Annotated in this window: 47 protein-coding genes and 1 pseudogene; 42 read left to right on the top strand and 6 right to left on the bottom strand. The window is 54.2% G+C overall.

The features are described from left to right. Positions 1-353: 353 nt before the first annotated feature. Positions 354-1604, top strand: a complete 1251-nt coding sequence (locus tag MUB23_RS14775; RefSeq protein WP_244801409.1) for an NAD(P)/FAD-dependent oxidoreductase — start codon at positions 354-356, stop codon at positions 1602-1604. 5 nt (positions 1605-1609) lie between these two features. Here MUB23_RS14775 and MUB23_RS14770 read toward each other — a convergent pair whose 3' ends face one another. Further along, a complete protein-coding gene (locus tag MUB23_RS14770; RefSeq protein WP_244801407.1) occupies positions 1610-2509 on the bottom strand; it encodes a LysR family transcriptional regulator in 900 nt (299 codons plus the stop codon). Positions 2510-2936: 427 nt separating this feature from the next. Between MUB23_RS14770 and MUB23_RS14765 the strand changes: the two genes are divergently transcribed. From MUB23_RS14765 to greA, 30 genes and pseudogenes are all read left to right on the top strand, one after another. After that, positions 2937-3425, top strand: a complete 489-nt coding sequence (locus MUB23_RS14765) for a TRAP transporter small permease (protein ID WP_244801406.1) — start codon at positions 2937-2939, stop codon at positions 3423-3425. A 145-nt stretch (positions 3426-3570) separates the two neighbouring features. After that, a complete protein-coding gene (locus MUB23_RS14760; RefSeq protein WP_244801405.1) occupies positions 3571-4872 on the top strand; it encodes a TRAP transporter large permease in 1302 nt (433 codons plus the stop codon). Between the two features lie 155 nt (positions 4873-5027). Beyond that, positions 5028-6107 (top strand): TRAP transporter substrate-binding protein, encoded by a 1080-nt coding sequence (locus MUB23_RS14755; protein WP_244801403.1) that lies wholly within the window; start codon positions 5028-5030, stop codon positions 6105-6107. Positions 6108-6245: 138 nt separating this feature from the next. Further along, positions 6246-8831 (top strand): molybdopterin-dependent oxidoreductase, encoded by a 2586-nt coding sequence (locus MUB23_RS14750; protein WP_244801401.1) that lies wholly within the window; start codon positions 6246-6248, stop codon positions 8829-8831. Positions 8832-8837: 6 nt separating this feature from the next. After that, positions 8838-9449, top strand: a complete 612-nt coding sequence (locus tag MUB23_RS14745) for a 4Fe-4S dicluster domain-containing protein (RefSeq protein WP_244801400.1) — start codon at positions 8838-8840, stop codon at positions 9447-9449. Between the two features lie 10 nt (positions 9450-9459). Beyond that, on the top strand, positions 9460-10068 hold the full coding sequence (locus tag MUB23_RS14740) for a TorD/DmsD family molecular chaperone (RefSeq protein ID WP_244801398.1): 609 nt from the start codon (positions 9460-9462) through the stop codon (positions 10066-10068). Continuing rightward, positions 10062-10496 (top strand): 4Fe-4S dicluster domain-containing protein, encoded by a 435-nt coding sequence (locus MUB23_RS14735; protein ID WP_244801396.1) that lies wholly within the window; start codon positions 10062-10064, stop codon positions 10494-10496. The genes MUB23_RS14740 and MUB23_RS14735 overlap by 7 nt, the downstream gene beginning before the upstream one ends. 61 nt (positions 10497-10557) lie before the next feature. Further along, positions 10558-11784, top strand: a complete 1227-nt coding sequence (locus tag MUB23_RS14730) for a molybdopterin molybdotransferase MoeA (RefSeq protein ID WP_244801394.1) — start codon at positions 10558-10560, stop codon at positions 11782-11784. A gap of 351 nt (positions 11785-12135) precedes the next feature. Beyond that, complete coding sequence (locus tag MUB23_RS14725) at positions 12136-13362, top strand: AAA family ATPase (protein ID WP_244801393.1); 1227 nt, start codon at positions 12136-12138, stop codon at positions 13360-13362. Next, the gene (locus MUB23_RS14720; RefSeq protein ID WP_244801392.1) at positions 13355-14053 is read left to right on the top strand and encodes an RloB family protein; all 699 of its coding nucleotides are present in this window, start codon (positions 13355-13357) and stop codon (positions 14051-14053) included. Before MUB23_RS14725 ends, MUB23_RS14720 begins: the two co-directional genes overlap by 8 nt. A gap of 497 nt (positions 14054-14550) precedes the next feature. Continuing rightward, complete coding sequence (pepF, locus tag MUB23_RS14715) at positions 14551-16353, top strand: oligoendopeptidase F (RefSeq protein ID WP_244801391.1); 1803 nt, start codon at positions 14551-14553, stop codon at positions 16351-16353. Further along, a complete protein-coding gene (locus tag MUB23_RS14710) occupies positions 16350-16757 on the top strand; it encodes a MazG nucleotide pyrophosphohydrolase domain-containing protein (protein WP_244801390.1) in 408 nt (135 codons plus the stop codon). The genes pepF and MUB23_RS14710 overlap by 4 nt, the downstream gene beginning before the upstream one ends. Before the next feature lie 107 nt (positions 16758-16864). Beyond that, positions 16865-17146: pseudogene (locus MUB23_RS14705) on the top strand (HU family DNA-binding protein); the annotation flags it as partial. Positions 17147-17214: 68 nt separating this feature from the next. Next, entirely contained in the window at positions 17215-17454 is a 240-nt protein-coding gene (locus tag MUB23_RS14700; protein ID WP_244801386.1) for an RNA-binding S4 domain-containing protein, read from the top strand. Positions 17455-17533: 79 nt separating this feature from the next. After that, on the top strand, positions 17534-17812 hold the full coding sequence (gene yabP / locus MUB23_RS14695) for a sporulation protein YabP (RefSeq protein ID WP_244801385.1): 279 nt from the start codon (positions 17534-17536) through the stop codon (positions 17810-17812). Then, positions 17812-18183: a spore cortex biosynthesis protein YabQ gene (gene yabQ / locus MUB23_RS14690; RefSeq protein WP_244801383.1), complete on the top strand. Its 372-nt coding sequence runs from the start codon at positions 17812-17814 to the stop codon at positions 18181-18183. The genes yabP and yabQ overlap by 1 nt, the downstream gene beginning before the upstream one ends. Next, positions 18146-18448: an FtsB family cell division protein gene (locus tag MUB23_RS14685; protein ID WP_244801381.1), complete on the top strand. Its 303-nt coding sequence runs from the start codon at positions 18146-18148 to the stop codon at positions 18446-18448. The genes yabQ and MUB23_RS14685 overlap by 38 nt, the downstream gene beginning before the upstream one ends. 200 nt (positions 18449-18648) lie before the next feature. Next, on the top strand, positions 18649-20145 hold the full coding sequence (locus tag MUB23_RS14680; protein ID WP_244801380.1) for a SpoIIE family protein phosphatase: 1497 nt from the start codon (positions 18649-18651) through the stop codon (positions 20143-20145). Between the two features lie 109 nt (positions 20146-20254). Next, on the top strand, positions 20255-21586 hold the full coding sequence (gene tilS / locus MUB23_RS14675; RefSeq protein ID WP_244801378.1) for a tRNA lysidine(34) synthetase TilS: 1332 nt from the start codon (positions 20255-20257) through the stop codon (positions 21584-21586). After that, positions 21576-22103 (top strand): hypoxanthine phosphoribosyltransferase, encoded by a 528-nt coding sequence (gene hpt / locus MUB23_RS14670; RefSeq protein WP_244801377.1) that lies wholly within the window; start codon positions 21576-21578, stop codon positions 22101-22103. Before tilS ends, hpt begins: the two co-directional genes overlap by 11 nt. Before the next feature lie 17 nt (positions 22104-22120). Further along, a complete protein-coding gene (ftsH, locus tag MUB23_RS14665) occupies positions 22121-23929 on the top strand; it encodes an ATP-dependent zinc metalloprotease FtsH (RefSeq protein ID WP_330641902.1) in 1809 nt (602 codons plus the stop codon). 2 nt (positions 23930-23931) lie between these two features. Then, complete coding sequence (locus MUB23_RS14660; protein ID WP_244801376.1) at positions 23932-25953, top strand: glycoside hydrolase family 13 protein; 2022 nt, start codon at positions 23932-23934, stop codon at positions 25951-25953. A 335-nt stretch (positions 25954-26288) separates the two neighbouring features. Beyond that, positions 26289-27275, top strand: a complete 987-nt coding sequence (locus tag MUB23_RS14655) for an ABC transporter ATP-binding protein (RefSeq protein WP_244801375.1) — start codon at positions 26289-26291, stop codon at positions 27273-27275. Continuing rightward, complete coding sequence (locus MUB23_RS14650) at positions 27268-28257, top strand: ABC transporter ATP-binding protein (protein WP_244801374.1); 990 nt, start codon at positions 27268-27270, stop codon at positions 28255-28257. The genes MUB23_RS14655 and MUB23_RS14650 overlap by 8 nt, the downstream gene beginning before the upstream one ends. Further along, complete coding sequence (locus MUB23_RS14645; protein WP_244801373.1) at positions 28254-29219, top strand: ABC transporter permease; 966 nt, start codon at positions 28254-28256, stop codon at positions 29217-29219. The genes MUB23_RS14650 and MUB23_RS14645 overlap by 4 nt, the downstream gene beginning before the upstream one ends. A gap of 3 nt (positions 29220-29222) precedes the next feature. Beyond that, positions 29223-30068, top strand: a complete 846-nt coding sequence (locus MUB23_RS14640; protein WP_244801372.1) for an ABC transporter permease — start codon at positions 29223-29225, stop codon at positions 30066-30068. Positions 30069-30092: 24 nt separating this feature from the next. Then, complete coding sequence (locus MUB23_RS14635; protein WP_244801370.1) at positions 30093-31712, top strand: N-acyl-D-amino-acid deacylase family protein; 1620 nt, start codon at positions 30093-30095, stop codon at positions 31710-31712. A 62-nt stretch (positions 31713-31774) separates the two neighbouring features. Beyond that, positions 31775-33463 carry an ABC transporter substrate-binding protein gene (locus MUB23_RS14630; RefSeq protein WP_244801368.1) on the top strand — a complete coding sequence of 563 codons (1689 nt, stop codon included), beginning with the start codon at positions 31775-31777 and terminating at the stop codon, positions 33461-33463. Between the two features lie 155 nt (positions 33464-33618). Next, positions 33619-34839 (top strand): dipeptidase, encoded by a 1221-nt coding sequence (locus MUB23_RS14625; protein WP_244801366.1) that lies wholly within the window; start codon positions 33619-33621, stop codon positions 34837-34839. A 193-nt stretch (positions 34840-35032) separates the two neighbouring features. After that, on the top strand, positions 35033-35533 hold the full coding sequence (gene greA, locus MUB23_RS14620) for a transcription elongation factor GreA (protein ID WP_244801365.1): 501 nt from the start codon (positions 35033-35035) through the stop codon (positions 35531-35533). A 23-nt stretch (positions 35534-35556) separates the two neighbouring features. Here greA and MUB23_RS14615 read toward each other — a convergent pair whose 3' ends face one another. Together MUB23_RS14615 and MUB23_RS14610 are read right to left on the bottom strand one after the other, a co-directional pair. Beyond that, positions 35557-36294 carry a GntR family transcriptional regulator gene (locus MUB23_RS14615; RefSeq protein ID WP_244801363.1) on the bottom strand — a complete coding sequence of 246 codons (738 nt, stop codon included), beginning with the start codon at positions 36292-36294 and terminating at the stop codon, positions 35557-35559. Continuing rightward, on the bottom strand, positions 36284-36925 hold the full coding sequence (locus tag MUB23_RS14610) for a cobalamin B12-binding domain-containing protein (protein WP_244801361.1): 642 nt from the start codon (positions 36923-36925) through the stop codon (positions 36284-36286). Before MUB23_RS14610 ends, MUB23_RS14615 begins: the two co-directional genes overlap by 11 nt. A gap of 385 nt (positions 36926-37310) precedes the next feature. On the opposite strand from MUB23_RS14610, the gene MUB23_RS14605 reads away from it, so the two are divergent. The 9 genes from MUB23_RS14605 (at position 37311) to MUB23_RS14565 (ending at position 50841) form a co-directional block, all read left to right on the top strand. Then, on the top strand, positions 37311-38126 hold the full coding sequence (locus tag MUB23_RS14605) for a methyltetrahydrofolate cobalamin methyltransferase (protein ID WP_244801359.1): 816 nt from the start codon (positions 37311-37313) through the stop codon (positions 38124-38126). Positions 38127-38202: 76 nt separating this feature from the next. Next, the gene (locus tag MUB23_RS14600; RefSeq protein WP_244801357.1) at positions 38203-38841 is read left to right on the top strand and encodes a cobalamin B12-binding domain-containing protein; all 639 of its coding nucleotides are present in this window, start codon (positions 38203-38205) and stop codon (positions 38839-38841) included. Positions 38842-38870: 29 nt separating this feature from the next. Further along, entirely contained in the window at positions 38871-40046 is a 1176-nt protein-coding gene (locus tag MUB23_RS14595) for a uroporphyrinogen decarboxylase family protein (protein WP_244801355.1), read from the top strand. Positions 40047-40068: 22 nt separating this feature from the next. Beyond that, complete coding sequence (locus tag MUB23_RS14590) at positions 40069-40221, top strand: hypothetical protein (protein ID WP_244801353.1); 153 nt, start codon at positions 40069-40071, stop codon at positions 40219-40221. 67 nt (positions 40222-40288) lie between these two features. Then, a complete protein-coding gene (locus MUB23_RS14585) occupies positions 40289-41662 on the top strand; it encodes an MFS transporter (protein WP_244801351.1) in 1374 nt (457 codons plus the stop codon). A gap of 113 nt (positions 41663-41775) precedes the next feature. Next, positions 41776-43152: an MFS transporter gene (locus tag MUB23_RS14580; protein ID WP_244801350.1), complete on the top strand. Its 1377-nt coding sequence runs from the start codon at positions 41776-41778 to the stop codon at positions 43150-43152. 58 nt (positions 43153-43210) lie between these two features. Beyond that, on the top strand, positions 43211-46156 hold the full coding sequence (locus tag MUB23_RS14575) for a molybdopterin-dependent oxidoreductase (protein WP_244801349.1): 2946 nt from the start codon (positions 43211-43213) through the stop codon (positions 46154-46156). Between the two features lie 281 nt (positions 46157-46437). Continuing rightward, positions 46438-48705 carry a pyridine nucleotide-disulfide oxidoreductase/dicluster-binding protein gene (locus tag MUB23_RS14570; protein ID WP_244801348.1) on the top strand — a complete coding sequence of 756 codons (2268 nt, stop codon included), beginning with the start codon at positions 46438-46440 and terminating at the stop codon, positions 48703-48705. Between the two features lie 126 nt (positions 48706-48831). Then, positions 48832-50841: an HAD-IC family P-type ATPase gene (locus tag MUB23_RS14565; RefSeq protein WP_244801347.1), complete on the top strand. Its 2010-nt coding sequence runs from the start codon at positions 48832-48834 to the stop codon at positions 50839-50841. A 131-nt stretch (positions 50842-50972) separates the two neighbouring features. Here the strand turns inward: MUB23_RS14565 and MUB23_RS14560 are convergent, their stop codons facing one another. Both MUB23_RS14560 and MUB23_RS14555 read right to left on the bottom strand, forming a co-directional pair. Beyond that, positions 50973-51620, bottom strand: coding sequence for a potassium channel family protein (locus MUB23_RS14560; protein WP_244801345.1), 648 nt, complete (start codon positions 51618-51620; stop codon positions 50973-50975). Positions 51621-51638: 18 nt separating this feature from the next. Then, complete coding sequence (locus MUB23_RS14555) at positions 51639-52982, bottom strand: TrkH family potassium uptake protein (RefSeq protein WP_244801343.1); 1344 nt, start codon at positions 52980-52982, stop codon at positions 51639-51641. A 211-nt stretch (positions 52983-53193) separates the two neighbouring features. On the opposite strand from MUB23_RS14555, the gene MUB23_RS14550 reads away from it, so the two are divergent. Further along, positions 53194-55854 carry a sensor histidine kinase gene (locus tag MUB23_RS14550; protein ID WP_244801342.1) on the top strand — a complete coding sequence of 887 codons (2661 nt, stop codon included), beginning with the start codon at positions 53194-53196 and terminating at the stop codon, positions 55852-55854. Beyond that, the gene (locus tag MUB23_RS14545; RefSeq protein WP_244801340.1) at positions 55851-56561 is read left to right on the top strand and encodes a response regulator; all 711 of its coding nucleotides are present in this window, start codon (positions 55851-55853) and stop codon (positions 56559-56561) included. The genes MUB23_RS14550 and MUB23_RS14545 overlap by 4 nt, the downstream gene beginning before the upstream one ends. Position 56562: 1 nt before the next feature. Here MUB23_RS14545 and ymfI read toward each other — a convergent pair whose 3' ends face one another. Then, a complete protein-coding gene (gene ymfI / locus MUB23_RS14540) occupies positions 56563-57297 on the bottom strand; it encodes an elongation factor P 5-aminopentanone reductase (RefSeq protein WP_244801338.1) in 735 nt (244 codons plus the stop codon). Between the last annotated feature and the right edge of the window lie 374 nt (positions 57298-57671).

Genomic DNA, 57671 nt, shown 5'->3' with positions numbered 1-57671 from the left:
TTTGGACGCCGGAGACAAAACTTACAGTGACGGCGGGCAGAATTCTATTTCCAGCCGTGAAGAAAATGAAAGCAAGACCCTTTGCCCGGATCAATCGAAGGCTGGGAAAAGGGTACTGGAAAGCTTATTCAGAAGTTCGGCAACGGACATTCTGGATAAGCTTTTTTGATCGGAGGGAAAATTACGTGAAAATAGATTCCGCGGAGTTTCGGATCGCAGGTAATAGCCTCCAAGCTATTAAAATCTCTCCATAGTGGAATCTCTATTCCAATGACGGGATGATATAGTTAAGATCAAACGATATCTTCCGTCTTTTCCTTTAATCGGATAGATGGAACGGGGAGGCAGGAACGGTGAATTACATCATTATTGGAAGCGGAGCCGCCGGGATCCAGGCGGCGAGAGAGCTGAGACAGAGAGACCCGAAGGGGACGATCCATGTGTTTTCCGGGGACATGGGGGCGTATTCCCGCTGTATGCTGCACCAGTATGTCAGCGGGGAGCGGAACCCGGCGCGCCTGCGTTTTGTGGATCCGGATTTTTTTGAGCGCTGGGACATTCGGCATCATCCCGAATGCCCGGTGAAGGCGGTATGTCCGCGGGAAAAAACTGTGGCGACAGAGAAGGGCGTCTATCCTTATGACAAATTGTTGGTGGCCTCCGGCGCGGTATCCCGCATCCCGCCCACGCCGGGCTTTGCGGAAGCTCCCAATGTATTTGGTTTTCGGGATTTGAGAGACGCGGAGGCGATCCTTTTGGCATGCCAAAGCGGCCGCCGGGCTTTCGTGGTGGGGACCGGACTGTCCGGTATGGACGCAGCCTATGGTCTGATCCGGCGCGGGCTGGATGTGACGGTCAACGGCCGGTCCCCCCGGATTATCCCGCGTCAGTCGGACGAGACGGTTTCCGGGCTTTATGAAACTCGTTTCCGGCAGGCCGGGGCAAGACTTCTTTTGGGACAGAGCGTAGTCCGTACGGTGCAGGGCGAAGGAGGAAGGATTACCGGGCTGATCATGGCGGATGGGGAAGAGATTCCCTGTGATTTTGTGGTGGCCGCGGCCGGAGTGACGCCGTCGGCGGCATTTCTCAACGGTTCCGGTATAGCAACAGGGAAAGGAATCGCTGTGAATGAGTATCTGGAAACTTCCGTTCCGGATATCTTTGCCGCCGGGGATGTGACTGGTCTGTCCGGCACCTGGGCTTCGGCTGCTCTGCAAGGACGGACGGCGGCCAGAAATATGCTGGGCTTGCGGGAGCGTTATAAGAATGAAACTTTGGCAAAAAATACAATGAATTTTTTTGGACTTCCGGCCATGGCTCTGGGGGACGTTTCCGCTCCGATTGGCAGCGAGGAGGAGATTGTCTGGAAGGATGGCGGGGAATATGGCCGGATCGTCCGCAGGGAAGGGACGATCGTTTCTGTCCAATTGGCCGGGAACCTGGATCACGGCGGGATCTGGGAGTATCTGATCCGCCGGGGGATGGGGGGAGACTGGAGCGCGGCCAAGCTGCGCCATGCAAGCCAGTCCGGGTTTTATGGTTTTTCCTCCGATGCCGGGAAAAAGCGGATTCAAAGCGTGTGGCTTGAGAAGCATATAGTCTGAGACATTTATGGCTGAGGCCAGGTCTCGCGGGATTTGCGCCGGATGAAGGAGAGGAAACGCTGGACAGCAGGCGTCAGATAGCGGTTGGTGTGATAAACCAAATAGACAGTCCTCCGGCATTCCGGTTCCGTGACTTCGATTTGATGCAGGTCGAAAGCGTCCAGAGCCGGAACTTTCGCGACCAGGGAGACGCCGGAGCCGGAGGCCACCAGAGCGGCGATACTTCTCTCGTCCGGGGCCATACAGCGGGTTTCCACGCGGAGGAAGGCGTCGTTTAGATACTGGTCCACAATCGGGTGGAGGCCCGCCTCCGGTATATACTTGATAAAGGGATAGGGAGCCAATTCCGCCAGGCGAATCCGCCTTTTTCCGGCCAAAGGATGGCGGGAGGGGACGATCACAACCATTTTTTCCGACATCAGAGGCAGAAAGGTGAGCTCCGGGATGTTGGGGATCAGGGTACAAAAACCAACATCATAACTTCCGTTTAGAAGGCCGGTCACGATCTTGGAGGAGGAGGCCTGATTGAATTGAACGGTAACTCGGTGCTCCTTTTCCTGGGCCAAAAACTCGCTGACAAAGTCCGGCACAAATCCCTGGGCAAAAGGCGGGTTGTAAGCGATGTCGATATGGCCGGAATTTTCCTGGGCCATCTGCTTCACGGAACCGGTGGCTTTCTCAATGAGATCCAGGGCTTCCCGAATCTGTTTGTAGTACATTTCTCCATATTTCGTCAGTTCTACATGTTTTCCTCTTCGCTCGAAGAGATAGAATCCCAGTTCTTTTTCCAAAGAAGCGATGGATTTGCTTAAGGTAGGCTGGGCCACATAGAGTTCGCGGGCCGCCTGATTGAAATTCAGATGATGGGCTACGGTACAGAAATAAGAAAGCTGTAAGAGAGTCATGGTTTTTTATTCCTTTTCGTTGTAGAAAACTCAGCAAAACCAGATGAAAAGCGCCGGTGAACTTCGCCTGTGCTTTTTTTGAAATCCAGGATTCCGCTGCCGGTAACCGCACGCTTGTTGCAAAGCTTCGCGCAAGCATTTTTGAGGAAGCCGCCGGAAGAATCCTTGGGAGCCGTTTTGGTTATTAAAAAAAGGACGGGAAGCCCGAACTCCGCTTCGCTCCGTTTGGGCAAAAATAGCTGCGAAGCAGATATTTTTCATTATAGTCAAAACGCAGAAAAAGTGCAATAGCCTCCAGGCTATTAAAACTGGGATAGAGTGGAATCAATCCGTTGAGAAAAATATGATAAAGTTAAATCTGGAAAGAAGAGAAGCCATCCCGAACCAAAAGGGTTAGGGGATGAGAAATGCTGAGAAGGAGAAAGGTATGAAAAGGGTAGATGCCGTTATTTATGGGATCGAGCTGGTGATCGGGAGCATTGCCATGGCATGTATCGCCGCCCTGGTTTTTGCCACGGTGATTGCCCGCTATGTTTTGAACAAAGGGATCCTCTGGGCCGATGAGGTGGTCGTCAATCTCTTTGTCCTGTTGGTGATGATGGGAGGAGCCCTGTGCTTCCGTTTCCGGAAGCATACAGAGATGACCTTGGTACTGAACGTGCTTCCCAGGGCCGGACGCCTGGCTCTTCGGAGCGCAATTCAAGTTGTGGTGCTGATCTTTTTGCTGGTCTTCACTTACAGCGGAGTGATGCTGATGAAGAACTCTGCGGGCCTGACCACATCGATCTTGCGGATCCCCATGACATACGTTTATGGCATCCTGCCTTTAGGCGGAATTTTGATGCTTTACGAGTTCGGGAAGGATACGGCGGTGCGGATCCGGGAAGACTTTTCCTCTGTGAAAAAGACCTTGTAAGCCGGATCAAGTGCGCGGGGACGGCTGACTCTTGGATTTGAAAAGAGGAATCAGAAGAGAGGAATGAAGATAGGGGTCTCCCATTCGGGTGGCCCGGATGCCGGATAAACGGGCGTCGTTACGGAAAGGAGAAGAGGAAAAATTCATGGGTGGAGTTGGTTTACTTTTAGTGATTGTAGTTACGATGCTGCTTGGCCTGCCGGTCTTTGTGGCGCTGGGTCTTACCGGTACCCTGGGGCTGATCATGACCAGCAATGCCGGTCTGGCGGGGATTTCCTGGCCGGTTATCGCCAAAAATGTCTACAGCGGCATCAGCGCTTACGCGCAGTTGGCGGTACCGCTTTTTATTCTGGCCGGTGAGATTATGAATACCTCCGGGATTACTGACCGGCTGGTGCGGTTCGCTTCCATGCTGATCGGCCGGATGCCGGCCAGCTTGGCGCAGACGACCGTGCTGACCAGCATGTTTTTCGGCGGCATCACCGGTTCGGCCCAGGCGACCACAGCCTGCGTCGGCGGAAATATGATTCCCGCCATGGTGAGGGAAGGGTATCCGAAGGAAACGGCGGTGGCCGTGTCCGCCTGCGCATCCAGCTGCGGCCCGGTGATTCCTCCCAGTATTATGATGATCCTGTACGGGTGCAGCGTGGGAGCCTCCATCGGCGGTCTGTTTATGGGAGGGATACTTCCTGGCGTACTGCTTGGCCTGGGCTTGATGACCGTGGTGTTTTTGCAGGATCGCCGGAAACATTTCCCGCGCCGGAAGATGAAATACACGCGGGAAGAGAAATGGGCCATCACCAAGGACTCGATCTTTCCGCTGCTGATGCCGGTCATTATCGTGGGCGGAATCATGGGAGGCATCTGCACCCCGACGGAGGCGGCCGCGGTGGCCGTGGCCTACGCCCTCTTTGTCGGCCTGGTGATTTACCGGAACATTACCTGGAAAAATATGCTTCAAATGCTGAAAAATGCCGTGGTCACGACAGCCAGCACTTTGCTGATCATCGGCGTGGCCAAACTGGTGGGATATGTGTTCACCGCGCTGCAAGTGCCGACGATTTTGGCAAATGCTTTTATGGCAATCTCCGATTCCAAATATGTCTTCCTGCTGATGGTCAATATCCTGCTGCTGATCATGGGAATGTTTATGGACGGCGGCGCCAGCATTGTCATCTTTGCTCCGATTTTGGTGCCGATTGCCACAGCCCTCGGCGTCGATCCGATTCACTTCGGTGTGATTATGACTCTAAATATGGCCATGGGAACCGCGACGCCTCCTCTGGGGCTCTGCCTTTTTATCGGCTGCAACATTGCCGACCTGCCGGTGGAAAAGGGGGCGAAGGCTGTTCTGCCCTATGTAGCCGGTGAGCTGGTGGTTTTGATGCTGGTGACTTATCTGCCGGAGATCGTGCTCTTTATCCCGCGGATGCTGGGGTATGTGTAATACAGGTTCATTTCGGAAGACCACAGGCGTCCCGATTTTATGCCTGCGGCGGTTCACGGAAACGTTTTCATTCAACAGGAAGGCTGAAAGGGGTTTCCTGCTGAAAAAGAAAGATAAAAACCAGATCTTAGATCTGAGAAAGAAAGGGAAAAAAGATGAAGAAAAAAATTCTTGCATGGGGACTTGCGGCGATGATGGCTCTGAGCATGACTGCCTGCGGATCAGGGAGCGCGGATCCCACGACAGCTCCGGCATCCGCCGGGCCTGCGGGTACGGCTGCGGCAGGAACGGCGGCTGCCGGCGGAGATGTCCAGTTTACGCTGAAGCTTTCGGTCAGCGCGCCCGCCACCGGAACCCAGGCCGACGGCTATGCCAAACTGGCGGAGCTGGTGAAAGAGCGCACCGGCGGCGCGGTGGAAGTCCAAGTATATCCGGGCTCCCAGCTGGCGGATAAGGTGCCTTCCATGGAAGGGCTGCGGGACGGGAGCATCGAGATGACAGTGGCGGCCCTGACCGACATCGCAAATTTCGGCGACGTATGGGGAACCTTCTCCCTGCCGTATCTGTTTGAAGATACGGATCAGTTGATCCAAGTGTTAAATTCGGATGAAGTCGGAGCTTTTGTAGAAGAAAAACTGGCCGCAATCGGCATGATTCCTTTGATGTACATGGATATCGGTTCCCGGAGTATCCTGAATTCCAAACATGCGGTGAATACACCTGCGGATATGGCGGGATTAAAGATCCGTGTCATGCAGGACTCCACACTGGCCGCAGCGATCAACGCGATGGGAGGCATTGCGACTCCGATGGCATGGAGCGAGACATATACGGCTCTCCAGCAGGGGACCGTGGACGGCCTGGAGAACTCAGCGCCGATTATTACGGCCAATATGATGAATGAAGTGGCGAAATACTATTCTCTGACCGAGCAGTTTATCATTGCCGACTGTCTGCTGATCAGCAAAAACACGTTTGACGGTATGCCGTCCGACCTCCAGGCTCAGGTGAAGGAAGCCTGCAAGGAGGCGGAGAAATATTGGAACACCGAGCTTTGGCCTGCTGCCATGGAGTCCGAACTTCAGGCAATGAAGGATTCCGGCGTGGAGATCAACGACGTGGACAAGGCCGCTTTTAAAGAATCGGTGACAGGTATGAAAGAAGAGTGGTTGGCAAACGCCTCCGATGACTGCAAACAGCTCTACGATCTATTGAGCGCGGCAACCGCAAAATAAGAGGTCATTTCGGAACGAAGAACCAGACAGGATCATTACAGGCGGGCGGCTATGGGCATGGTAGCCGCCTGCTATTTTCCAGTGAAAAGTATACTCCGCTTGGGAGGCAGACATTTTTTATTCTGATTTGAGGGCATGATGGAGAGAAAAGAAGAAAACAGAAATCGATGGCTGAAAGAGGCGGAGGCAATCACGAGGCCGAGGGGAGAAAGCGCGGCCAATGCGGAATCGGGAAAATGGGTTACGCACGCTTGCTTTTTCGCCTGCGGGGGCCGCTGCGTGAACCGGTCCTACGTGGAGCAGGGAAGGGTTCGGAGACAGAAGACGGATGACCTGCATCCGGACAGCCCGGATTTTCCCCAGCAAAGAGGCTGCGCCAGGGGCCGGTCCTTGCGTCAGCTTGTCTTTGGGGTGGACCGGCTGAAATATCCGATGAAAAGAAAGCACTGGGCGCCGGGGGGAGGGGACCGCTCTCTGCGGGGGCGGGATGAATGGGTCCGGATTTCCTGGGAAGAAGCTTTGGACCTTGTGGCCTCGGAGACCACAAGGATCAAAGAAACCTATGGAAATCGTTCCATTCTGGCGACCGGGTATGAGCTGCGGAACGTGGCGCCCGGCCTGTATTACGGGGCGGCTTTAAACGCCTACGGCGGCTGTGTGACCACCTGGGGGCAGGCGTCCCAGGGCGGTTTTCCCGTGGTGGCCAATCAGATGAAGGGAGAGTGGTCTTTGGGGATCCTGGACACCAGCGACCGTTTTGAGGTGCGGAACGCTAAGCTGATTGTCCTGTGGGCGGTCAATTCGGCTTGGAGCCAGGCGGGAAATGTGACCTATCATTACGCCCTGGCGAAACAGGCCGGGGCAAAAGTGATTGTGGTGGACAGTTGGTATACGCCCACGGCCCAGGCTTTGGCGGATGAATGGATTCCGGTCCGCCCTGGGACGGATACGGCTCTTCTTTTGGCTGTGGCTTATGAGCTGATCCAAAACGGCTGGCAGGATCAGCATTTTTTGGATACCTACTGCCTGGGATTTGACGCGGAGCATATGCCGAAAGGAGTGGATCCAAAAGAAAATTTCCGGGATTACGTGCTGGGCACCTATGATCAGGTTCCGAAAACACCGGAATGGGCGGCGGAGATCTGCGGCACGCCCGCGGACATGATCCGCAGTCTGGCGCGGGACATGGGAACCGTGAAACCCATGACGTTAAAGAGCAGTTTTGCTCCGGCCCGGACCTATGAAGGCGGACGTTTTGCCCAGGCGTTTTTCACCGTGGGATGGATGACGGGAAACGTGGGATTTTCCGGGGCCGAGGTCTCGGCCGGGGCCTCCGCAGGCAATATGATCTTTGGCGGACCGGCTTTGGTGCGGCCCGGAAGCAAAGGGTTTACACTGCCGGAAAATCCCATCTGCGAACAACCCCGCGGCGGCGGGAGTCTCGGCGCGGGACGGTATGAACGGGGCAAATATTATGGAATCGCCATGGGAGAAATGTGGGATGCCATCCTGACCGGCAGGCATACCCATTTTGAGGACGGCGAGGTGCCCATTGATATCCGCATGATCTGGAAGATCGGGGACGGGGGCCGGATGAACCAGTCCCCGGATTTTAACAAGGCGGTTCAGGCATACCGGAAGGTCGAGTTCGCCGTGGCCAGTGATTTACAGATGACGTGCGACTGCCAGTATTCGGATGTGGTGCTGCCCGCCACTTCTCTTTGGGAACGTTTTGGGGCCGTTATGCCCCAGACCAACCGGGAACTCCTGATTTTTTCCTCAAAGGTGACGGATCCCCTCTTTGAATGCCGGGATGATCTGTGGATGGAGGAGGAGCTGTGCAAGCGGTGGGGCGTGGACCCCAAGCTGGTCCGGCCGCTGTCCGACCGGCAAATCGTTTACAATGAGCTTTCCGGAGCGGAGGTGATCTGTGAGGACGGATCCCGCTATGAGACCCTTCTCACTTTTACGGAAGAAGATATCCGCGGGCTGGGCGTGGAGGGAAAGCCTCAGAAAGGCAGGATTCCCTGGAAGGAGTTTCGAAAGACCGGTGTCTATCAGGTGAAGCGGACGCCGGGAGATCCTTTCGGCTACGTGGAGTACGCGGATTTTATCCGGGATCCCCAAACCCATCCGATTCAGACCGAGTCCGGACGTTTTGAGATCTGCTGCCCTTCCTTGGTGAAGAAATACGAGGAATTCGGCTTGACGCCCATCGACCTGGTGGCCAAGTACCGGGCCAGCCGGGACGGCTACGAATCGACCCGCAGCGAGGGGCGGCCGGGCGCCTACCCGTTTCAGCTAATCAGCATTCATCATATCCGCCGGGCCCATCAGGCCTTTGACAATGTGCCGGTGCTGCGGGAACTTTTTCCCAATGAGGCAATGATGAATGAAGACGACGCCAAAGAGAGGGGAATCCATTCCGAGGACACGGTATTAATCGAAAATCCTTATGGAAAGATTCTGCGCCGGGTCAGCGCGTCGCCTCTGGTGATCCCCGGTGTCATTCTAATAGGGCAGGGCGCCTGGACGAAAATGAACGAGGCGGGAATCGACGAGGGGGGAAACGCCAACGTGCTTTCCCCTGGAAGGCTCTGCGGCGAGGGACAATCCCCCTGGAATACGGTGACCGTCCGGGTGGAGAAATGGGAAGGCGCGCCCCTGGAACCGGATTGTCTCCGGCAAGAGAACATGCCGGGCAGCCGGGGAAAGCAGGGGTAAAGCCGGATGCAGATGGGATTTTATTTTAATGCGGACCTGTGCATCGGCTGCAAAGCCTGCGTCATGGCCTGCAAGGATCTCCACGATTCGCCTTTGGGGATCTCTTTCCGGCGGGTCTATCAGGTGGTCTGGGGAAAATGGATCGGGGAAGGAAACGTGCGGACGCCGGTGGGCGTGGGGAGCTATTCTTTGTCCCTTGCCTGCGCACACTGCGAGAGACCGGCCTGTCTGACCGCCTGTCCGAAAGGAGCGATTCAAAAGAGAGAAACCGGTGCGGTCTGGATCGATTACAGCCGGTGCGTTGCCTGCCGGATCTGCATCCGGGCATGCCCCTACGGAGCCATTGATTTTAACCGGCGGGCTCACCGTCCGGAAAAGTGTGATTTCTGCTGGGAGCAGCAGGAGAAGGGAGAGGCGCCAGCCTGCGCGGCATCCTGTCCGATGCGCTGTCTTTCGGTCCGGCCGCTGCCTGAGCTGATCCGCCTGGCCGAGACGGATCCTTATGTCAGCCGGATGGAGGATGAGGGCACTAGCCCCGCCGTTTTTATTCGTCAAAGCCGGAACCGGCCGCCTGACGGAGAGGCCGGAACGATCCGCAGTATGAAAGAAGAGCGCTAGGGAGGATGTCATGGATCAGAAGCTGACGGCAAGTTATTTACGGGTTTTGGCCCACGGCGTGAAGCAGGAGATCAGTCCTGCCGTGCTGGGACGATGGATGGAGACAGATCTTTTTCGGGAGATTCCGTATGGGGAAGACGTCCTGGAGACCTGCAACGGGAGGGAACAGATGGCCTCTTTTCGGGCTGCTTACCGGTCGGGGCAGGTAACGGGAGAAGATCTGGACGGAGATTATCTGAAACTTTTTATCGGGGCCGGACATCCGCTTGCCCCGCCTTGGGGGAGCTATTATCTGAATGAGAAACACCTGCTTTTCCAGGACGAAACAGCCGCTGTGCGGGAAATCATGCAGCGCTATGGCTTCGCCGGGGAAAAAAAGGGCGTCCCGGAAGATTTTCTTTCCTATGAATTGGAATTTCTGGCCGAACGGCTGGAATCGGGGGAAAAGGCGGCGGAGGCGGGGCGGGATTTCCTGCAACAATGGGTGCTTTCCTGGGTTCCCGGATGGAATCAGTTGGTGCAGATTTATGGGGATACGGATTTTTATCCGGCGCTGGCAAATCTGATCACAGGGGCCTGCCGGTGCCTGGCGCGCGACTGGGAGGATGAGGGATGCTAAGGATTATGGTGGACGCAGAGTTCTGCAACGGCTGTATGGAATGTGTAAAAGCTTGCGAGCAGCGCTTCCGGCCCGGCTCAAAAGCGGAAGTGGTTTCCGGCGAGACGCCCCATTCCGCCTGTTTCGTGAAAATAGACCAGGAGGGGAGGTTCGTTCCTGCTTTCTGCCGCCGGTGTCCGGAACCGGCCTGCCGGATTACCTGCATGAGCGGAGCAATCAAGGAAGATCCGGATACCGGCCGTCTTTGCTATGACAAAGGGCAGTGCGCCGCCTGTTTCATGTGTGTGATGAACTGCCCCTACGGAATGCCGAAGCCGGACGGGTACAGGAGCGTAATAAAGTGTGATTTTTGCCCGGAACTTCAGCTGCCTGCCTGTGTAAAAGCTTGTGAACAAAAGGCCATCTATGTGGCAGAGACGAAAACATAAGGTGTTGAATCCGGGAAAACGGGAGAGAGTGCGTTGTGACGATCCAGAAGGAGAAAGAAATATGTTCGATTACCCGGTGAATGTAGAAATCGAAGAGGCGGCGCGCCTGCTGAAAGGATGCGTGCGCCCGACAGCCGCGGAGACAGTTCCGCTCAGCGAGGCTCTGGGAAGAATTCTGGCGGAGCCGGTCCGTTCGGGTGAGAACCTGCCGCCGTTTGACCGGTCCCCCTATGACGGTTATGCCTTCCGCGCGGAGGACACCGCGGAGGCGTCGCAGGAGCGCCTGGCCGTATTGGACATTGTGGAAGAAGTACCGGCCGGACAACAGCCGAAATGTACCGTACAAAAAAATCAGGCGGTCAAAATTCTGACCGGTTCACCGATTCCGGCCGGGGCAGACGCCGTGATCAAATTTGAAGACACCCTCTTTAACCGGGCCACCGTCGCCATCGGGAGGCCTTGCCGTCCCGGCAGCAATCTGGTGAAGGCCGGGGAGGACGTCAGAGCCGGAGAGGAGGTGTATCCGGCCGGACATGCCGTCTCGCCCGCCTCCCAGGGACTTTTGGCAGGCCTTGGCCACAGCAGGGTTTTCGTGTACCGAAAGCCCCGCGTCAGCATCATCAGCACCGGGGACGAGCTGCTTTCCGCAGAACAGAAACTGACGCCGGGGAAAATACGCAACAGCAGCGCCTATCTGCTGGCCGGTTTTCTGGCCGGCTGGGGGATCGAGGCGAAACAGTACGGGATTGTCGGCGACGACGAGAAGGCCATCGCCGAGGCGGTGGAAGAATGCCGGAGGCGGTCGGATCTCGTGATTACGACCGGCGGCGCTTCGGTTGGGGATTACGACCGGGTCCTCCTGGGGCTGGAGCTCATCACAGCGCAGATTCTGTTCTGGAAGGTGAAGATGAAGCCAGGGATGGCGACACTCGCCGCCGTCAAAGAAGGGACGCCGATCCTGGGGCTGTCCGGAAATCCTTCAGCAGCCGCGGCAGCGTTATTACTTGTGGGCGGACCAGCTCTTGCCGGGCTTTGCGGGAGAAAGGATGATTTGTTTGAGAAAATAACGGTTCGGCTGGCCCAGGATTTTCCGAAGGGAAGCCCGGTCAGGCGGATCCTGCCGGGCGCCATCGAGTTCTCCGGGGGACGGGTTGATCTGAACCCAAGTCCGCGGCAGGCAAACGGAAGGATCCGCCCCTGGGAGGACTGCCGCCTGCTGGGGCTGATACCGGCGGGAACCGGCCCGCTTCCGGCAGGGAGCGAGATTGAGGCGCTTTTTCTAAAATGAGCCGTGGTTGCGCCGTGGCTTAGGCTCTTTTCCGGATATAACATGGATAAGCTGCACGCGAATATTCAAAATGGACGAACTGGAAGCCATTTCTTTAAAGGGAAAACAGCATAAAAAACAAACTGAAACGAGAGCTATGATTAAGGTACGCAAAAAAGTGGCAGGAAATCCCGAATGAAGGAATCCTGCCGTTTTTTATGAATAAAGAGCGAGGCTGTCACTCCATGACTGATCAATCAGTTGTTTTGTAAAAAACCATTTTTCGGAAAGCTATATGAGAAAATATCTCATATATAGTTTACAAATTCGAAAATCTGAATATAATAGAAGTATGAAACGGAGGTAGATATCATGTTATGTCAATTTACAATTAGAAATTTTAAGAGCATAAGAGATGAAATGACTTTTGATATGCAGGCAACTGCAATATCAGAGCACGAAGACAGAGTAATAAAAGATAAGGATGGAGAATTGTATTTGCCGGTATCTGCCATTTATGGACCAAATGGCGGGGGCAAGTCGAATGTACTGAAAGCACTTCATTATATGGTATTAAAGGTATTAAGACCATTATATGCAACGAATGATAATGAAGAATATGCTATTTCAAGAAAAAAATTTGTCATTGAACCTTTCGCTTTTTCAGATACAACAAAAAATGAACCAACTGAATTTGAATTGTTTTTCCGGACGGAAATGGCGGAATATCGCTATGTATTGACGGTAAAAAAAGATGTGGTGATTTATGAAAGTTTAGATCGTGTTAAATTGGATACAAAAAGACGTTCTGGACTATTTGAGCGTAATGAAAAAAGTATTGAGATGAAAGGTACATTGGCTAAATTAAAAGTAAGTGAGGACCTTTCAGAGACATTGCCCCTGCTTTCTTATCTTGGAATCACTTACAAGAAAAATGAAGTTGTGAATGATGTATTGAAGTGGTTTGGAGGGGGGATCGAATTTTTAAACTATGGAGATCCGATTCAAGAGTTGGCAATGGCAGTTTCGAATTCCGGAAATGTAAAGAAATTGATGCTGGATATGATTCGGGAAATGGATTTGGATATTATGGATTTTCGTGTGGAAGAAGAAAATGAAAATTGGGTTGAAATATTTACCAAGCATTCCGTAGATGGATATGAACAGGAATTAAAACTGGAGGAAGAATCCAGTGGAACGAGAAAATTATTCGGTTTATTACCATCTATTGCTGACGGTCTGCTAAAGGGAACGGTACTGGTAATTGATGAACTGGATGCTAAAATACATCCGGTTTTATTGCGCCATATTATAATGATGTTTAATGATATGAGTGTGAATCAGAAGAAGGCACAGCTTATTTTTACATCTCACGATTTATCAACAATGAATAGTGATGTATTCCGCAGAGATGAAATTTGGTTTGTGGCAAAAGGAAAGAGCCAGAATACCAAATTATATTCCTTGGTGGAATTTAAAAATGATAAGGGTGAGTCTGTCCGCAAAGATGCGAAGTTTGACAAACAGTATCTTGAAGGCAAGTATGGCGCTGATCCGTACCTCAGAAATATTATAGATTGGCGGAAGATTAATGCCTAAAAAAGCTGGAATGGAAGCGTGGAAGAAAAAACGCCGCCAGGAATATCTGGAAAAAAGAGAATATCGATACTACATTTTCTGCGAAGGTCAGCAAACAGAGCCTCTCTATTTTACTGGATTTAAGCATTTGATAGAGGACAATCCGATTTATCGTGATATGGTTTTGATTGAAATTGAACCATGTCAGGCTGAGACAATGCGAGTAATCGGTATGGCAGAGAGGTATGCGAAAAAGAATAAAATACAAAAAGGGCAGATTTGGTGCGTTTATGATAAAGATAGCTTCCCTGCAAGTGATTTTAATGGTGTTGCAGACCGGGCAGAACGGCTAAATCAGGAAAATCCGGAGCGGCAGTATCATGCTGCGTGGAGTAATGAATGTATTGAATTTTGGTTTCTTTTGCATTTTGCTTATTATACATCAAATAACCATCGGACGGAGTATATTCATTTTTTGAATGATAAATTTCGGGAATTGGGGTTGGGCAAGTATCAGAAAAATATGAAGGATATTTTCGATATTCTGATGACAAAAGGAAATCCGAAATTGGCGTTACGCTATGCGAAGCGCATTATGAAAGAGGGACAAGGTAAGACGCCGACAGAAATTGCGCCGGGAACAAGGGTTTATGCGTTGGTGGAAGAACTGGCGAAATATTTGCCGGAAAATATACGAGACACATTTAGATGAAAGGGATCGTATATTAGGAGATATTAAAGTTTATATTTCGGCTTTTTTCGAGATTGACGAGCACGTTATTGATGAATTCGGTGCTGTGAATGTATCCCTAGTTAATGATTTTGCCAATGACTTATATAAGGGGGTGAAATCTATATCTAAAGACTTCGGGAGAGAAAAATAATGAAAGCTCTTTAATTTAAAAACTTTACCTAATAAGTCTGCTAAAGATAATATGGGAATCAAAATTATCGAGCAGTATCCTGCGCTTATAGATTACGATATTACTGCCAGTGGCGGTAATAATGGCGGGAATCTCTTTCGGCAGGGATAAAATCTTCCTAACTTTGGAAGGATAAGCATATCTTACAAAGAGACAACCATGTTTCCCAGCCGGGCGCGGAGAAATGACGTGCGATGGGACGAATTTTATTTCCCGGATTGTCTCCCACCGAATTCTGTGGTAAACTTTCCCATAGAATGCAGCTGTGAAAAGAGAGGAGTTTCCTATGTCTCAAAATCATAAAATACCGAAACGAAGCGAATTGAAACCGGAGGATACCTGGTCCACCGAGGATTTGTACCCGTCCGACGAGGCCTGGAAAGAGGCGTTTGCCGCGGCGAAAGAGGAGGCGGAGAAACTGACCGGCTACCGGGGCCGGCTGGCGGAGTCCGGACGCCTCCTCTATCATTACTTCCAGGAAAAGGAATCTGCGGAGGAGGCGGTGGAACGCCTTTATACCTATGCTTCCTTAAAAAGCGACGAGGATACGAAAAATTCCGTGTACCAGGGCATGAAGGGACAGATTTTAAGCTGGCTTGTGCAGTGGCAGCAGGAGATGGCCTTTGAGACGCCGGAGCTGATCGCCCTGCCGGAAGAACGGCTGGAGGAGTTTTTCCAGGCGGAACCCGCCCTCTCCCTCTACCGCCGTTATCTTACCGTGATCCGCCGCCGGAAAAGCCATATTCTTTCTCAGCCGGAGGAAGAACTGCTGGCCGCCGCCGGGGAGATGGCCGACGCGCCGGACCGCATTTACGGAAACTTTGTGAACGCAGATTTGACTTTCCCCAGCGTCCGCGACGTGGCGGGAAATCTGCTGCCTTTGACCAACGGCTCCTACGGCACTCTGATGCTGAGCCAGGACCGCGCGCTTCGGGAAGAGGCGTTCCGGAATCTGTACAGCACGTATGAGAAATTCAAGAATACCACGGCGGCCACCTTAAACGCCCATGTGCGCCAGAATATTTTCTTTGCCAGGGCCAGGAAATATAACTCCTGCCTGGAGGCGGCTTTGGATCGGACTGAGGTGCCGGTTTCGGTTTATCACCAGTTGATCCAGGCGGTTCACGAGAATATGGAACCCATGTACCGGTATATGGCGTTCCGGAAGAAGCAGATGCAGCTGGATGAACTCCACATGTACGACCTTTATGTGCCGATGGTGGGAGATGCGGAAGAGAAGATTCCTTTTGACCGGGCCCGCGATGAAGTGGTGGAGGCCATGGGGGTGTTGGGAGAAGAATATCAATCTGTCCTTAAGAGCAGTTTTGAACAGCGCTGGATGGATATCTACGAAAATGAAGGCAAACGTTCCGGCGCTTATTCCTGCGGCGCCAAGGTGCATCCTTTTGTTCTCCTGAACCATAAAGATACCTTAAACAGTGAGTTCACGCTGGTTCATGAGATGGGCCATGCGATGCACTCTTATCTGAGCAACAAAAATCAGCCTGCGGTCTATGCAGACTATGTCATTTTTGTGGCGGAGGTGGCTTCCACCTGCAACGAAGCTCTTTTGATGAATTACCTGCTGCAGCGCACGGAGGATAAAAAGCAGCGGGCTTATCTGCTGAATTACTTCCTGGAGCAGTTCCGCACGACGCTCTACCGCCAGACCATGTTCGCTGAGTTTGAGGAGAAAATCCACCGGCTGGCGGAGGAGGGGGAGACCCTGACAGCCGATGTGCTGAAAAAACTTTATTATGAGTTAAATCTGCTGTATTATGGGAAAGATATGGTGGTGGACGAGGAAATTGCCATCGAGTGGGCCAGAGTCCCCCATTTCTACTATAATTTTTACGTTTACCAGTATTCCACCGGTTTTGCCGCCGCCATCGCACTCTCCCGGAAAATCATTGCAGAGGGACAGCCGGCGGTGGAAAACTACTTACGCTTCCTGAAGAGCGGCTGCTCGGAGGATCCGATTTCCCTCTTAAAAATGGCCGGGGTGGATATGACGACAGCGGAACCGGTGGAAAAGGCGCTCCAATACTTTTCGGAGCTGCTGGCAGAGTTTGAGGAGCTGATGGCATGAACAAACGAGAGATGAAAGATTCCTATACCTTCGAAGAACTGCGGGAAATCATCGCGGATCTCCGCGGGGAGAACGGCTGCCCCTGGGACCGGGAGCAGACCTACGAAAGCTTAAAGAAATGCCTGGCTGATGAGACGGAGGAAGTGTTTGAGGCTGTGGACAAAAATGATCGGGAGAACTTGTGCGAGGAGCTGGGCGATGTTTTGCTGATTCTCCTGCTGAACAGCCAGATCGCCTCGGAGGAAGGCGCGTTTACCTTTGACGATGTGATTACAGGTCTTTGTCGAAAGATGATCCGGCGTCATCCCCATGTCTTTGCCGGAGAAAAGGCCGCTACGCCGGAGGAAGCGCTGGATCGTTGGAAGGAAATCAAACGTCAGGAGAAGGCCGGTTTAATCCGGTAAAAAATCGGAAAAACATCGGTTTTTCGCGGGATTTTCCTTGACAAACATGGAAGAAAAGATTATATTTTACTAAGAATCCGCAGGTAGCCTGTGGAAGTTATCAGGAGGAAGATATTATGAACAAGACAGAACTGATTGCTGCCGTTGCAGAGAAAGCTGAAATCTCCAAAAAAGACGCGGAGAAGGCTTTAAAAGCTTTCACCGATACCGTAGCGCAGGAATTAAAAAATGGGGAAAAGGTGCAGCTGGTTGGCTTTGGCACGTTTGAAGTATCTCAGAGAGAGGCCAGAGAGGGCAGAAATCCCAGAACCGGCGAAACCATGAAGATTGCCGCAACCAAGATGCCGAAGTTCAAAGCGGGAAAAGCTCTGAAGGATATGATGAACTAAGTTTGAACAAATAAAAGGGCCGTTGCAGCGCAATGCAATGGTCTTTTTGTTTATAAAAGGAGAACTCAATGAGACTGGACAAATATTTAAAAGTATCGCGGCTGATCAAGCGCCGCACCGTGGCCAATGAAGCCTGCGACGCAGGGCGGGTACTGATCAACGACAAACCGGCCAAAGCGTCGGCCAATGTAAAAGAAGGGGATATCATCGAGATTGGTTTCGGGAACAAGGCGGTCCGCGTTGAAGTTTTGGATGTGCGGGAGACCACCAAAAAGGAAGAGGCCAAAGAGATGTTCCGCTATCTGTAATCATAATTCCGTCGAACCGGACATAGGATATATAGCAAACGACTCGACTTTGCTAATGGTAACCGATGGGAGGGTTCGGATGGAAGCGCAGAAAGAAAAAGAACATAAATTGGTATTGGACCGCCGGGAAAAGGCAACGGTCACCGGAGTGAAGGACGTGATTTCTTTCGACGAAAAAGAAATCCTGCTGCAGACTGAATTTGGAAAGATGACCGTGAAAGGGGAGGGGCTCCATGTCAAACGCCTGACCCTGGAAAAGGGGGAAGCGGAGCTGGAAGGCCAGGTCAATGGGATTTTGTATTCGGCGGTCGGCTCGGTGGAGGAGGAAGGCGGGTTTCTGAACCGCTTATTCCGGTAATGAGCGCCAGCATTTCCGCGGAAGCCCAGGTATTTCTGGTTTCCGTGCTGCTGGGATTGGAATTGATGCTGGTTTATCTGGTGTTGATGCTGATTCGCGGCCTGATCCCGCATGCAAGATGGTTCCGGGATGTTGAGGACATTGTGTATTGGATTTTTTGCGCCGTGCAGGCGTTCCGCCTTTTATTTCGGGAAAATGACGGCAGCATCCGCTGGTTTTTTCTGGTTGGGATCGCCCTTGGAATGATTTTCCTGTATGAGATTTTAGGAAACCCATTGAAAAAGTTCCTTTCATGGGTTAAAATGAAAAGAACGGCAAAGGATTTGGGGAAATATGAAAAGATATCAAAAGAAAAAAAGCAAATGGAATAACCCCGGAGCGCTGGCGGTACTGACCGTGGTGCTGATTTTGTTGTGTGTCCTGACCGTTCACACAAGGAGCTTGCGGGCCGCCGACGCGGACTATGCAGCCAAAGTACAGGCGCTTTCCGCGGAAGTGGAGGAAGAGTCCAAGCGGGCCGAAGAGCTGGAAGAGTATCAGGTCTACGTCCAGACCAAGCAGTACATCGAGCAGGTCGCGCGGGAAAAGCTGGGCCTTGTCAATCCGAATGAATCGATCGTAAAGCCGAATGAGTGATTTTTTACCATATACAGAATCCGGGAAATGGTGTGTTGCTGCTGCTGGCAATACTAAATTTTCGGTTGGGATGAAAGCTGCCGCCGCAAGCGGCAGTTTTTTTGTCGAAACATTCTTCCCCTTCGACACTCCCTTTTGACAGACTTTGCGCCGGAACTTGTCTTATAATCATTTCCGATAAGATAAGGGAGGAATCGGGAATGGATAAGGTAGGAATGTTTGCCGTGCTTTTGTTTGCTTATGGAATCGGAATCCTGGCGGGGGCCCTGTACGTGAAAAGCGGCCGGAAGAGTTGGAAGAAAACCGTTCTCTGGAAGAGCCGGTACCGGGAATATACGGCGGAACGGCAGCTGAAAGAACGGGCCAGGGCATTTCACAAGCTGGCGGCGGCATTCCGGGAGAGCGGGAGCAGTAGCTATGAGCGAGTGACCAGAGAGATCGCAGCTACTGCCCTGGCAGAGACTTCGAATAAGGTCTGCGAAGCCTGCGGCGGCTGCCATCTGGGGCGGATGCAGCTGCAAAAGGACGCCTATTATCTCCAATACCTCATGAATTCCTTTGCGAAAAACGGGCGGGTGGACAGTGAGGACATGCCCCGGATTTTCTCGGAGACCTGCTGTGAATCCGGCCGTTACATGGACGAGCTCAACGAAGAGCTGGGCCGGGGACAGTTGCAGATTGACTGGAAAACCCGTTTCCTTGAAAGCCGGGAAGCGGTCTCTTCCCAATTTGCGGAGATGGAGAGTATGCTGGACGACCTGGCGGACCAGGGCGAAGAGCAGGAAGACGTGACGGATCACTGGGAAAAGAAGCTGAAAAAAGAGTGCAAAAAGCTGGGGCTCACGATGAACCGTTGTTTTGTGGAGGCCGACGAAGAGGGCAAACTTCGGGTTCACCTCCAGGTTCAGACAGCGGGCCGCCACTGCATTCCCTCGAAGGAAGTGACCGAGGCGGTCGGCAAGCTGATGAAGAAAGAAATGCGCCTGGAAATCGGCAGCAAGTCCGTGGTCGGAAAGGACAACAGCCGCCTGGTGCTGATGGAGGAACCGGAGTATGGAATCTGCTACGGCGTGGCCCGCGCGGTCAAGGAGGGCAGCGAAGTCTCCGGAGACAATTACTCTGCCATGGAGCTGCCGGGTGGAAAATATTTGCTGTGCCTGTCCGACGGAATGGGCTCCGGCCATCTGGCCGCGGCGGAAAGCGAGTCGGTGGTGGAGCTGGCGGAACAGCTGACCGGCGCCGGATTTTCGCTGGAAAACACGGTGAAGCTGATGAATTCCGTCCTGCTGCTCCGGGAGGGAGAACAGCGGCCGGCCACTTTGGACATCCATTGTCTGGATTTACATACCGGGGAGATCAAAAGCCGCAAACAGGGAGCGGCGGCCACCTTCCTGAAGCAGGGGGATCAGATATCGCTGCTGGAATCCGCAGACGCCCCCATCGGCTGGAGCGCGACCCTGCTCTCGGAAGAACAGACGAGCAAAGTGACCGAGGGAGCGGTTTTGGTACTGGTGACCGACGGTGTGGTGGAGGCTTTGCCCGGCGCGGAAAAAGAAGAATTCCTGATGGAAATTCTCCGGCGCATGAAAGATGGGACGCCCCAGTCCATGGCGGAGGATATCTTATCCCTGGCGGCCGGGCAGGAAGCGCCGCGGGACGATATGACAGTGCTGGTGGCTCAGATTACGAAGCGGTAGCCCGTGCATGGCTTTTTGCATGACTTTTCCGAAATCAGAGAGCGCCGCCCAAGGAGAAGGGCTTGATTTCGTCTTTCTTTTTCCGTATAATAAAGCCATGATGGAACAGATGATTCAAAAAGTGGGCCGGTTCATCCGGCAGCAGAATTTGTTGGAGCAGGGAGACCAGGTGGCGGCCGGCATTAGCGGTGGCGCCGATTCGGTCTGCCTGCTTTTCTGCCTGTCCGGGCTTTCTGCCAAAATCGGGTTTACCCTGACCGCGGTCCATGTCCACCACGGGCTGCGGGGGGGAGAAGCCGACGGGGACGAGGCCTTTGTAAAAGAGCTCTGCGGCCGCCTGGGGGTGCCGTGCGTGTGCAGCCGGGCGGATGTGGGTGCCCTGGCGAGGGAGCGCCGGATTTCGGTGGAGGAGGCTGGTCGCGCCGCCCGCTATGAGATCTTGCGCCGGGAGGCAAAGGGAGGGAAGATTGCGGTGGCCCACCACCAGAGCGATCAGGCGGAGACGGTTTTGTTTCACTTGCTCCGGGGGACCGGAATCAAAGGGGCCGCGGGTATGGCTCCTAGAGCCGGGGACGTGATCCGGCCGCTTCTTTTTTTAAGCCGCCGGGAGATCGAGGCTTTTTTGCGGGAGTGCGGGCAGGCCTGGCGGGAGGATGCGACCAACAGGGATCTTTATTATACGAGAAACCGGATCCGGAATCAGCTGCTCCCCTTGGCGAAAGAAGGCGTCAACGCCCGCTCCGAGGAGCATTTAGCCGCGTTTGCCGGGCAGGCGCGGGAGCTGGACGAACTATTGGACCGCCTGGCCGAAACCTTTTTAACGCAGTGCCGCAGCGGGGAAAATGAGATCCGTCTGCCGCAAAAAGAACTGATCAAGCAGCCTGCGGTTTTGGGAAAGCGGATCCTTCTTACCGCCATCGGGCAGGTTTCCGGAAGCCGCCGGGACATTGGCAAGGCCCATCTGGACGCGGTCTGGGAGCTCCTGAAAAAACCGGTGGGAAGCCGGATCCGTCTGCCGGGGGGCTTCTCGGCAAGACAAGAATATGAGATGCTCCGGATCGGCCGGGAGGAAGAGGAACATGCCGCCGCTGCGCTTCCTGCGGCAAAATTTCGCATCATTCAGCAAAAAGATTTTCCAAAAATCAGGGAAAATAGGTATACGAAATGCTTTGATTATGATAAAATAAAAAATAGTGCCATTTTGCGATTCCGCCAGCAAGGCGACTACCTGGAACTTTCCGGCGGGGGCCGCAAGACGCTGCACCGTTACATGATCGATGAAAAAATACCGGCCCCGGAGCGGGGACGGATTCCGGTGCTGGCCGACGGCAGCCACATCCTTTGGGTGGTGGGGCGGCGCGTCAGCGCTTTTTATCAGGTGACAAAAGACACGCAACGGATTTTGTGTGTGACGGTAGGAGGAAAAGAAGATGGAAAATGAAATCCGCGTATTGATTCCGGAAGATGAGGTAGACCGAAGGATTGCGGAGATCGCTGCTGAGATCAGCAGGGACTATGCGGGGAAGAGCGTACATCTGCTCTGTATTTTAAAGGGAAGCGTATTTTTTACCTGTGAACTGGCGAAACGGCTGACCGTACCGGTCACCCTTGATTTTATGAGCTGCTCCAGCTACGGTTCCGGGACCATATCCAAGGGGATCGTGCGCCTGGTAAAGGATCTGGATGAGCCCATCGAGGGAAGGGACGTGATTATTGTGGAAGATATCATTGATTCCGGCAATACGCTGTCCTATTTGGTGGAGCTGATGAAGGCCAGAAAGCCGGCGAGCCTGAAACTTTGTACGCTGCTTGATAAGCCTTCCCGCCGGGTGCACCATGAAGTAAAGGTGGATTACACCTGCTTTTCCATCGAAGATCTGTTCGTCGTCGGTTACGGGCTGGACTATGACCAGCATTACCGGAACCTGCCCTATATCGGCGTGATTGAAAATGAATAAGTAAAGGAGACAGGATTTTGAATTCGACAAGAAGATCGAGCGGAGGGTTTTATATTCTGCTCTTGCTGTGCCTGCTGGCGGGGTATTTTATCTTCACCGGAACCTTGAACCACCAGGGCCAGGAGCCGGGGACGGATGTGGAATTCCGGCAGGCTGTAGAGAAGCAGGAGCTGAAAGCGGTGACGATTCAGCAGAATACCGAGACTCCGACCGGACGTGTGACCTATCAGCTGAATGATGGAACTTTGAAGTATATCTACGTTTCCGATGTCAATTCTGTGCAGGAACTTCTGCGGGGGGCGGATGTCGGTTTTACCCTGGAGGATGTCTCGGAAGAGTGGGATATGATATCAATCATTTCGATCGTAATCAGCGCGGTCTTATTGATTATCCTGGTCATGATGATTTTCCGCAACAGCTCCCAGGGCGGCGCCAACAATAAGATGATGAACTTCGGCAAGAGCCGGGCCATCATGGTGACCAACAGCAATATCAATTTTGAAAATGTAGCCGGACTCCAGGAAGAAAAGGAGGATCTGGCGGAGATCGTGGATTTCCTGAAAGATCCTGGGAAATATACCCGCGTCGGCGCCAGAATTCCCAAGGGCGTGCTTTTGGTGGGCCCTCCCGGAACCGGTAAAACCTTGATGGCAAAAGCCATTGCCGGGGAGGCCGGAGTTCCCTTTTTCAGTATTTCCGGTTCGGATTTTGTGGAGATGTTTGTCGGTGTCGGCGCATCCCGTGTGCGGGATCTTTTCACCGAGGCCAAGAAGAACAGCCCGTGCATCGTGTTTATTGACGAGATCGACGCGGTGGCGAGACGCCGCGGCACAGGGATGGGCGGCGGACATGACGAGAGGGAGCAGACCTTGAATCAGCTCCTGGTGGAGATGGACGGTTTCGGCGTCAACGCCGGAATCATCGTGATGGCGGCGACGAACCGGGTTGATATCCTGGATCCGGCCATCATGCGTCCGGGACGTTTTGACCGGAAGATCGGCGTGGCCCGGCCGGATGTCCGCGGCCGTGAAGCGATTTTGAAGGTGCACTCCAAAGAAAAGCCTCTGGGCGAAGATGTGGATTTGATGCGGATCGCTCAGACGACGGCTGGATTTTCCGGCGCGGATCTGGAAAACCTGATGAACGAGGCGGCGATCATGACGGCCAAAGACGGCCGGAGTTATATCAGTCAGGCCGATATTGACAAGGCGTTTGTCAAGGTAGGGCTGGGAGCCGAGAAGAAGAGCCGTCTGATTTCCGATAAAGAAAAGAAGATCACGGCTTACCACGAATCCGGCCATGCGCTTTTATTCCATCTGCTGCCGGACGTCGGGCCGGTTCACACGATTTCGATCATTCCCACCGGTATCGGGGCGGCCGGCTATACCATGCCTTTGCCGGAAAAGGATGAGATGTTTATGACCAAAGGCAAGATGGAGCAGGAGATTATGGTGTCTCTGGGCGGCCGGATCGCCGAGGAGCTGATCTTCCAGGACATTACCACCGGCGCTTCCCAGGATATCAAGCAGGCGACCAGCATTGCCAAAAATATGGTGACCCAGTACGGCATGTCCGACCGGGTCGGCATGATCCACTGCGGGGATGACGACGAGGAAGTCTTCATCGGCCGGGATCTGGCCCACAGCCGCGGATACGGGGAAGGGATGGCCACGATGATCGACGAGGAGATCAAGCGGATCATCGATCAGAATTATAAGAAAGCGAAAGCTCTGATCGAAGAGCATTTGGAGGTGCTCCATAAATGCGCGGCTCTTCTGCTGGAAAAAGAAAAGATTAACCAGACAGAATTTGAAGCGTTATTCTAACTATGAGGGAAAAAAGAAGATTTTATTTCAGTGATGAAACAGAAAATTTCCGCTGGCCTGCGGAGCCGGCGGATGGGGAAAGTGTCGTCCTCCGGCTGCGTGCCGCAGAGGGCGATTCTTTTCATGCCTGGGTGATCTCCAGTCAAGGGCAGATTCCGATGGAGCGAGCCGGGCTGGACGGGAGCCTGCCGGTCTACGAGGCGAAAATTCCCGGACTATCGGGCCCCTTCCGATATCTGTTTGAGATTGAAGACGGCGAGGGGACGGTATATTACGGAAAATGCGGGTTGCAGGACACGGCGGACTTTGCCAATGCCTTCTGGATTTTCCCCGGATTTCAGATTCCAGAGTGGATGCAGGGCGCGGTGGTCTATCAGATCTTTGTGGACCGGTTCTGCAACGGCGATCTCAGCAATGACGTGGAGGAGCGGGAATATTTTTATCTGGAGGGCGGCTGCGCCCATCGGGTGATGGACTGGAATACGATGCCGGAGCCCTTGGACGTCCGGAATTTTTACGGCGGCGATTTAAAAGGCGTCTGGGATCAGCTGGATTATCTCCAGTATCTGGGCGTGGAAGTCCTGTATTTCAATCCCTTGTTTGTCTCTCCCTCCAACCATAAATACGATACCCAGGATTATGAGCATATCGATCCCCACGTCGGAAAGATTTTGGAGGACGGCGGGGAGGTGCTGCCGGAGGGCGCGGAGTCGAACCACCAGGCCACCAAATATATCAAGCGGACTACTTCATTGGTAAACCTGGAAGCCTCGGACGCTTTCTTTGCAGAATTTGTGGAGGAAGCTCACCGGAGGGGGATCCGGGTGATTTTGGACGGTGTGTTTAACCACTGCGGTTCCTTTCATAAGTGGATGGACCGCGCGGGCTTCTACCGGGACCGTCCGGGATATGAGCCCGGTGCTTACGGCAGGCCGGACAGCCCATACCGGAATTTTTTCCGCTTCGGGCAGGATGAGAGCTATGAGAGCTGGTGGGGCATGGAAACCTTGCCGAAACTGAACTATGAGGGAGATCCAAGGCTGAAAGAAGAGATCCTTCAAATAGGAAGAAAGTGGGTGTCGCCCCCCTACTCCGCCGACGGATGGCGGCTTGACGTGGCGGCGGACCTTGGCCATAGTCCGGAAGAAAACCACAAGTTCTGGCGGGAGTTTCGGCGGGCCGTGAAGGAAGCAAACCCTGAGGCGGTGATCCTGGCCGAGCACTACGGCGACATTTCTCCGTGGATGGACGGGAGCCAGTGGGATACCGTGATGAATTACGACGCTTTTATGGAGCCGGTTTCCTGGTTCTTAACCGGCATGGAGAAGCACAGCAATAAATACCGGGAGGAGCTGCTTGGGAATGGGGAGGCTTTTTGGGCTGCCATGATCCCCAATATGGCCCGTTTCCCGTCCGGCAGTTTATATGCCGCGATGAATCAGTTGGATAACCACGATCACTCACGTTTTGTGACCCGGACATCCCGGAGAACCGGACGGTTGGGGGCGGACGGCACGGCTTCGGCGGAGGAAGGGATAGACCTTGGCGTATGCCGGGAGGCAGCTGTCATGCAGATGACCTGGCCGGGAGCGCCGACCTTGTATTATGGGAACGAGACGGCTCTCCCCGGCTGGACGGATCCGGACAGCCGCAGACCGTTTCCCTGGGGAAAAGAGAACTGGGAGATGATCGAGTTTTATCGGGAGCTGATAAAGATTCACAAGAATTCACCGGCCCTTCTTCGAGGATCTTTGGTCCGGTTATTGGGAGAACATGAGCTCCTTGCCTACGGCCGTTTCCTGGGGGAAGAGCGCATGGTGGTTGTGATCCACAACGGCCCGTCGGAAGGCAGGGCGGAGATTCCCGTGGAGCTATTGGGCGGCAGCCCGGCAAAGGGGCTGATCCGCCTGATTGAGACGGGCGAGACCGGATATAATATCGGTGCCGTCCGGCTTCCCGTGCGGGAGGGAAAAGCGGCGGTTCCCCTGCGCCCTGTTTCGGCGGCGATTTACCGGGTAGAGTAGAAAGCGAAGGACCATGTCCATGGGCAAAAGAACCGGGGAGCAGACGTTCGGACCGGGAATCCCAGGGAAATCCGTTTTATGCTTGACAAGAGGGAAAAGAACGCCTTATAATAAGAAAACGTCAGTGTTTGAATTTGACCAGGTAAGTGCAAGTACCAGGCTGTTGAAGTTTTAAAATCTTTATGGAAACTGTGATTACAGACATAGGGGAAAGATGTTGCGGAGGCAAGCCTGCGCGGCACTTTCCCCTTTTTACTGCGGCGAGTTGAAGCGTTGAACCGCCAAACAAAGAGGGATTGTTACCGAGTAAGAGGAAAGAGTAAAGGAGCGGAAGAATGGCTACGATAGTAGAATTCAAGGACTACAGCATGGGCTTTAAGGACGACGACGGCGTTGTCTTTAACCTGCTGGATCAAGTTTCCTTTAAAGTGGAAGAGGGAAGGGCTCTCGGCATTGTCGGCGAATCCGGCTGCGGCAAGAGTATGACCAGCCTGTCCATGATGCGCCTGCTGCCCCCGTCCGCGGTGGTTCAGGGCGGGGAAATCCTGTTTCAGGGAAGAAACCTGCTTCAGATGAGCGACGCGGAGATGGAAAAGGTCCGCGGAAAGGACATTTCCATGATCTTTCAGGAGCCGATGACGGCCTTGAACCCGGTTTTGACCATCGGATTTCAGATCGGCGAGGCGCTGAAGATTCATGAGCCTTCGATCACCAAAGAAGAACAGCAAAAAAGAGTGGTGGAAGTGCTGGCGGAGGTAGGGATTTCCAACCCGGAGACCCGTCTGAATCAGTATCCCCACGAGTTCTCCGGCGGCATGCGCCAGCGCGTTATGATTGCCATGGCGGTGATCAACCATCCGATTCTTTTGATCGCCGACGAGCCGACCACGGCTCTGGACGTGACGATCCAGGCCCAGATATTGGATATTATGAAAAAACTAAAAGGCACAGGCGGCCTGGTGGTGGTCACCCATAATCTGGGCATTGTGGCCGACATCTGCGAGGAAGTGGTCGTGATGTATGCGGGCCGCGCCGTGGAGCGGGGAACCTTGAAGGCTATTTTCGACCATCCGCTGCACCCTTACACCCAGGGCCTGATGGCGTCGATCCCGACCACAAAGAGTGAGAAGAAGCCGCTGCATACGATTCCGGGTACGGTTCCCACCGTGTTTGATTTTAAGGAGGGCTGCCGTTTTGCAGACCGCTGCGAGCGCTGCACGGAAGAATGCCGGAAAAAGCGGCCGCCGTTGAAGAAGGTGGGAGACGACCATTTGGTGCAGTGCTTCCTGCCGTTTGAGGGGGAGGAAATCGTCCATGAGTAAGGAACCGATCCTGAAGGTCAGCCACCTGAACAAGTTCTTCAAGGTGAAGAAACGGAAGCTGATCGAAGAGAAAAAATACGTCCATGCGGTGGAGGACGTCAGTTTTGAGCTGTATGAGGGGGAGACATTGGGGATCGTCGGCGAGTCCGGATCCGGAAAATCCACGCTGGCCCGCACAATCCTGGGTCTGATCCCTTCCAGCGGCGGAACCGTGGAGTACAAGGGCCAGAATATCACGGACTTCAAGGTGTCCAACAGCAAAATGCTCCGCTCCGAGCTCCAGATGATTTTTCAGGACCCCTATGCGTCTTTAAACCCGAAGATGAAGGTCGGCAGCGCCATAGCGGAGCCGATGCTGATCAATGGGCAGGCGAAGAATAAAGAGGAGGCCAGACAAAAGGTTAAGGAGCTTCTTCAGATGATCGGCCTCCAGCCGGAGGTCTACGACCGCTACCCTCACGAGTTCTCCGGCGGGCAGCGCCAGAGAATCGGGATTGCGCGGGCCCTGGCCGTGAATCCGAAGATCCTTTTCTGCGACGAATCCGTGTCCGCCCTGGACGTGTCGGTGCAGGCGCAGATTTTGAACCTCTTTAACGACCTGAAAGAAAAGCTCCATCTGACCTATGTGTTTATCGGCCACGATCTGGCGGTGATCCGCTATATCAGCGACCGGATTATGGTCATGTATCTGGGGAAGGTCATGGAGATTGCTCCCTACGATGAAATTTTTGATGAGAATACCCACCCCTACACCCAGTCCCTGATCTCCGCGATTTTGGAGCCGACCACGGAGCCCAATGCGGAGCGGATCATCCTGGAAGGAGATATTCCAAGCCCGGTAAATCCGCCGAAGGGCTGCCGGTTCTGCCAACGCTGCTTCAAGGCGCAGCCGAAGTGCTTTGAGGAGGAGCCGGAGCTGATCCCGGTCAGTGCGGACCATCAGATCCGCTGTCATTTTGCAAAGGTGGGTGAGAACAAATGAGCAGATACATATTACAGAGAATCGGCCGCGGCCTTTTGACCATCTTTGTCTCCCTGACTTTGACCTTTTTTATCATCCGTCTGATGCCCTCCAACCCGGTGGAGCTGATGATCGATCCCCACATGAGCCAGGAGACTCAGGACATGCTGATGGAAAAATTCGGCCTGGACAAGTCCTTCGGCGAGCAGTACATCCTGTTTTTAAAAGGAGTGGTGCAGGGAGATCTGGGAGTCAGCTTTGGGAGCCGCGCCAATGTGACGGAATTGATTGCGCAAAAGCTTCCCTGGACCCTGCTTTTGATCGGCATCGTCTTGCTGCTGGTGGTGATCATCGGAATCCCGGTGGGCGTCCTGGCGGCGAAGCGAAAGGGACGGCTATCAGACCGGATCATCAGTATCGTGGTGACCATGGGGATTTCCATCTTTATTCCATTTTTGGCGTTTTTGCTGCTGTACCTGTTTTCCTTCCGCCTCGGCGTCCTGCCGACGGCAGGAGCCTACACGCCGCCGAAGGGAGAAGGGTTCTCCTATGTGCTGGATATTGCGCGCCACGCGATTCTGCCCGCCGTCACCCTGTCGGTGATGATGCTGGCCAATGCTGTGCTGTACACGAGAAACAGTATGATCGACGTGCTGAAAGAAGACTATATCCGGACCGCCTACTCCAAGGGACTTGACAAGAAGCGCACCTTAAAGGTCCATGCTCTAAAGAACGCGCTGATTCCCACCGTTACCGTGATCGGCCTGCAGATCGGCGTCATGGTCGGCGGATCGGTGATGACGGAAACCGTGTTCTCCTGGCCCGGCATCGGCCGTATGATCTACGACGCGGTCACTGCTTTGGACTATCCGGTCTTACAGGGAGGATTTTTGCTGATGTCCGTCAGCGTGGTTCTGATGAACTTCCTGACCGACTTGGTGGTCGCCTGGTTAGATCCGAGAATTAAGCTGGGAGGGAAATAAGCGATGAAACAAAGAAAATCCTTTGGATATTATTTCCTGAGAAATAAAAATGGTATGATCGGCCTGATCGGGGTGGCGCTGATCGTTATTTTGGGCGTGATCGCCCCGTTTCTGGTGGCCTATCCCGAAGGCTATACCGCGGATATTCTGCTGGCGCCGAGCCTTTCCCACCCGCTGGGCACCGATAAGCTGGGCCTCGATATCCTGGCTGAGGTGATCTGGGGGGCCCGCACCTCCCTGTACGTATCCTTGACCGCCGTTGTGATCTCCGCTCTGATCGGAATCCCGGCAGGGCTGATTAGCGGTTTTGTGAAAGGCTGGCTGGGAGAGATCATCGACGCCTGTATCGATATTTTCCTGACCCTGCCGATGCTGCCGTTGATGATTATTATGGCGGCCATCATGGGAACCTCGATCAACAACGTGGCGCTGGTCATCGGCCTGTTTTCCTGGCCGCAGCTGGCCCGCGTCACGAAAAATGCCACGCTGAAAATTTCCGAGATGCAGTACATCGAGGCGGCCACCTGCCTGGGACTATCAAAGCCCCGGATCCTGTTTAAGCACGTGCTCTTAAACGCCACTGGCCCGGTCTTTGTCAATCTGACCCTGATCATGGCCAGCGCCGTACTCTCTGAGGCCAGCCTCAGCTTCCTCGGCCTCGGCGATCCGACCACCTGGTCCTGGGGCACGATCCTGAAGAGGGCCTGGACCAGCAACGCGGTGATCAGCAGCCCGAACCCTTGGTGGTGGTGGCTGATTCCGAGCCTGTGCATCGTCATCTTCGTTGTCTGCTTTAACATGCTGGGAACGGCGATCAACGATATCTTAAACCCGAAGGGCAGAGATTAAGCCCATAAGAAAGAAGGCGCAAATATGTATGACTTATTGATTCAAAACGGCCTTGTTATCGACGGGACCGGGAAGCCTGCTTTTCCGGCCGACGTGGCGGTAAGCGGGGACCGGATTGCAAAGATTGCCCCGAAGATTGAAGAAGAGGCAAAGAAAGTCTACGACGCAAAAGGGAAATATGTGATTCCCGGCCTGATTGACCCCCATGTCCATGAAGAGTGGGTCTGCATGATTGACGGCCGGTATCCGTTCTTTTTGAAGGAGGGCGTGACTACGGTGGTCAACGGCAACTGCGGTCATTCGGTCATTCCCGGAGACGTGAACCATATCATGGACTACTATCTGGGAAACGGCCTGTTAAGCCTGAAACAGTGGGAGGAGTACAAAAAGACGTTCCCCCGCTGGCATGACTTTGAGAGCTACGCCCAGGCAGCCGAGGAGAAAGGCACGAATCTGAACTTCGTCACTTTGATGGGCCACGGAACGATCCGCTGGAGCGTTATGAACGGCGCCCATCCGAGAAAGCCGACCGAGGAGGAGCACGCAAAGATTGAGTCCATCGTTAAAAACGGGATGGACCAGGGCATGTTCGGCATCTCCTTTGGGCTGGACTATGTGCCGAGCCGGTACGCGGACATCGAAGAACTCTGCGACGTGGTCAACATGGTAAAAGCCTACGACGGAGTGGCGGCCGCGCATCAGAGAAACGCCATCGGCATCTACGAAGCCACCCAGGAATTCCTGGAAGTCGGGCGCAGAACCGGAGCCAAGATCCAGATTTCCCATCTGGCCTCGGACACGCCGGAAGCCTTTGAGGCGGCTCGGAAAGCCCACGACGAGGAAGGCGTGCGGGTTCACATCGACACGATCCCCGACAGCACCGGCCACTGCATCAGCAAGTCCCGAATGTTCCTTTTTATCATGGCTCTCTCCGACGAGCTGTTCTCCCAGGGCGTGGAAGGCGTGAAAAAAGCGCTGGCCGACCCGGAGGGCCGCGCCATGATTATCAGAGAGTGCTATATCTTTGCCGGGAACAAAGGAAGCAAATATGTGGTCCACTCCGACGATCCCCATCTGGAAAACCGTTCCGTATTGGATATCGCAAGGGAGCGCGGCGTCGACCCCGACGAGTGTATGCTGGACCTGATTGCGGACGACAACAACTATGTGTTCTGGGTCAATGCGCCTGCGGCCCATGTGCCGTCCAAGTTTATCGACCACTGCCCGTCCATCGTGGAAAACCCTTACGTGTCGGTGGGAAGCGACGAGATCTTCGGCGATCCGGCCGATCCCTTTGACTGGTACGAGGTGCGCCGCCGGGGAAGCTTCATCATCTTTGCCAACCGGTATCTGAAAAAGGGCGTTCCCTATGAAGAGATCGTCCGCAGAAACACCTCTTTGGTGGCGGATCATTTCGGCATCGAAAAGAGAGGACGGTTACAGGAAGGGAATTTCGCGGATATCGCGGTGATCGATCTGGAGCATTACTACTACCCGGAGGTTTCCCAGGAGCAGTACAAGACGCCGGAGCTGACCGGAGAAGGCTGCGAATTCCTGGTGGTCAACGGGCAGGTGGAATTGGAGGACGGCCAGGTTCTTCGGACCTATGCGGGCCGCGTTCTGCGAAAGAACCGTCAGAACTGAAAATTTCGTGAGAAATTACCAAATTGGTATTTCCAATAGAAGCAATCTTTAGGAGGAAAGAAATGAAGCATTTGAAAGCAATGGCAGCGATGAGCATGGCTCTTTGCCTGGCTCTCGCTTCCTGCTCCAGCGGAAGCGGCGCAGGAACCACAGCAGCAGCCGGCGGAGCCACCACAGCGGCGGCTGGCGAGACCACGGCGGCAGCCGGAGAGAGCGGCGCCGCAGGCGGCGAGGCACAGGCAGGAGGAACCCTCCGCGTCGGTCAGCCTTCCGCACCGGTAAACCTGAATATCTGGACCCACAACGATCAGGCCGCTTATTCCATCATGAGCCTGGTGTGTCCGTTCCCTCTTCAGATCAATGAAGAAGGAATCAAGGAGAACTACCTGGTCAAGGAAGTCACCAACAACGAGGATGCCACGGAATTCACCGTCACCTTCCGGGATGACCTGGTCTGGAGCGACGGTACCCCGCTGACCAGCGAGGATGTCAAATTCACCTGCGACTACATGCTGGAACACAAGCTGAGCTACGCTCCCAGCTTCCTGTCCCTGGTGGAAAACTGCGAGATCAAGGATGAGCACACGGTTGTGTACCATCTGAGCGCCAGCAACGTCAACTTCTACAACAGCGCGGGCTACTGGATTCCGATCATGCCCAAGGCGGAGTTTGAGAAAGAGACCGACCCGATGAACCACACCTACAGCGGCATCGGCTACGGGCCCTTCTATGTGGACGACTATGTACAGGGCGAATACTGTGTGCTGAAGAAGAATCCGTACTTTACCATGGCCAACGACGGCAAGGGCGCCCTGCTGGACGAGATCGTATTCAGCGTCTACAGCGACGAGAACGCGGTGATCCTGGCCCTGCAGAACGGGGAGATCGACACCTCCTCCAACTTTATCACCGTGGCGGCTCAAAACCAGCTTCAGAACAACGCCAGCTTTGAGCTGCTGTCCGTGCAGTCTCTTGGCTATGGGTTCATCTCTTTCTGCCAGAACAACACGCTCTTGCAGGACGCGAACCTGAGAAAGGCCATGGCCATGGCCATGGACCGCGATGCGATCTGTACGGTGGCTTACCAGGGCGGCGCGGAGCCGATGACCCATCCGATTTCCCAGGTTTGGGCCGATTTTGTAAAGTCTGACATCAAACAGCCTGCCTTTGATCTGGACGGCGCCAATGCCCTGCTGGATCAGGCCGGTTACACCGATGCCAACGGCGACGGAATCCGCGAGGCTTCCGACGGCACACCGCTGCAGTTCACCATGACCTACCGCAATACCCTGGCCAACGTGGACTCTATCATGGAGATCCTGCGCAGCGATTTCCAGAAGATCGGAATCGGCATGGATTTAAGCCCGGTGGATGCGACCACCTTCACGGCCAATGTAACCCAGGGCCACGACTATGACCTGAGCTATGCGCTCTGGGCCACCATCGACGACGTGGACACCACGATTTACACGATCTACGGCATTGGCCAGCAGCTGAACTATATGGACTTCAACAATCAGGAGATGGATGATCTGCTGATGAAGGCCAAGACCACCATGGACCGGAACGAGCGTATTGCGATTATGGATGAGTGGCAGAAACTCTTTGTCGAGAATCTGCCCACCGTCAACCTGCTGGTGGCGTCCAACGTGTACCCGGTCAACACCGAGAAGTTCGGCGGCTGGGGCATCGTACCCGGCGTCAGCGGCCCTCTGACCGTAACCAAGATGGTAAACGTATACGCAAAATAACAAAAACCAAGGCTGCCTTTCCGCTTGCGGAGGGGCAGCTTTCCCACAGAAAGGAACTGTGAGACAAGCGGGATTTGGTTGGTCCGGATTTGTCCCGGAGAAGAAAAACCGCATTTCACAGGAATGAATATTAGAAAAGAAAGAAGGATTTCATCATGGAGATGAAGAAGAAAGAAGCTTACAAGGGGTATCAGGCGTATTCTTACCTGGAAGCGGGAAAGGACTACCCGGATCTTAAATGGGCTGACTGGGATTGGGCCGGCCGTCATGTGTTGGAGCTTTCCGACGAACAGGAAGCAATGGTGAAGGAGATTCTGGAGAAATATCCTTATGTCTCCGTCCATGACCACCCGACTTTCTTCCCCAAGACCATGGGAACGGCGCGGGACATCAACGACGCCATGCGCGCCGGCCGTCAGTTCTGCTCTTATGAGGCGCTGGCCTACTCGAACCTGGACTGTGTCTTTGATAACATGATGGACGGCGTGAACATCATTTCCTCCCCCAACGGCTGGAAATGGATTGACATCATCCATGACCTGGGTATGCGTCTCTGCGACATTGCCCATCAGGATTTCCTGGTACACGCTAAGACCGTGGACGATATCTTTGCGGCGAAGAAGGCCGGGAAGATCGCCTGGGTCGGCGTAATCGAAGGTGCGGCCTGCATCGAAAACGAGGAAGACCGGATCGACATCCTCTACGGCCTGGGCGTCCGCCAGCTGGGTGTGACCTACTCCGAGGCCTGCGCCCTGGGCTCCGGAATCAAGGAAGAGCACGACGGCGGCCTGACGGCTTTCGGGAAGAAGTGCGTGGAGCGGATGAACAAGGTCGGCATGCTTTTGGATGTGTCCCACTGCGGATCTCAGACCGCCTATGACGCGGTGATGTACTCCAAGATGCCGATCATCGCCAGCCATATGGGCGCCAAGGGCATTTGGAACAGCAGACGGATGGCCAGCGACGAACTGATCCAGGCGATTGCGAAGAAAGGCGGCGTCGTCGGCATCGAGGCGGCCCCCCACACCACCATGTCCCCGGCGGCCGGAACCCATACCTTGGATACAGTGATGGAGCATTTTGAATATGTGAAGAACATGGTCGGCATCGACCACGTAACCTTCGGACCGGACACGCTCTACGGCGACCATGTGGGGGTTCATCACGCCTTTGCCGCAACCTTGTCCACCAAAGCCACCCAGGCGGCAGCCGGAAGCACCTTCACCGAGCAGCCTTATATCAAGTATCTGGAAAACCCGACCGAGGCTTCCTGGAACATCGTGCGCTGGCTGGTAAAGCACGGCTACACCGAGGAGGAGATCGCGAAGGTCATCGGCGGAAACGCCATCCGCGTGCTGCGCGAGGTTTGGAAATAGAATTCCGTCTGGACTTACAAAGACAAAATGGAAGCCGCGCCCGGCAGGTATTGACTGCTGGGCGCGGTTCGTTTTCGATCAGCCTGCCGTGGCGGATTGCGTCTTTTTCTGGGGAATGGGGCCGGTTTTTTCCTTTTGCATCCGAGGAAAAGAAATGCTATACTGTAAGGCAGGACAAGAAGGGGGAAGGATCATGTATGACGAATTGACGCGGAGCGACATCGAGAAGATGAAAAAAGAGATTGAATACCGGAAGCTGGTGGTCCGCAAGGAGGCCTTAGAGGCCGTCAAGGAGGCCCGCGCCCACGGCGATCTCAGCGAAAATTTTGAATACCATGCCGCAAAGAAAGACAAAAACCAAAATGAGAGCCGGATTCGCTATCTGGAGCGAATGATTAAGACCGCGAAGATCGTGTCCGATCAGTCGAAGGACGATGAAGTCGGCATCAACAACACGGTGGAAGTCTACTTTGAGGACGACGATGAGACCGATACCTTTAAGCTGGTCACCACGATCCGCGGAAATTCCCTGAAAGGCTATATCAGCACCGAATCACCTTTGGGACGAGCTCTGCTGGGGCACAAGGCCGGGGACCGGGTTTACGTGAAGGTCAGCGATACCGTGGGATACTATGTTGAAATCCGCTCCATCTCCAATACGGATGACGAAGGGGATACGATCCGGAAGTTCTGATTTCCTTAAAAAATCAGCCAAGTCTATCCAACGGGATTTCCCTTTGACATATAGCCCGAAAAACCGACAATCCCTTCCTGAGGCTGTTTGAAATATTTAATTCCATAGCCGATCCGGGAATTATTTTTTCCGGTCAGATAGCGGCGCGCCACCAGCACGGGTTCCCCCACCTGGCAGTTGAGCAGTTCCAGAGACAGCCCTTCGGCCAGCTCGGCGGAGAGTTCCATTCGGGTATGGAAGGCAAATGGCGCTGTTTTGGAGGCGATGATGTCCGGAAATACCGCGTAATTGATCGCAGCCTCGATCAGCGGGAGACCTTTCTCGTAGGGCAGATATTTCAGATCCAGGGCGCAGGGCACGTTTTCCCGCAGGATCAACCGGCAGATTTCTACCACCCGGCCCGTCTCATTGAGGGAGAGCGCACGGCTGATCTCCTCGTTCGGGAGAATGACTCTGGTCCATTTCAGCTTGGAAGTACAGCCGTCCTGCTCCTCATCCTCCGCAAAATCGACGATAAAACGGTTGTGCTTGGGCATCGAAACAAAATATCCTTTTCCTGCCTGGGGAGTCAGATATCCGTCGGTCTCTAAACGTTTCAGGCTCTTGCGAATGGTTTCCCGGCTGACAGAAAAACGCTCCGCGAACACATTTTCCGAGGGGAGCATGTCTCCGGGATTCCACTCCCCCTGAAAGATCTGTCCGCGAATCGTATCCGCGACGGCTACATAACGCGGAGCAATCAGCTTTTCATTATTCTTCATGTCGCTTCCTCTCCACTACTGTTTTACAGAAAGCTGCGGTATCGGCCGGGTCGTCCGCCACTGCGTCCGCACCCAGGGCCTCCGCCTTCTGATTGTTTACACTGCTTCCGCCGACCACGATGGCTACGGTGTCCCTTAGGCCCTCCTTATCCAGCGCCTTGATGGTGTCAGACATGGACTGCAGGGCAAAGTTCATCACCCCGCTGAGAGCCAGAACATCCGGTTTGTGCTTCCGCACTGCCTCCACAAAATCCCGGCTTCCCACGTCAATTCCCAGATCGATCACTTCAAAACCTTCGGAGATCAGCACATCACAGACAATATCTTTGCCGATATCGTGGATATCATTTTCCACCACTCCAATGATGATACGCCCCAGAGATTTGCTGCCGGCGCGGCGCATACTGGAGCAGAAAAGTCCCATGGCGGCCCGGTAGATGATGCCCGACACGATCAGGTCAGCCAAAAAATAATCTCCATTTTCAAATAGCTTCCCCACCTTTTGCAAGCCGGCGTTCAGGTAGCTTTGAATCTGGACGCTGGTGGCTCCGCTGTCCAGGAGATCCTGAGTATATTGAAGCACCTTGTCTTCATCCAGTGCAGCCATTGCCTCAATCAATTCTTGTTCCATAAATCCGATCCCTCTTTTCCCCTCGATGATGTATTCCGCCGTTTTGGTTTCCTCTGCCCTTTTGATGCGGGACGGGCTGCGACATCTGTTCTCTGGGAAATTCTCCCGATTGTCTTTTCTTTATGATAATGCAGCCGGCAAAATTTGTCAACCGAACAAAACATGACCTGTACGTAACAGTTGTTGGCAGATCGAGATAAGGGGGAAGGAGGAAAAAAAAGAAATAATCTGAACAATATAAAGGAAGGTTGGTGAATACAATTAATATTAAATAAGATTTCAATTTCATATTACAAAATATGACTTTTCTATTGACAAGAGAAATAATCATAGGTATACTTGTACGTACAAGAAAGAAACAAACAACAGAGAGGTGAACGTTATTATGATCATAATTGGCGAGAAAATCAACGGTGCGATTCCCTCTACAGCGAGGGCGATCGCGGAGCGTGACAGCCAGTTCATTGTGGATCTGGTGAAGAGGCAGGAGGAAGGCGGTGCGGATTTTCTGGATGTCTGCGCAGGAACCCGGCCTGAGGAAGAAAGAGAGGCGCTGGAGTGGCTGGTGGACGTGGTGCAAGGTGTGGCGACAAAGCCGATCTGTATTGATTCTCCGGATCCCAATATGCTGCGGGCTGTTTTTCCCCGGCTGGAGAAACCCGGACTGATCAATTCCATTTCCGGAGAGGGCGAAAAATGCGAGAAACTGCTTCCCCTGCTGAAGGAGAACCCGGAGTGGGGCGTGGTGGCTCTGTGCTGCGATAACAACGGAATCGCAGCCAATGCGGATGATAAGGTAAGGATTGCCGAGGAACTGATCGAGAAGGCTGCTTCCTACGGGGTGACGCCGGAGAGGATACATATTGATCCACTGGTGCTGGCGCTCAGCGCGGTCAATGACTCTGCACTGAACTTTTTTGAGGCCATCCGGCGGATTAAGGAGAAGTACCCTGCGGTCAATGTCACGGCGGCTCTCAGCAACATTTCCTTTGGAATGCCGGCTCGTAAATTGGTGAATGTGAATTTCCTGGCATTGTCTATGGAAGCCGGATTGGATTCCGTCATCGCAGATCCGACCAGCCGGGATGTCATCGGTACGATTTTTGCCACAGAGGCGCTGCTTGGAAGAGACCGGCTTTGCCGGAAGTATAACAAGGCCTACCGGGCAGGCAAAATTGGAAAGCAGCCGGAGAAAAAATAGTGGGCGGAAGCCCAGATGAGTCATTCGGACGATCGGATTAGAAAAAACCAGAAGACAGCAGAAAGGAGTTAGAGACGTGGTAGATTTTGAACAATTGAAACAAAGTATGGGAGAATTGGATGAGGACGCTGTGGTCAGTGCCTTGAACGAGGTGATGGCGGACGGCGGATCCCAGGCTGCGGCGGCCATGCAGGCCTGCCAGGAGGGGCTGAACATTGTCGGCGATCTATTTGCCTCAGGGGAATACTTTGTCGGAGATTTGATCTATGCCGGGGAACTGATGACCCAGGCGGTGGAAATCCTGCGCACCGCGCTGGCAGGAGAAGGCGGAGCTGAAAAAGGCCGCATGATCATGTGCACGGTCAAGGGCGACCTCCACGACATCGGAAAGAATATCGTGATTGCCATGTTAGAAGCCTCTGGCTTTGAGGTGCTGGATCTTGGCATCGACGTGGCGCCGGAAACCATTGTGGAGACTGCGAAGAAAGAAGGGATCCATATCATCGCGCTCTCCGGCGTCTTGACCTTGGCTATCGACTCGATGAAGGACACGGTGAATGCTTTTGCCGCCGCAGGGATGCGGGATACCACCAAGATCATCATCGGCGGCGCGCCGGTAAGCCCGGAGGCCTGCAAACTGGTGGGAGCGGACGCCTGGGCCCATAACCCTCAGGATACCGTCCGGACCTGCTCCGATTGGGCGGAAGCCTGCTGACAACCGCCCCCCAAGAAAGGAGAAATGCTATGACCAATCAGGAGCAGAAGCAGTACCGGACCAAACTGATTCGGGATGCGTCTATGATGCAGAAAAAGCCTGACCGGGTGCCTCATGTATCTTTTTTTGTCACGTGGAAGATTCTGGATGCAGGCTACAAGCTCAGCGAGGCGATGAACGACTATGCCATCATGGAAAAAGTGGTGCGCCGTCATCAAGAGGAGTATGGCTTTGACGCCATCTTTGAGTACGGCGGGCGCAACGCCATCCGGATTCCGGCTGCGCTGGGAGGGACCACCTACTCCATCAATGACGAGGCGGGAACCGTAAATTATAAGGATAAGGCTATCTGCGAGCACGATGAACTGGAAGAATTGGCTGCGGATCCTCAGAACTTCTTTTATGAAAAAGGAATGGCCCGAAAATACCCTTGCTGGGCGGACGGTACGGTGACGGCGGAGGACGTGCAGAGAGCCATCGACGAACAGTCGAAGTTTATTCAGTATCACATAAATATCACCCGGATTATGAATGAAGAGTATGGTATGCCCAACTTTACCGCTCCCAATGGCTTCGCCTATGCAGGACTGGATTTTCTTTTCAACACGATCCGCGGAATCAAGGGACTTTCCATTGATATGCGCCGGGACCCGGCCAAGGTGGAGGAGGCCATTGCAGCTCTGAATGAACTGTACTTTACCCCCGGCTTGAATGTGCTGAAGAATGCGCCGGAAGGCCCCAACATGGATTACTGCTTTGATTACGACATCACCCTTTTGTGCCACACGATCCTCAATCAGAAGCAGTTTGAGCGTTTCCTGTGGCCGGATCTGAAAGCAGTTTTAGACGTTCTGGCGGAGAAAAAGAAAACCCTGCGCCTGTTTATGGAGGGGAGCAGCAAACGGTTTTGGGAGTACCTGAAGGATTATCCGAAGGGAATGATCACCATGCACCCGGAGCAGGATGACGTGTTCGATGTCAGAAAGGAGCTGCCCAACTGCGCGATCCTCGGCGGCATGCCGGTCAGTCTTTTGGGGAACGGAACGAGACAGCAGTGTCTGGACCGGACAAAGCTTTTGTGCGACGAGCTGGGAAAGGACGGCGGTTTTATCCTCTGCCAGGATAAAATGGTGTCTTTCCGCAATGATGCAAATCCGGAAAATGTGCATGCGGTCTGCGAGTTCGTGAGAGAGTATCGGCCGTAGAGGCAGGGAAAGGAGACCTGGGATGGAAATGGAAGATAAGAAAGTGGATATTACCAAATATCCGGAGGGGTTAAAGGCGCTGGCCGCCCAGCTGGACCTGCCGATCCCGCCGGAAGAGACGGAGAAACGGGAGGCTATGGTGATGGGGCTGATCAGCAGCCTGGTCCGTCAGTAGTTTTAGAGAAAAGGTTTCAAAACGAGACAACATGTCTGATCGATCAAGAGAAAATGGAGGTAAAACTATGGAAAACAAAGTGCAACGGGCAATGCCGACTCTGAAGAAAAGCCAGCTGTTGATGTACGGCTTCGGCGGTATGTTCCTGAACACCTTCTACTTGATGTTCTTGGCTTATTACCGGTTGTTTTTCCTGACCAACGTGCTGATGCTGGATACCTATGTGGCCGCCACCATCAACTCGATTTCCGTCTGGATCAATGTAGGAACGATGGTTCTTGCCGGTATTATTGTGGACTCCACCAACCTGAAATGGGGCAAGTTCCGGTCTTGGGTTCCCATCGGAGGCGTGATGGTGACCATTGCCTTCCCCCTGATGTTCGCGAATCTCGGCCTGTCCACAGGGGCAGCAGCCGTGATGTTTGTGGTGATGTTTGCAATCCAGTCCATCGGCTACAACACGCTTTGGGTAGCGGAGCGCTCCCTGGTGGGACCGATGAGCCGCAATACGGCGGACGCTACGGCACTGGCAACCTATGCTCAGCAGGGCAGCACCATCGGCGGCTTCATTTATGGCCTGGTGGGTACCCGCATTCTTGCCTTTTGGGGAACCGGCCCCAACTCTTACGCGTTGACCGGCTTGACGTTTGGCCTGTTCATCCTGGCCGGAACGTTCCTCATTTTCTTTATGACAAAGAAGTATGATCTGCCAAGCGAAGCAAAACCTGCGTCCGCTCCAAAGGCGGAGAAGGTCGGCCTGGGGCAGATGCTAAAAAGTATCCGCGGACCGATGATCCCCTTTGTCGTTGCCATGATTTTAAACAACTGTCATCTTGGTTTCTTTATGACATTGCTGAACCATTTTACTACATATGTATTAAATGACCCGGAAGTTTTGGGCCTTGCGGTGACGCTGGGTTCCGTCGCCAGTTTCGTCGGCGCCTGGATCAGCAAGATCATGTGCGACCGCATGGGCAAAAGAAGCGCTTTTATCTGGTTTTCCCTGCTGACCGGCGTCCTTTATATGCTGATTGCCTTTATCGGCCGGACTTCGGTTCCGTTCCTGATCCTGCGTCTTTGCGTAGGCGCTTCCTGCGTGGTCGGCGGTATGCTGATTCCTGCCTTTGCCAATGACCTGGCGGATTACAATGAGATGAAGGGTACCTCCAACGCCCGTGCTTTCGTACAGGCGCTGTCCGGAACCACCATCCGTATGGGAACGGCTTTGTCCACCATGATTGCCTCCTTCGGCCTGGCCTTCGTAGGCTTCCAGGCAGGGATGGAGCCGACTCCCCAGGTGGTCAACGGGATTACCTATATGATGGCTTTTGGCCCTGCTATCGTCTGTGTGCTGTCTGCTCTGTGCTTTATTCCTTACCATGTGGATGAGAAAGAGCTGGATGCTTATCGAGCGGAAAAAGCCGCAAAGATGGCGAAATAATCTGCATCCTCCTACCGACTCTCTCGCCTCTCCTCTGCCTTAGCTGCGGCGGGGAGGCGATGGGGCCGGCTGTCTTTCTGTTTTCATCACTAAACTAGTAAGGGAGGGAGCTCATGGAAAAAAAACGCACGCCTTCAAAGCCGACCCACAGCTACCGGTTTATGTACGGATACGGCTTGGGCGAGTTTGGCTTCACCTTCTTCCTGTTTTTCATTGCATATCATCTGATGTATTTTATGACTGACATCCTATGTATGCCGGGGCCTGTGGCGGCCCTTGTATACACTGTGATTCAGTGGTTTGAGGCAGTGACGATGGTAGGAGCCGGTGTTCTGGTGGACCGGGCAAGCCTGAAAGCCGGTAAATACCGGCCCTGGATGGTGATCGGCGCAGTCATGTGTATGGCCTTTACAGTCCTCTTCTTCACGGATTTTCAGCTTTCGGTGGCCGGAGACGTCCTGATATTCGGTCTGTTTTATTTCCTTTCCTACACCGGCTATAACCTGATGTGGGTGGCCTACCGCTCCATGATCGGTCCTCTTTCCCGGACGCCGCAGGACAATGTATCCCTGACCACCGCCTCCTCCCAGTTGGGGAGCGCAGCCGGGCTGCTCTTTAGCTTTTTCGGCGTCGCGATCCTCTATGGTTTTCGCGACATGCGAACCGGTTACCTCATCTCCGCGCTGCTGTACGGCGGGCTGATGGTGATCGGGATGGTGATCAGCGCTTTCGTAACCAGGAGGTACGATAATCGGGAGACCCAGGCTGCGCATTCGGAGAAGAAAAAGGTCTCTCTGAAAGAGATGATCCGATCCATCAATAAGCCGACGATTGTTTTTTTCCTGGCGGTCACTTTCCGCGAATCCATGTCCACCCTGCTTCCCACTCTCTTGACTTATTATTTCCTCTATGTGGTAGGGGACAGCGGCTGGCTCAGCGTCTATTTGATGGTGATCAATCTGAGTTCTCTGTTCGGTTACTTTTTTGCTCAGGCGTTCGCCAACCGGTTCGGAAAGAAAAATATGTTTATTATTTCCAGTTTTTTGTCGGTCTGCTGCATCCTTTCCGTGAACCTGATCGGAACCAACATGATTTTGTTCATGATCCTGATGGGGCTTAACGCATTCTGCAATATCTTTTCCGGCACCATGATTCCGGCCTTTATGAACGAGATTGCAGATTACAATGAGTATACCCAGGGAATCCATGCCCGCGGCTTCGTCATGTCCCTGGGAGGGACCGCGATCCGCTGCGCCGCCGTGCTGGGAGGAGCGCTTTCCTCCTTCGGCCTGGTGATGATTGGGTATCAGCCGGATATGACGGTGACGCCGGTGTTTTGTTCCCAACTGACGCGTCTGATGACCTTCGGGGCCGCCGCCGGTCTGGTGATCAGTGCAGTGATTTTTATGTTTTATAGCCTGGATGCGAATACCATGGCCCGTGTCTATGTGGAGAAGGCAAAGGAACAGGAGACAACGGATTATATATAAATCAAAATGGTAAATGAGAAAAGAGATTCTTTTCCGTCAAGAAAGAAGGAGGATTGGAATGGCATTAAGAAAATTATGGCTCAATATCAACGGAGCCGACCGAATGGTGGTCTGCGATCCAGAAAAAGACAGTCTGGCGGATGTGCTGCGGCGCATCGGCCTGACCGGTGTGAAGAAGGGCTGCGGGACCGGTATCTGCGGTGTCTGCAGCGTTTTGCTGAACGGCAAGGTGGTCCGCAGCTGTACCAGGAAGATGCGGATGATCAAAGAGTTTTCCAAGATTATCACCATCGAGGGGATCGGGAACCCGATGAACCTGCACCCGATTCAGCAGGCGTTCATCACCTGCGGAGCGGTCCAGTGCGGGTTCTGTACGCCTGGCTTTATTGTCTCATCCTATCAGCTTCTGCAGGAAAATCCCGATCCCACCAGAGAAGAAGTCCGCGCCTGGTTTAAGAAGAACCGGAATTACTGCCGGTGCACCGGCTACAAACAGATCGTGGACGCCGTGATGGCGGCGGCCAAGGTGATGCGCGGCGAGGCCACCATGGAAGACATTACCTTCCACGGGGATGGAGAGCGGTACTACAACTCCAAGCTGCCCCGGCCCAGCGCTTTGGCTAAAGTCTGCGGCACCCTGGACTACGGCGAGGATATGAGTCTGAAAATGCCGGACGACACCCTTCATGCTGCACTGGTGCAGCCGAGAGTGACCCATCATGCGAAGATTCTAAACATTGATATTTCCGAGGCGGAGAAAATGCCCGGCGTTGTAAAGGTGATTACGGCCAAGGACGTTTATGCTCTGGGCGGCAATAATCTGCTGAACCAATATGTGGGACACCCCCGGTCCAAAGTCACCCGGCCCACCCGGCCGATCATCTGCGAAGATAAGATTTACCGTTACGGCGATGTGATTGCCGTGGTGGTGGCGGATACCGTGGAACATGCGCGGGAGGCGGCGAAGCAGGTGAATATGGAGTACGAGCAGCTGCCGGAGTACCTGACCCTCTTGGATGCGGTCCTGCCAGATGCGCAGCAGATCCATGAGGGATTTCCGAATATCTACATATCCCAGCCGGTCAAAAAGGGAGAGGAGGCTGCGGATGTCATCGAGGAATCCGAATATTTCGTGGAGGGAAGCTTCAAGACCCAGCGCCAGCCCCATCTGAACATGGAGGGGGATATCGTCATTGCCTACCGGGATGAGGACGGCAAGATGACTCTGGAATGTAAGTCTCAGGGAATCTACCCGAACCTGATGGTGATGGGGAAGGGCATCGGCCTGAAGCAGGAGGATCTGCGCATCGTGCAGCATGGAGGGATCGGCGCCAGTTTCGGCTGGTCCATTGATTCTTCGTCCTTTTCGCTGGCCGCGGTCGCCTGCATGGCTACGGGAAGGCCCGTCTCTTTGGTGATGTCCTGGGAGGAGCATCAGCACTTTGTGGGAAAACGTTCGTCCTCCTACACGAATTGCCGTCTGGCCTGTGATAAGGATGGCAAGCTGACCGCAGTGGAATATGACATCGGCGTGGATCACGGCGCTTATGTGGAGGGCGGCGACTCGATCATCAGCAAATACATGCACTTCGGAGACCCTTATGTGGTACCCAATGTCCGCGGCCTGGTCCGCATGACCACCACGAACCACAATCATGCCACCGCGTGGAGGGGTTACGGCATCCCTCAGATCAGCACCGGAATGGAAGGCCTGATGGATATGCTGGCCGAGAAAGTAGGAATGGATCCTTTTGAGTTCCGCTACCAGAATATTCACCGCGAGGGCCAGCGCTCCGCCAACGGCACGGAATTTGAAAAGCCTCAGTACGAGCGCCTGATGGATATGGCCCGCCCTTACTATTATGAGTGCAAGGAACGCGCCCAAAAAGAAAGCACCCCAGAATTTAAGTGCGGCGTGGGCATTGCCCCGATGTTTTTTATCCCTTTGGGAAGCGTGAAGGACAAGGCGGAGGCCAGATTGGAGCTGAAAGAGGACGGCCGGTTTTATGTGTACAATACATATCACGACATGGGGCAGGGCGGCGATATCGGAAGCCTGGCCAGTACCCTGGAGGCTTTAAAGCCTTTGAATCTGAAACCGGAGGATGTGCAGCTGGACATCAATGACTCTCAGGACTGTCCAAACAGCGGAATCTCCGCCGGAAGCCGCTCCCACTTCATGAACGGAGGCGCAATCCATGAGGCGGGAAAACTTCTGCTCGCCGCGATGAAGAAGCCGGACGGCACTTACCGGACCTATGAAGAGATGAAGGCGGAGGGAATTCCGACCTCTTACACCGGCCACTTTGACATCACGTCGGAGAATTACAGCCGCATGGATTACAATACCGGAAAAGCGGAACGGCAGCCAAAGCCCATGACAGGTTTCTGTGTGGCTGAGGTGGGCGTGGAGACGAAGACCGGGAAGCCGAAGGTTCTAAGCATCCGGGCCTGGGCGGACTGCGGCGTCATCGCCAACTATCTTTCCGCCGAAGGGCAGGCCTACGGAGGATTTGCCCAGAACATCGGTTATGCTTACACCGAAGATTACAATGATGTGAAGAAACATGCTAATATCATTGGCGCGGGCCTGCCGTCCATCGATGAGGTTCCCGACGATATGGAAGTCACCTGGATTGAGGATAATCCCTGCAAGAAAGGGCCTTTCGGCTCCAACGGCCTGTCAGAATGCTTTTTCGGCGGGGAACACAATGCGTTTTTGAACGGAATCTACGACGCCACGGGCGTGCGGATCTATGAGCTTCCTGCCTACCCGGAGAAAATTAAGGAAGGGCTGGAGAAGATAGAAAGAGGAGAGCGGACCGATCCGCCTGCCAAGTATTTCCTGGGCTCCGACTTTTATGATGAACTGGAGGAGCTTGAGGCGAATCCGGTTCCGGCCGACTGGATGCAGCAGATGATGGCTGCCATGGCTGCGGATGAGGCAAAGGAGAAGAAAGCGGATAAAAAGGAGAGCGAGGACGCCGGAATCGTGGAGATTTAGGCGGGGAAAGAACTTGTTTTTGGCTTCCTTTGAGGTACGATTAAAAAAAGGAGGCCGGCTGGGTCTGCACCTTGTCGGGCTGTTTTAGAAAAGATTTGGGGTTTTTGACCCGGTTTGCGTTGCTGCCGCCTTGTTTTGCCGAGGCGGCAGCAGCTGTATCTGTGGGATTAGGACTGCGGGACGCTTTGAGCCGCCATCACGGAGAAAGCCGCGGGAGCGATTAAATCCGAGGGATGGAGACTACGGATAGGATAGGTAAAAAAAATGGGGAGGAATGAGACATGGAAAAAAATAATTTTTTGGATGAATTAGAGCGCTGTACGCACGGACAGGAGTCCCCCTGCGGCTGTGCGTGTCCTTTTTCTTTTCCGGTACGGGATTTTATCGACAAAATCCGGCGGGGAAGTTTTGGCGCGGCATTCCGCCTCTATCGGAATGCGGTGGTTTTCCCGGATTTGGTTTGGAGGCTTTGTCCCGCTCCCTGTGGGGAGGCGTGCAAAAAAACGTTGAATGGAACGCCGGTATTCCTGCCCTTGCTGGAGCGGGCGGCGGCGGAATTTGCCCGCTCTACGGATCCGATCCGTTATAACCTTCCGAAGAAAACAAAGCGGGCGGCTGTGGTGGGAGCGGGGCCTGCCGAACTTGCCTGCGCGCTGAGGCTGGCGGAAAAGGGGTATCCGGTCACGGTGTACGAACAAAGCGGACGGCTCGGCGGGGCCTTTTTGGAGGTCCTTTCCCCGGAGATTGTGGAACGGGAAATTCAAAAGCAATTTCAATATACCGCCTGCGTCTTTGTGAAAGACACCAGGATCAGCCGGATCGAGGAACTGGACGCCGAAGCGGCATATCTGTGCACTGAATCCGGTATCGAGGCAAAGGGGGAGGGCGCCCTCGTCTGTCCTGGTGGCAAGAATCCGGTGGAATCCATCGCAGAGGGAATCCGTGCGGCGGGGGAGATCGAATGGTATCTTCAGACAGGCGCCTGGAAAAACAGGAAACAGCAGGAGGCGGATGGATCCCGGCCGGGACCGGGGGAAGAGAGGGCGGCCGATGTGACAAAGGGGGATTTCCTGCGCATCGCTACGGAGAAAGAACGAGGAGAAGGCAGCCGGGCCGAGGAGAGAGAACGATGGGAAGCCGCCTGGAGCAAGGAGCAGGCAAAGGCGGAAGCGGAGCGGTGCACCCGGTGCGACTGCACCGCCTGTATGGATGCCTGCGTGCTGCTGCGCCAGTACGGCTCGCCTCCCAAGGACTTGGAAAAGGATGTGAAGCTTTCCCTGAATATTTTTCCGGAGACCCAGGGACGGGCGGCCATGCGGGAAATCGGTTCCTGCAATAACTGTAATCTCTGCGGAAAGCTCTGTCCTTCCGGAATCCGCATCGGTGATTTCCTCCTTCAGGCCCGGACGGATCTGTGCTCCTCCGGGATCCTTCCGCCTGCCCACCATGAATACTGGCTGCGGGATATGGAGTTTTCAAATTCAGAGGAAGTTTCCATGTTCTATCAGCCGGAGGAAACGGCTTCGGACTATCTGTTTTTTCCGGGCTGCCAGGCAGGGGGATCGGATCCTCGTTATGTCTCCCTGACCTATGAGAGGCTTTTGGCCCGCTATCCGAAAACGTCCCTGCTGCTTCGCTGCTGCGGAGCGCCTGCCCTCTGGGCCGGAGAGGAGGCGGCGTTTGGGAGGGAGCTGGAACAGATCACTCTGTACTGGAGGGAAGCGGGGAAACCCGCCGTGATTCTCGCCTGCCCCACCTGCCACCGGATTTTCCGGGAGTATCTGCCGGAGATACCGGTAAAAATGGTATATGATCTGCCGGAGATCTGGACGGGGATGGCCTCTCCCTTTGAAGAGGCGTCGGTATTTGATCCCTGTGCGAGCCGAGATTACCCAAAGATGCAGGCGGCTGTGCGGGAAATGGCGGCAGAATGCGGGGTGCGGCTAAAAGAGCTGCCGTATTCCGGGGAAAAAGCCCAGTGCTGCAGCTGGGGCGGCCACGGGTATGTGGTAAATCCGCTGTTTGTCAAAACCCAGGTAAGGGAGCAGATTTCCCAGAGCGGCCTTCCCTATCTGACTTACTGTACCAACTGCAGGGATATCTTTTCGATTCAGGGGAAGGAGTGCCGCCATATCCTCGATCTGCTTCTCGGAATCAACTTCGAAAACCGTGAAGTACCGACCATCACGAAGCGGAGGGAAAACCGGAGGAAATTAAAGAGGGAGCTGGCGGAGTGTTATCTTTCTGGGACGCTGCTGTTCGAGAATTCAGGAAAGCAGGAAAACAATATTTTGACCATGACAAAGGAGCTTTCGAGGAAGCTCAGCGAGAACTTGATCCTGGAGGAGGATATCTGCCGGGTCATCGAGGACTGCGAGAAGAAGGGGCGGTATCTGCTGGATGCGGAAAGCGGGCATCGGATCGGGCACTTAAAGATCGGGCTTCTCACCTATTGGGCGGAGTATGGGGAAGGCGAGGGCGGCCTTTATTCTCTCTATGGGGCATATTCCCACCGGATGGCGATACAGGGGGAGGATGAGGCAGGCTAAAAAATACAAGATGAACGGAGGGATTCTTATCTTTATTCAATTTTAACAGATCACCCATTAGCTTAATAGCACATTTACCTCTTTGCCCTTATAGTTAAATAAAAGAAAACGAAGGGAAGTGAGGTTATGCGTATCCATAAACTGAGAAAGCTCTACCAAAGCGGCTGGCTTAGCCGGGCATTCGGGCGGACGGTCCGGAAGTTTACCTGGAAAGAAGAAAAGCGCAGACCGGAGATCCTGATCTTGCTGGCGGTCGGGTTGGCCTTGCTTTTGCTGGGCGCGGCCGGAGGTGTTGGCTGGATCCCGGTACCCGTGCGGCCGGCGGTGGGAACGGCGGCGCTTCTCCTCTTTTCCGCCTTTGCAGTGGGATTTGCGGAAGCAGCCGCCGAGGAAGCAGGGCGCTGGCTGGAGCCGCGGGTGCCGGGGCACCGGGAGCAGACGGCGCATCTTTTGGTTTCGCTGGAGGAGCTGGACCATGTGCAGGAAGTGGATGCGTTCGACCTGCGGACCGGAGATTTGGTGCTGGTTTTGGCCGGGGAGTTGGTTCCGGCGGACGGCCAGGTGGTAAAAGGTGCCGCGTTGGTGGATGAAAGCGCCGTTACCGGGGAATCCGCGCCGGTGTTCCGGGAGGCCCATGGCGGACGGGAATTGGTGACCGGCGGGACAGCGGTCCTTTCCGACTGGCTGGTGGTGCGCGTGATCCAGGACGAAAGTATGGGATTTCTGGAACAACTGACGCAGGAGGAAGAACATACCGTAAAACCGCCGGAATGGAAGACCAATCCGCTGCTGTCTTTGTGCCTGGTTTTGTACCTTTTTATCCTGATTGCCGCGGCAGTGCAGATGCAGGGGAAAAAGGGAATCGTCCCGCTCACCTTTTTCGTCTTGCTGGCTGCCGGGCTGGCGCCGCTCTCCCTGTTTGCTTTATTCACCGCCGCAGAGGCTGCGGCCCGCAAATATTTAAATGTGGACAATATCTGGCTGAAAGATCCTAAGCTTCTGAGATCAGCCGAGCAGGCAGACATTTTACTTTTGGACAAAGCCGGAGCGGTTTCTCTGGTGGGGCGTCATGCCACGGACTTTTTGCCGGCGGAGGGGATTACGCCCCGCGAACTGGCGGATGTGGCCCAGCTGGCTTCCCTGGCCAATGAGACGCCGGAAGGGCGGAGCATCGTGGTGCTGGCGAAAAAGAAATTCGGGCTGCGGGGTCGGGAGGTTGGAAATGTTAGGCTGGTGCCCTGGGATTCGGATACCTGCCTGGCCGGAGCAGACCTGCCGGACGGACAGGTCCGCTTGGGGCCGGAGAGGGCGGTGTCGCCGTATCTGAGGGAGGAAGAAGAAACTTCCCGCTGCCGCCGCCTGACGGCGGCAGTGATGCAGCAAGGGGGCGAGCCTTACCTGGTGGAGAAAAACGGCAGGCTTCTCGGCGCAGTCTGCTTAAAGGCGATGGCCAAGGAAGGGATTCAGGATAAATTCCGCTGGCTGCACCGGCGGCAGATCCGGACGGTTCTGATGACCGGGGACGGCGCGGTGGGAGCCGCGGCGGTTGCGGCGGAAGTGGGCGTGGACGATTTCCTGGCCGGTGTGACGGCGAGAACGCGCTTAGAGTGGGTGAGAAAAGCGCAGGAAGACGGCGCGGTGGTGGCCATGGCCGGTACGATCGCGGAGGAAGCGCCTGCGCTGGCGCAGGCGGATCTGGCCCTGGCGCTCAACAATGGATGCCCGGAGGCGCGGCAGGCGGGAAATATGATCGATCTGGACTCCAATGCCGCCAAGCTGGTGGATGTGGTCGCGCTGGGTAAGAAGCTGGAGCTGGTGAAAGCTTCCATTGCCTCTTACTCGGCTTTCCGGATCATCGGCAGCGCCGTTCTATTTTTCCTGGCGCTCGCCGGAGCGCTGGGCGGCGTCCTGAAACCGGAGGATCTGCCGTCTGCCGCCGCTGCCGCGGTGACGGTGGAAATTCTTTCGATTTTTGCGGGAACCATTCTGATCATCCGGAGCATCTTCCGCGGATCGCTTCCGGAGCGGGGACAAAAAAAGAAATGTTGCCTGGGATTTGGGCTGATTGGATTGGCCGCGGGGGTGCTGGGAGGCGCGCTTTTGGGGAGGCTGTTTATTCTGACCGGGATCTTCTAAGGGCGGATATCCTCTTCTCTGGATAGAGGAACGGAAAAAAGAAAAATCCCGGCTGCCCGGCAGAGAATTTTGCCGGAAGCCGGGATTTTTGTGCGGGATGGGATTCCTGAATCTAAAAAAGGAATGCTACTTTAAATCTGGAGAAATTTGTTGATGTCCTTGTTGGCGCCCAGGATCAGCATGCTTTCCCCCTCTCGGAAAATGTGATTGGTCTTGGGAAGGGGCTCCAGGACATTATCACGCTTGACGGCCAGAATGCTGACGTGATATTTCTGGCGGACGTTCAGATCGAGTATGGTTCTGCCGTACCAGTTGTCCGGCACAGGCGTCTCATAGATCGAATGATCCGGCGTCAATTCAATGTAGTCGAATACGTTGTCGCAGCTGTACTTTACCGCGGCCCGGATCGCCATCTCTTTTTCCGCGTACACCACATGGTCCGCCCCGTTTCGAAGCAAAAGTTTGGCGTGGATGTCCCGGTTCGCCCGCGCCAGGATAAAAGGCGCGCCGTAATCCTTCAGCAGAACCGTGGTTTCCAGGGAACTTTGGAAACTGTCGCCGATGGCCACGACGCAGAGGTCAAAGTTTCGGACGCCGAGGGACTCGATGAACTGCTCATTGGTGCTGTCGCCGATCTGTGCGTTGGTGACGTAGGGCAGGATCGCGTTGACCCGCTCTTCGTTGCTGTCGATTGCTAAGACCTCATGTTTCAGCTCCTGAAATTTGATTGCCATATGGCGGCCGAACCGGCCGAGGCCGATCAGTAAAATGGATTTCATAATAACCTCCCTTGTGCGTTACCCCACGCTGATTTTTTCCTGGGGCATCTGTGACGGAGCCGGATTGTGGCCGTTTGAAACCGCGTAGAGCATGGTCAGGCCGCCGACCCGCCCAAAATACATGAGCAAAATAAGAATCAAATGAGACGGAAGGCTTAACGTGGTGGTGATTCCTAGTGTCAGGCCGACCGTACCGATGGCAGAGGCACATTCAAACAGAGAATCCGTCAGGGCGACATTGTCGAAGAGACAGATCAAGATGCTGCCGGTTAAAAACAGAACAATATATAGGGTGAGGATGGTGACAGCGTTACGGAGCGTTTCGGCGGGAACCCGGCGGTGAAATCCTTCGATCCCCTCCTGCTTTTTAAAAACGCTGCGCAGACACAGGAAAACCACGGCCAGCGAGGTGGTCTTGAAGCCTCCGGCCGTGGAGCCGGGGGAACCGCCGATCAGCATCATGCAGATCATAATGAGGATGCTGATACTGTGCAGCTTCGTCAGGTCTACTGTGTTGAAGCCTGCCGTCCGGGGCGTGACCGCCTGGAACAAAGAGGCCCAGATCCGTTCACCCAGTCCCATTCCGGCCCATTCCGGCCGGCTGAATTCAAAGAAGAAAAGATACAAAGCCGGGAGGGCGATCAATAGCAGCGAGGTCGCCAGGACTAGTTTCGTCTGGAGCCGGTAGTTGTGAAAACGCAGCTTGTTCTGCCGGATATCGCTCCACACGAAGAATCCGATGCCGCCGATGGTGATCAAAAGCATAATCGGCAGGTTGATCAGGGGATCAGCGGAAAAGCCGGTCAGAGAGGAAAAAGCTTCGTTTTGTCCCATCAAGTCAAAGCCGGCATTGCAGAAAGCGGAGATGGAGTGGAATATTGCGTACCAGATTCCTTCAAGGCCCATTTCCGGGCAGAAGCGAATCGCCATCACGATAGCTCCGGCGCCCTCAAAACAAAGGGTGGCCTTTACGATGAACCCGGTCAGCCGGATGATTCCGCCCATCTTGGGAGCGGAGATGGATTCCTGCATGACAAAACGCTGCCGCAGGCCGATTTTTTTTCCAGTGGTGATGAAGATGGCGACAGCCATGGTGACAACGCCCATGCCTCCGATCTGGATCAAAATCAGGATCACGGCCTGGCCGAAAAGGGACCAGTGCTGGTACGTGTCAAAGACAATCAGGCCGGTCACGCAGGTGGCCGAGGTGGCTGTAAACAGCGCGTCGGGAAACGCCGTGATTTCTCCGCTTTTTGAAGAAATGGGAAGCATCAGCAGCAGGGCGCCGGTCAGAATCAGCAGCAGAAATCCAATCATGATGATCTGCGCCGGACTGATCCGGTTTCGTTTTACAAGTGACATGGTTACTCCTTCCGTCCGCCTGGGCTGCAGGTTTGAGTAGCACCAGCATAGCACAAGGGGCATTAATACAATATTAAAATTCTGCGGAAGATATAAAGACCGTATTAAGACCGGTTTTTTCAGTGGATATGAAACTTGGAACAACCGGTAACAATGTGTTATACTGAAATTCAACATACATCCTAGCATAGAAATGGCCGGAGGGCAATCCATGAATGTAAATCACTCGAAATGGCCGGAGCCGCAAAGCCAGGGAGAAGGCGGCCGGCCGCTTCGAAAAGGAAAGCTGAAAATTTATCTGGGCTATGCTTCCGGCGTGGGGAAGACCTACGCAATGCTTTCTGCCGCCCAAATTCAAAAAGATCAGGGCAGGGATGTGGCAGTTGGATTTCTGGATTCCGGATGCTGGCCGGAAACAGAGGCGCTTGCCGCCGGGCTGGAACGGATCCCTGCCCGGAAGGAACCGGTTCGGGAATTCGACCTGGACGCGGCCTTAAAACGCAGGCCAAGGCTTCTGCTCCTCGATGAACTGTCCCATGTCAACGCGCCTGGCAGCCGTCACCGCTACCGGTATCAGGATGTGGAAGAAATTCTGAGAGCCGGGATCGACGTCAGCACCACTTTAGATGTCCAGCATCTGGAAAGTTTAAAGGATGTCGTTCTGAACGCGGCCGGAATTTCTGTAGAGGACCGGGTTCCGGATCACTTTTTTGATATGGCTTTTCAGGTTCAGCTGGTGGATGTGGATCCGGAGGAGCTTTTTTCCCGCCGCAGAGAAAAACGAAAAAGAGATCCTGCCTGCCAGGAGCCCTTATTTGAAAACCGAAAGAACCTGGCTGCTCTTCGGGAGATTGCTCTTCGAAGGCTGGCCGAGTGGATCAGCCGTTCTTCGGAATCCATCGGAAAACCGTTGGTGCCGGAGGCCGGGGAGCATTTGTTGATCTGCCTTTCCGGAGCGCCTTCCAATGAAAAGGTGATCCGCACCGCAGCGCGGATGGCCGAGGCCTTCCACAGCGGGTTTACCGCCCTTTATGTGGAGACTCCGGACTCCGAGCGGATGGATGAGGAGAGCCGGAGGAGGCTTCGGGAAAACCGGAGGCTTGCCGAGGAGCTGGGGGCGAAGATGGCCACCGTATTCGGCGGCGATGTGGCGGCTCAGATCGCCGAGTACGCCAAGGTGAGCCGGGTCTCCAAGATTGTGATTGGCCGTTCCGCTCCGTCCCGGCATTTTTTCCTCCCGGAAAAGACGTTGACGGACCGCCTGAGCCAGTTGGCGCCCGACATGGACGTCTATGTAATTCCGAATCAGAAAAACTCCTCGCAGCACAGGAACCGGCGGCTGCGGATGGGAGAACGCTTATCCTGGAAAGATCTGGGGAAAACTTTGTTTTTGCTTCTTTTGGTATCCCTGGTGGGGCTGGGCTTTTACCGCGCCGGTTTCAGCGAGGCAAACATGATTACGGTCTATCTTTTGGGAGTGCTGTTTGTATCCATCTGGACAAGCACCTGGATCTATGGAATTCTGGCCTCCCTGGCCAGCGTGCTGTTGTTCAACTTCCTTTTTACCGTACCGCGGTTCTCTTTCCGCTTTTACGATGCCAGCTACCCGGTCACCTTCCTGATTATGATGTCCGCCAGCCTTTTAGCCAGTTCCTTGACTATGCGGGTGAAGGGACAGGCTGTTTTGGAGGCGCGGAAAGCTTACCGCACCGAGGTATTGCTGGAGACCAGCCAGCGCCTGCAGGAAGCGAGTCAGCCGGAGACGGCGCTGCAGACCATGGCCGAACAGATGCAAAAACTGTTGGACCGCCCGGTTTTGTTCTATCTTCCCGGAGAAAACAAAGAGCTGGAAGAACCGTTGATTTTTCGCATCAAAGACCGTCCGTTTCAGAGCGCCTATACCGGCGAGGAGGAACGGGCTGTGGCGCTGTGGGTCTACCGGAACGATAAACATGCCGGGGCCACGACCAACACACTTTCCGGGGCAAAACTTTTGTACCTTTCGGTCCGTGGACAGAAAAGCGTGCTGGCCGTGGCGGGAATCGTGATGGAAGGCTATCCGGAGATGGACGCTTTTGTAAAAAATCTGCTCTTGGCCATGCTGGACCAATATGGCCTGATGCTGGATAAAATATCTTCCGACCGGGAAAAGCAAAAGGCCGAATCCAGGGCTCAGCAGGAAGCGCTGCGCGCCAATCTGCTCCGCGCGATTTCCCATGACCTGCGGACCCCTCTGACCAGTATTTCCGGCAATGCCGATATCCTGATTCGAAATTCCAAGATGCTGGATGAAGAAAAAAAGCAGGCCATCTATGCCAACATCAACGACGACGCCATCTGGCTGGTGAATCTGGTGGAAAACTTGCTGGCCGTCACCCGGATTGAAAACGGCGCCATGGCCATCCATATGGAGCCGGAGCTGATGGATGAAATTTTCCACGAAGCGCTCCACCACCTGGACCGGAACATCTCTGAACACCAGCTTTCCGTGGAGCTATCCGATGATCTGCTGATGGCGCAGATGGATGCCAGGCTGATCGTCCAGGTCCTGATTAACTTGATCAATAATGCGGTAAAATATACGCCCGCCGGATCCCATATTCAGTTGAAAGCAGAAAAAAAAGAAGATTGGGTTCTGGTCCAGGTGGCGGACGACGGTCAAGGAATTCCGGATGAGGCGAAACTTAAAATTTTTGATATGTTTTATACGGCCAACAACGACTGGGGGGACGGCCGCCGGAGCCTTGGCCTGGGGCTTGCCCTCTGCAAGTCCATCGTTACGTCTCACGGCGGTAAAATCGGCGTGAAGGATCATTTCCCCCACGGCGCCGTATTTTACTTTACACTGCAATCTGCGGAGGTAGAACTATGAACAAACCACTGATACTCGTGGTCGAGGACGACACGGCGGTCAGCAGCCTGATCACTACAACGCTGGAAACCCAGTCTTATCAGTATCATACGGCAAAAAACGGGGCGGCCGCCATTTTGGACGCGGTCACCTATCATCCGGATGTCATTTTGCTGGATCTGGGACTGCCGGATATGGACGGCGTGGAGATCATCAAGAAAGTGCGGGGCTGGAGCAACACGCCGGTCATCGTGGTCAGCGCCCGGTCGGAGGACCGGGACAAAGTGGAAGCTTTGGATGCCGGGGCCGACGATTATCTGACCAAGCCCTTTAGCGTGGATGAGCTTTTGGCGCGTCTGCGGGTGGCTCTGCGCCGGGTCCGCTATGACGGACAAAAGACAAATCAGGAATCCAGCCAATATGAAAATGGGGATCTAAAGATTGATTACGCCGCGGGCTGCGTGTACCGGGAAGGCCGGGAAATCCATCTGCCCCCCATCGAATACCGCCTTCTCTGTCTCTTGGCGAAAAATACCGGGAAGGTGCTGACGTACAATTATATATTAAAGGAAGTTTGGGGAAATGCGCTGCCGTCGGATACGCCGTCTCTGCGGGTGTTTATGGCAACACTGAGAAAGAAAATCGAGCCGGTTCCGTCGGAGCCCCGGTATATTCAGACCCACATCGGGATCGGTTACCGGATGCTCCGTGTCTCGGAGAATTCGTAAATCAGATCCAGCCCCCGTCCAAGCGGATGACCTGTCCGGTGAGATAGTCGTTTCCTTCCGCCAGCTGCCAGACCAGATGGGCCACCTCTTCCGGAAGCCCCATGCGGCCCGCCGGGATTTCCGCCAGGAGATCCTGCTTTTCCTGATCGGACAGGAAACGGTTCATGTCCGTGTCGATGGCGCCGCAGGCAATGGCATTTACCTGGATATTGCTGGGGGCAAGCTCTTTGGCCAAGGCTTTGGTCAGCGCATTGATGCCGCCTTTGGCCGCCGAGTAGGCCACCTCGCAGGATGCGCCGACGCAGCCCCAGACTGAGGAGATATTGATGATCTTCCCGGAGTGATTCCAGAGCATGCCGGGAATCGCCTCTTTACATAAGGAATAGACAGCGGTCAGATTGGTGCCCACCAGGTTCTGCCACTCGTCCCAGGTTGTATCCTGCAACAGGCCGATATGGGAGATCCCCGCGTTGTTCACCAGGACTTCGACGGTGCGCCCGGTTTCCCCGATGGCGTCGAAGAGGCGGCCGGCAGTTTCTTTTTCCGCGAGATCGCCGGTGAAAAGAAGGCAGTGAATCCCGTATTCTGCGGTCAGCTCAGCCCTCAGCTCTTTAAGCAGATGGGTATTTTCCCGGCAGGTCACGGCCAGGTCATAGCCGCCTTCGGCAAAACGCCGGGCGACGGCGCGCCCAATTCCGCGGGAAGCGCCGGTGATCAGTGCAGTTTTATTTTTCATGAATGTGTCTCCTTCATAACTATGAAACGAAGCGAAGCGGACTGTCCATTTTATAGGAATGTGAAACCGGACGTTCCGAATGGGATACAATAGATAGGAAGAGTATAACATCCGAAAGTTCACTTGTATAGAGGGGAGAAAATTGGTATACTAAAAACAAGGCATCCGGGCGGCTGATCCATTTCAGGCGGCCGCTGCCGGAAGAAGCTCCGGCCAAGTTGGGACGTCTTGTACTTTGGAGGCGGAAATGAAATTGGCTATGTCACAACAAACAGTTGATAAATAGCCATTTTTATAGGGGAGTATCAGAACTCCCCTACAAACTGTTATTTGCAGTTATCTATACTCATTTGGAATTTCGATATGAAGTGTCT

The sequence above is a fragment of the Cuneatibacter sp. NSJ-177 genome (assembly GCF_022867805.1).
GTDB lineage: Bacteria > Bacillota > Clostridia > Lachnospirales > Lachnospiraceae > Pseudolachnospira.
This window is presented reverse-complemented; position numbering and strand designations above follow the sequence as displayed.

Excerpts from the sequence above, each read along its gene's own strand:
- MUB23_RS14770 (WP_244801407.1), bottom strand. The coding sequence starts at position 2,509 with ATGACTCTCTTACAGCTTTCTTATTTCTGTACCGTAGCCCATCATCTG.
- MUB23_RS14765 (WP_244801406.1), top strand. The coding sequence starts at position 2,937 with ATGAAAAGGGTAGATGCCGTTATTTATGGGATCGAGCTGGTGATCGGG.
- MUB23_RS14760 (WP_244801405.1), top strand. The coding sequence starts at position 3,571 with ATGGGTGGAGTTGGTTTACTTTTAGTGATTGTAGTTACGATGCTGCTT.
- MUB23_RS14755 (WP_244801403.1), top strand. The coding sequence starts at position 5,028 with ATGAAGAAAAAAATTCTTGCATGGGGACTTGCGGCGATGATGGCTCTG.
- MUB23_RS14750 (WP_244801401.1), top strand. The coding sequence starts at position 6,246 with ATGGAGAGAAAAGAAGAAAACAGAAATCGATGGCTGAAAGAGGCGGAG.
- MUB23_RS14745 (WP_244801400.1), top strand. The coding sequence starts at position 8,838 with ATGCAGATGGGATTTTATTTTAATGCGGACCTGTGCATCGGCTGCAAA.
- MUB23_RS14740 (WP_244801398.1), top strand. The coding sequence starts at position 9,460 with ATGGATCAGAAGCTGACGGCAAGTTATTTACGGGTTTTGGCCCACGGC.
- MUB23_RS14735 (WP_244801396.1), top strand. The coding sequence starts at position 10,062 with ATGCTAAGGATTATGGTGGACGCAGAGTTCTGCAACGGCTGTATGGAA.
- MUB23_RS14730 (WP_244801394.1), top strand. The coding sequence starts at position 10,558 with ATGTTCGATTACCCGGTGAATGTAGAAATCGAAGAGGCGGCGCGCCTG.
- MUB23_RS14725 (WP_244801393.1), top strand. The coding sequence starts at position 12,136 with ATGTTATGTCAATTTACAATTAGAAATTTTAAGAGCATAAGAGATGAA.
- MUB23_RS14720 (WP_244801392.1), top strand. The coding sequence starts at position 13,355 with ATGCCTAAAAAAGCTGGAATGGAAGCGTGGAAGAAAAAACGCCGCCAG.
- pepF (WP_244801391.1), top strand. The coding sequence starts at position 14,551 with ATGTCTCAAAATCATAAAATACCGAAACGAAGCGAATTGAAACCGGAG.
- MUB23_RS14710 (WP_244801390.1), top strand. The coding sequence starts at position 16,350 with ATGAACAAACGAGAGATGAAAGATTCCTATACCTTCGAAGAACTGCGG.
- MUB23_RS14700 (WP_244801386.1), top strand. The coding sequence starts at position 17,215 with ATGAGACTGGACAAATATTTAAAAGTATCGCGGCTGATCAAGCGCCGC.
- yabP (WP_244801385.1), top strand. The coding sequence starts at position 17,534 with ATGGAAGCGCAGAAAGAAAAAGAACATAAATTGGTATTGGACCGCCGG.
- yabQ (WP_244801383.1), top strand. The coding sequence starts at position 17,812 with ATGAGCGCCAGCATTTCCGCGGAAGCCCAGGTATTTCTGGTTTCCGTG.
- MUB23_RS14685 (WP_244801381.1), top strand. The coding sequence starts at position 18,146 with ATGAAAAGATATCAAAAGAAAAAAAGCAAATGGAATAACCCCGGAGCG.
- MUB23_RS14680 (WP_244801380.1), top strand. The coding sequence starts at position 18,649 with ATGGATAAGGTAGGAATGTTTGCCGTGCTTTTGTTTGCTTATGGAATC.
- tilS (WP_244801378.1), top strand. The coding sequence starts at position 20,255 with ATGATTCAAAAAGTGGGCCGGTTCATCCGGCAGCAGAATTTGTTGGAG.
- hpt (WP_244801377.1), top strand. The coding sequence starts at position 21,576 with ATGGAAAATGAAATCCGCGTATTGATTCCGGAAGATGAGGTAGACCGA.
- MUB23_RS14660 (WP_244801376.1), top strand. The coding sequence starts at position 23,932 with ATGAGGGAAAAAAGAAGATTTTATTTCAGTGATGAAACAGAAAATTTC.
- MUB23_RS14655 (WP_244801375.1), top strand. The coding sequence starts at position 26,289 with ATGGCTACGATAGTAGAATTCAAGGACTACAGCATGGGCTTTAAGGAC.
- MUB23_RS14650 (WP_244801374.1), top strand. The coding sequence starts at position 27,268 with ATGAGTAAGGAACCGATCCTGAAGGTCAGCCACCTGAACAAGTTCTTC.
- MUB23_RS14645 (WP_244801373.1), top strand. The coding sequence starts at position 28,254 with ATGAGCAGATACATATTACAGAGAATCGGCCGCGGCCTTTTGACCATC.
- MUB23_RS14640 (WP_244801372.1), top strand. The coding sequence starts at position 29,223 with ATGAAACAAAGAAAATCCTTTGGATATTATTTCCTGAGAAATAAAAAT.
- MUB23_RS14635 (WP_244801370.1), top strand. The coding sequence starts at position 30,093 with ATGTATGACTTATTGATTCAAAACGGCCTTGTTATCGACGGGACCGGG.
- MUB23_RS14630 (WP_244801368.1), top strand. The coding sequence starts at position 31,775 with ATGAAGCATTTGAAAGCAATGGCAGCGATGAGCATGGCTCTTTGCCTG.
- MUB23_RS14625 (WP_244801366.1), top strand. The coding sequence starts at position 33,619 with ATGGAGATGAAGAAGAAAGAAGCTTACAAGGGGTATCAGGCGTATTCT.
- greA (WP_244801365.1), top strand. The coding sequence starts at position 35,033 with ATGTATGACGAATTGACGCGGAGCGACATCGAGAAGATGAAAAAAGAG.
- MUB23_RS14615 (WP_244801363.1), bottom strand. The coding sequence starts at position 36,294 with ATGAAGAATAATGAAAAGCTGATTGCTCCGCGTTATGTAGCCGTCGCG.
- MUB23_RS14610 (WP_244801361.1), bottom strand. The coding sequence starts at position 36,925 with ATGGAACAAGAATTGATTGAGGCAATGGCTGCACTGGATGAAGACAAG.
- MUB23_RS14605 (WP_244801359.1), top strand. The coding sequence starts at position 37,311 with ATGATCATAATTGGCGAGAAAATCAACGGTGCGATTCCCTCTACAGCG.
- MUB23_RS14595 (WP_244801355.1), top strand. The coding sequence starts at position 38,871 with ATGACCAATCAGGAGCAGAAGCAGTACCGGACCAAACTGATTCGGGAT.
- MUB23_RS14590 (WP_244801353.1), top strand. The coding sequence starts at position 40,069 with ATGGAAATGGAAGATAAGAAAGTGGATATTACCAAATATCCGGAGGGG.
- MUB23_RS14585 (WP_244801351.1), top strand. The coding sequence starts at position 40,289 with ATGGAAAACAAAGTGCAACGGGCAATGCCGACTCTGAAGAAAAGCCAG.
- MUB23_RS14580 (WP_244801350.1), top strand. The coding sequence starts at position 41,776 with ATGGAAAAAAAACGCACGCCTTCAAAGCCGACCCACAGCTACCGGTTT.
- MUB23_RS14575 (WP_244801349.1), top strand. The coding sequence starts at position 43,211 with ATGGCATTAAGAAAATTATGGCTCAATATCAACGGAGCCGACCGAATG.
- MUB23_RS14570 (WP_244801348.1), top strand. The coding sequence starts at position 46,438 with ATGGAAAAAAATAATTTTTTGGATGAATTAGAGCGCTGTACGCACGGA.
- MUB23_RS14565 (WP_244801347.1), top strand. The coding sequence starts at position 48,832 with ATGCGTATCCATAAACTGAGAAAGCTCTACCAAAGCGGCTGGCTTAGC.
- MUB23_RS14560 (WP_244801345.1), bottom strand. The coding sequence starts at position 51,620 with ATGAAATCCATTTTACTGATCGGCCTCGGCCGGTTCGGCCGCCATATG.
- MUB23_RS14555 (WP_244801343.1), bottom strand. The coding sequence starts at position 52,982 with ATGTCACTTGTAAAACGAAACCGGATCAGTCCGGCGCAGATCATCATG.
- MUB23_RS14550 (WP_244801342.1), top strand. The coding sequence starts at position 53,194 with ATGAATGTAAATCACTCGAAATGGCCGGAGCCGCAAAGCCAGGGAGAA.
- MUB23_RS14545 (WP_244801340.1), top strand. The coding sequence starts at position 55,851 with ATGAACAAACCACTGATACTCGTGGTCGAGGACGACACGGCGGTCAGC.
- ymfI (WP_244801338.1), bottom strand. The coding sequence starts at position 57,297 with ATGAAAAATAAAACTGCACTGATCACCGGCGCTTCCCGCGGAATTGGG.